General features: G+C 74.4%; 50 protein-coding genes (2 of these 50 cut by a window edge). 20 read left to right on the top strand and 30 right to left on the bottom strand.

Going from position 1 to position 57,123, the window contains the following annotated elements:
• The 9 genes from F593_RS23710 to F593_RS0108865 all read right to left on the bottom strand — a co-directional run.
• A protein-coding gene (locus F593_RS23710; protein WP_022928409.1) for a DAK2 domain-containing protein crosses the window boundary here: on the bottom strand, positions 1–1,311 show its 5' portion. It extends 366 nt beyond the left edge of the window; 1,311 of the gene's 1,677 nt are visible here — the first part of the coding sequence; its start codon is at positions 1,309–1,311; the stop codon falls past the left edge of the window.
• 73 nt (positions 1,312–1,384) lie between these two features.
• Entirely contained in the window at positions 1,385–1,576 is a 192-nt protein-coding gene (gene rpmB / locus F593_RS0108900) for a 50S ribosomal protein L28 (protein ID WP_022928408.1), read from the bottom strand.
• 306 nt (positions 1,577–1,882) lie between these two features.
• A complete protein-coding gene (locus F593_RS0108895) occupies positions 1,883–2,203 on the bottom strand; it encodes a hypothetical protein (RefSeq protein WP_022928407.1) in 321 nt (106 codons plus the stop codon).
• A gap of 79 nt (positions 2,204–2,282) precedes the next feature.
• Positions 2,283–2,735 carry a 6,7-dimethyl-8-ribityllumazine synthase gene (gene ribH / locus F593_RS0108890; protein WP_022928406.1) on the bottom strand — a complete coding sequence of 151 codons (453 nt, stop codon included), beginning with the start codon at positions 2,733–2,735 and terminating at the stop codon, positions 2,283–2,285.
• Entirely contained in the window at positions 2,732–4,084 is a 1,353-nt protein-coding gene (locus F593_RS23705; protein ID WP_022928405.1) for a bifunctional 3,4-dihydroxy-2-butanone-4-phosphate synthase/GTP cyclohydrolase II, read from the bottom strand. The genes ribH and F593_RS23705 overlap by 4 nt, the downstream gene beginning before the upstream one ends.
• Entirely contained in the window at positions 4,081–4,725 is a 645-nt protein-coding gene (locus tag F593_RS0108880; protein ID WP_022928404.1) for a riboflavin synthase, read from the bottom strand. The genes F593_RS23705 and F593_RS0108880 overlap by 4 nt, the downstream gene beginning before the upstream one ends.
• A gap of 4 nt (positions 4,726–4,729) precedes the next feature.
• Positions 4,730–5,848: a bifunctional diaminohydroxyphosphoribosylaminopyrimidine deaminase/5-amino-6-(5-phosphoribosylamino)uracil reductase RibD gene (ribD, locus tag F593_RS0108875; protein ID WP_033206733.1), complete on the bottom strand. Its 1,119-nt coding sequence runs from the start codon at positions 5,846–5,848 to the stop codon at positions 4,730–4,732.
• A 142-nt stretch (positions 5,849–5,990) separates the two neighbouring features.
• Positions 5,991–7,706 (bottom strand): ArnT family glycosyltransferase, encoded by a 1,716-nt coding sequence (locus tag F593_RS0108870; RefSeq protein WP_022928402.1) that lies wholly within the window; start codon positions 7,704–7,706, stop codon positions 5,991–5,993.
• A gap of 10 nt (positions 7,707–7,716) precedes the next feature.
• The gene (locus F593_RS0108865; protein ID WP_022928401.1) at positions 7,717–9,303 is read right to left on the bottom strand and encodes a glycosyltransferase family protein; all 1,587 of its coding nucleotides are present in this window, start codon (positions 9,301–9,303) and stop codon (positions 7,717–7,719) included.
• 315 nt (positions 9,304–9,618) lie between these two features.
• Between F593_RS0108865 and F593_RS0108855 the strand changes: the two genes are divergently transcribed.
• From F593_RS0108855 to F593_RS0108845, 3 genes are read left to right on the top strand one after another with little or no spacing between them, the layout of a single operon-like run.
• Positions 9,619–10,674: a glycosyltransferase family 2 protein gene (locus tag F593_RS0108855; protein WP_022928400.1), complete on the top strand. Its 1,056-nt coding sequence runs from the start codon at positions 9,619–9,621 to the stop codon at positions 10,672–10,674.
• Positions 10,671–11,357 (top strand): class I SAM-dependent methyltransferase, encoded by a 687-nt coding sequence (locus F593_RS0108850; RefSeq protein ID WP_022928399.1) that lies wholly within the window; start codon positions 10,671–10,673, stop codon positions 11,355–11,357. Before F593_RS0108855 ends, F593_RS0108850 begins: the two co-directional genes overlap by 4 nt.
• 5 nt (positions 11,358–11,362) lie before the next feature.
• Entirely contained in the window at positions 11,363–12,784 is a 1,422-nt protein-coding gene (locus F593_RS0108845; RefSeq protein ID WP_022928398.1) for a polysaccharide biosynthesis protein, read from the top strand.
• A 157-nt stretch (positions 12,785–12,941) separates the two neighbouring features.
• On the opposite strand, the gene F593_RS0108840 is transcribed toward F593_RS0108845, so the two are convergent.
• The 7 genes from F593_RS0108840 to def all read right to left on the bottom strand — a co-directional run bounded on the left by F593_RS0108840 (position 12,942) and on the right by def (position 20,574).
• Positions 12,942–15,488 carry an ABC transporter permease gene (locus F593_RS0108840; RefSeq protein WP_022928397.1) on the bottom strand — a complete coding sequence of 849 codons (2,547 nt, stop codon included), beginning with the start codon at positions 15,486–15,488 and terminating at the stop codon, positions 12,942–12,944.
• The gene (locus F593_RS0108835; RefSeq protein ID WP_028721547.1) at positions 15,488–16,234 is read right to left on the bottom strand and encodes an ABC transporter ATP-binding protein; all 747 of its coding nucleotides are present in this window, start codon (positions 16,232–16,234) and stop codon (positions 15,488–15,490) included. The genes F593_RS0108840 and F593_RS0108835 overlap by 1 nt, the downstream gene beginning before the upstream one ends.
• Before the next feature lie 176 nt (positions 16,235–16,410).
• Positions 16,411–17,106, bottom strand: coding sequence for a ribulose-phosphate 3-epimerase (rpe, locus tag F593_RS0108830; protein ID WP_022928395.1), 696 nt, complete (start codon positions 17,104–17,106; stop codon positions 16,411–16,413).
• Between the two features lie 119 nt (positions 17,107–17,225).
• Positions 17,226–17,444, bottom strand: a complete 219-nt coding sequence (locus F593_RS29240; protein WP_084629766.1) for a YfgJ family double zinc ribbon protein — start codon at positions 17,442–17,444, stop codon at positions 17,226–17,228.
• A gap of 258 nt (positions 17,445–17,702) precedes the next feature.
• Positions 17,703–19,145, bottom strand: coding sequence for a transcription antitermination factor NusB (locus F593_RS0108820; protein ID WP_022928393.1), 1,443 nt, complete (start codon positions 19,143–19,145; stop codon positions 17,703–17,705).
• Positions 19,142–20,005 (bottom strand): methionyl-tRNA formyltransferase, encoded by an 864-nt coding sequence (gene fmt, locus F593_RS0108815; protein WP_022928392.1) that lies wholly within the window; start codon positions 20,003–20,005, stop codon positions 19,142–19,144. Before fmt ends, F593_RS0108820 begins: the two co-directional genes overlap by 4 nt.
• Complete coding sequence (def, locus tag F593_RS0108810; RefSeq protein ID WP_022928391.1) at positions 20,002–20,574, bottom strand: peptide deformylase; 573 nt, start codon at positions 20,572–20,574, stop codon at positions 20,002–20,004. Before def ends, fmt begins: the two co-directional genes overlap by 4 nt.
• A gap of 160 nt (positions 20,575–20,734) precedes the next feature.
• Between def and F593_RS0108805 the strand changes: the two genes are divergently transcribed.
• Both F593_RS0108805 and F593_RS0108800 read left to right on the top strand, forming a co-directional pair.
• Entirely contained in the window at positions 20,735–21,709 is a 975-nt protein-coding gene (locus F593_RS0108805) for a daunorubicin resistance protein DrrA family ABC transporter ATP-binding protein (RefSeq protein ID WP_022928390.1), read from the top strand.
• The gene (locus F593_RS0108800; protein WP_022928389.1) at positions 21,706–22,551 is read left to right on the top strand and encodes an ABC transporter permease; all 846 of its coding nucleotides are present in this window, start codon (positions 21,706–21,708) and stop codon (positions 22,549–22,551) included. The genes F593_RS0108805 and F593_RS0108800 overlap by 4 nt, the downstream gene beginning before the upstream one ends.
• A 27-nt stretch (positions 22,552–22,578) precedes the next feature.
• On the opposite strand, the gene priA is transcribed toward F593_RS0108800, so the two are convergent.
• On the bottom strand, positions 22,579–24,735 hold the full coding sequence (priA, locus tag F593_RS23700) for a replication restart helicase PriA (RefSeq protein ID WP_022928388.1): 2,157 nt from the start codon (positions 24,733–24,735) through the stop codon (positions 22,579–22,581).
• Between the two features lie 181 nt (positions 24,736–24,916).
• On the opposite strand from priA, the gene F593_RS0108785 reads away from it, so the two are divergent.
• Positions 24,917–25,789: an NAD(P)-dependent oxidoreductase gene (locus F593_RS0108785; RefSeq protein ID WP_022928387.1), complete on the top strand. Its 873-nt coding sequence runs from the start codon at positions 24,917–24,919 to the stop codon at positions 25,787–25,789.
• Positions 25,790–25,807: 18 nt separating this feature from the next.
• Here F593_RS0108785 and F593_RS0108780 read toward each other — a convergent pair whose 3' ends face one another.
• Positions 25,808–26,374 (bottom strand): TetR/AcrR family transcriptional regulator, encoded by a 567-nt coding sequence (locus tag F593_RS0108780; RefSeq protein ID WP_022928386.1) that lies wholly within the window; start codon positions 26,372–26,374, stop codon positions 25,808–25,810.
• A 48-nt stretch (positions 26,375–26,422) separates the two neighbouring features.
• Between F593_RS0108780 and F593_RS23695 the strand changes: the two genes are divergently transcribed.
• On the top strand, positions 26,423–27,409 hold the full coding sequence (locus F593_RS23695) for a DMT family transporter (RefSeq protein ID WP_022928385.1): 987 nt from the start codon (positions 26,423–26,425) through the stop codon (positions 27,407–27,409).
• On the opposite strand, the gene F593_RS28030 is transcribed toward F593_RS23695, so the two are convergent.
• The 4 genes from F593_RS28030 to cmk all read right to left on the bottom strand — a co-directional run bounded on the left by F593_RS28030 (position 27,336) and on the right by cmk (position 33,035).
• Positions 27,336–29,174 (bottom strand): purple acid phosphatase family protein, encoded by a 1,839-nt coding sequence (locus F593_RS28030; RefSeq protein ID WP_022928384.1) that lies wholly within the window; start codon positions 29,172–29,174, stop codon positions 27,336–27,338. The genes F593_RS23695 and F593_RS28030 overlap by 74 nt on opposite strands.
• Positions 29,175–29,378: 204 nt before the next feature.
• A complete protein-coding gene (gene metK / locus F593_RS0108765; protein ID WP_022928383.1) occupies positions 29,379–30,599 on the bottom strand; it encodes a methionine adenosyltransferase in 1,221 nt (406 codons plus the stop codon).
• A 271-nt stretch (positions 30,600–30,870) separates the two neighbouring features.
• Positions 30,871–32,361: a ribosome biogenesis GTPase Der gene (gene der / locus F593_RS23685; RefSeq protein WP_022928382.1), complete on the bottom strand. Its 1,491-nt coding sequence runs from the start codon at positions 32,359–32,361 to the stop codon at positions 30,871–30,873.
• Entirely contained in the window at positions 32,358–33,035 is a 678-nt protein-coding gene (cmk, locus tag F593_RS23680) for a (d)CMP kinase (protein WP_342672893.1), read from the bottom strand. Before cmk ends, der begins: the two co-directional genes overlap by 4 nt.
• A gap of 85 nt (positions 33,036–33,120) precedes the next feature.
• On the opposite strand from cmk, the gene F593_RS0108750 reads away from it, so the two are divergent.
• The 4 genes from F593_RS0108750 to F593_RS0108735 all read left to right on the top strand — a co-directional run bounded on the left by F593_RS0108750 (position 33,121) and on the right by F593_RS0108735 (position 37,475).
• Positions 33,121–34,389, top strand: coding sequence for an MFS transporter (locus tag F593_RS0108750; RefSeq protein WP_022928380.1), 1,269 nt, complete (start codon positions 33,121–33,123; stop codon positions 34,387–34,389).
• 147 nt (positions 34,390–34,536) lie between these two features.
• A complete protein-coding gene (locus F593_RS0108745; RefSeq protein WP_157251682.1) occupies positions 34,537–35,562 on the top strand; it encodes a hypothetical protein in 1,026 nt (341 codons plus the stop codon).
• A 67-nt stretch (positions 35,563–35,629) separates the two neighbouring features.
• Positions 35,630–36,034, top strand: a complete 405-nt coding sequence (locus tag F593_RS0108740; RefSeq protein ID WP_022928378.1) for a hypothetical protein — start codon at positions 35,630–35,632, stop codon at positions 36,032–36,034.
• 10 nt (positions 36,035–36,044) lie between these two features.
• On the top strand, positions 36,045–37,475 hold the full coding sequence (locus tag F593_RS0108735) for a sigma-70 family RNA polymerase sigma factor (protein WP_169449177.1): 1,431 nt from the start codon (positions 36,045–36,047) through the stop codon (positions 37,473–37,475).
• 48 nt (positions 37,476–37,523) lie between these two features.
• Here F593_RS0108735 and aroA read toward each other — a convergent pair whose 3' ends face one another.
• Together aroA and aroF are read right to left on the bottom strand one after the other, a co-directional pair.
• A complete protein-coding gene (aroA, locus tag F593_RS0108730) occupies positions 37,524–38,825 on the bottom strand; it encodes a 3-phosphoshikimate 1-carboxyvinyltransferase (RefSeq protein ID WP_022928376.1) in 1,302 nt (433 codons plus the stop codon).
• Positions 38,826–38,838: 13 nt separating this feature from the next.
• Entirely contained in the window at positions 38,839–39,882 is a 1,044-nt protein-coding gene (aroF, locus tag F593_RS0108725; protein ID WP_022928375.1) for a 3-deoxy-7-phosphoheptulonate synthase, read from the bottom strand.
• A gap of 378 nt (positions 39,883–40,260) precedes the next feature.
• Here aroF and F593_RS0108720 point away from each other — a divergent pair, with 378 nt between their 5' ends.
• The 3 genes from F593_RS0108720 to F593_RS0108710 are packed head-to-tail and all read left to right on the top strand — an operon-like array spanning position 40,261 to position 43,027.
• Positions 40,261–40,941: a response regulator transcription factor gene (locus F593_RS0108720; RefSeq protein WP_022928374.1), complete on the top strand. Its 681-nt coding sequence runs from the start codon at positions 40,261–40,263 to the stop codon at positions 40,939–40,941.
• Complete coding sequence (locus tag F593_RS0108715) at positions 40,938–42,434, top strand: sensor histidine kinase (protein WP_022928373.1); 1,497 nt, start codon at positions 40,938–40,940, stop codon at positions 42,432–42,434. Before F593_RS0108720 ends, F593_RS0108715 begins: the two co-directional genes overlap by 4 nt.
• On the top strand, positions 42,431–43,027 hold the full coding sequence (locus F593_RS0108710; RefSeq protein WP_022928372.1) for a PepSY domain-containing protein: 597 nt from the start codon (positions 42,431–42,433) through the stop codon (positions 43,025–43,027). Before F593_RS0108715 ends, F593_RS0108710 begins: the two co-directional genes overlap by 4 nt.
• A gap of 90 nt (positions 43,028–43,117) precedes the next feature.
• Here the strand turns inward: F593_RS0108710 and F593_RS0108705 are convergent, their stop codons facing one another.
• From F593_RS0108705 to aroH, 3 genes are all read right to left on the bottom strand, one after another.
• A complete protein-coding gene (locus tag F593_RS0108705; RefSeq protein ID WP_022928371.1) occupies positions 43,118–43,525 on the bottom strand; it encodes a hypothetical protein in 408 nt (135 codons plus the stop codon).
• 137 nt (positions 43,526–43,662) lie between these two features.
• The gene (hisC, locus tag F593_RS0108700; RefSeq protein ID WP_022928370.1) at positions 43,663–44,760 is read right to left on the bottom strand and encodes a histidinol-phosphate transaminase; all 1,098 of its coding nucleotides are present in this window, start codon (positions 44,758–44,760) and stop codon (positions 43,663–43,665) included.
• A gap of 53 nt (positions 44,761–44,813) precedes the next feature.
• Complete coding sequence (gene aroH / locus F593_RS0108695; protein WP_022928369.1) at positions 44,814–45,182, bottom strand: chorismate mutase; 369 nt, start codon at positions 45,180–45,182, stop codon at positions 44,814–44,816.
• 137 nt (positions 45,183–45,319) lie between these two features.
• Between aroH and F593_RS23675 the strand changes: the two genes are divergently transcribed.
• A complete protein-coding gene (locus F593_RS23675) occupies positions 45,320–45,733 on the top strand; it encodes a response regulator (protein ID WP_051160475.1) in 414 nt (137 codons plus the stop codon).
• A gap of 19 nt (positions 45,734–45,752) precedes the next feature.
• On the opposite strand, the gene F593_RS29235 is transcribed toward F593_RS23675, so the two are convergent.
• Positions 45,753–46,958 carry a hybrid sensor histidine kinase/response regulator gene (locus F593_RS29235; protein ID WP_084629757.1) on the bottom strand — a complete coding sequence of 402 codons (1,206 nt, stop codon included), beginning with the start codon at positions 46,956–46,958 and terminating at the stop codon, positions 45,753–45,755.
• Positions 46,959–46,970: 12 nt separating this feature from the next.
• On the opposite strand from F593_RS29235, the gene F593_RS28025 reads away from it, so the two are divergent.
• Entirely contained in the window at positions 46,971–48,371 is a 1,401-nt protein-coding gene (locus F593_RS28025; protein WP_022928367.1) for an ATP-binding protein, read from the top strand.
• A 48-nt stretch (positions 48,372–48,419) separates the two neighbouring features.
• Here F593_RS28025 and F593_RS0108675 read toward each other — a convergent pair whose 3' ends face one another.
• Both F593_RS0108675 and F593_RS23660 read right to left on the bottom strand, forming a co-directional pair.
• Entirely contained in the window at positions 48,420–49,142 is a 723-nt protein-coding gene (locus F593_RS0108675; RefSeq protein ID WP_022928366.1) for a pseudouridine synthase, read from the bottom strand.
• A 3-nt stretch (positions 49,143–49,145) separates the two neighbouring features.
• Positions 49,146–49,934, bottom strand: coding sequence for a class I SAM-dependent methyltransferase (locus F593_RS23660; protein ID WP_022928365.1), 789 nt, complete (start codon positions 49,932–49,934; stop codon positions 49,146–49,148).
• 290 nt (positions 49,935–50,224) lie between these two features.
• Between F593_RS23660 and F593_RS23655 the strand changes: the two genes are divergently transcribed.
• The 4 genes from F593_RS23655 to F593_RS0108650 all read left to right on the top strand — a co-directional run.
• A complete protein-coding gene (locus F593_RS23655) occupies positions 50,225–52,954 on the top strand; it encodes a LamG-like jellyroll fold domain-containing protein (RefSeq protein ID WP_022928364.1) in 2,730 nt (909 codons plus the stop codon).
• Between the two features lie 238 nt (positions 52,955–53,192).
• A complete protein-coding gene (locus F593_RS23650; protein ID WP_022928363.1) occupies positions 53,193–55,922 on the top strand; it encodes a LamG-like jellyroll fold domain-containing protein in 2,730 nt (909 codons plus the stop codon).
• Between the two features lie 123 nt (positions 55,923–56,045).
• Positions 56,046–57,032, top strand: a complete 987-nt coding sequence (rlmN, locus tag F593_RS0108655; RefSeq protein ID WP_022928362.1) for a dual-specificity RNA methyltransferase RlmN — start codon at positions 56,046–56,048, stop codon at positions 57,030–57,032.
• Positions 57,033–57,103: 71 nt separating this feature from the next.
• Positions 57,104–57,123: the beginning of an SDR family NAD(P)-dependent oxidoreductase gene (locus tag F593_RS0108650; protein WP_022928361.1), read on the top strand. The gene runs 745 nt beyond the window's last position; the window shows 20 of its 765 coding nt (coding positions 1–20); it begins with the start codon at positions 57,104–57,106; the stop codon falls past the right edge of the window.

Here is a 57,123-nt window from a genome sequence, read left to right as displayed (position 1 = left end):
CGCCAGGCCGGCCTGCTGCGAGCGGGTCGGCACGACGACGACCGGCTTCGCGGCCAGCTCGGCGGCGCGCTCGGCGGCCATGCGCACGTTCGGGTTGTTCGGCAGGAGCACGACCTCGTCGGCCGGCGCGGCCTCGATCGCGCCGAGCAGGTCGGCCGTCGACGGGTTCATCGTCGGGCCGCCGTCGAGGATCCGCGCGCCCTCGTCGACGAACGCCCGCGCCAGCCCGGCGCCGGAGACCACGGCGAGCAGGGCGGTGCGGGTGCGCGGAGCATCGGGGTCGGCCGCCGAGGACGCGGCGGCGATGCGCTCGGTGCGGGCGGCGACCTGGGCGTCCATGTCGGCGACGTCGACGCGCGAGATATCGCCCGTGCCCTCGAAGAGCCCCATGGCCTCGTCCGGGGTGTCCGTGTGGACGTGGATCTTGAGCGTCTCCTCGTCGCCGACGACGACGATGATGGAGTCGCCGAGCTCCGCGAGCTCGCGGCGGACGCGGGCGGCGTCGAGGTCGCTGCCCGTGACCGCGAAGTTCGTGCAGTAGCGGAACGTCTCGGACGCGTGGGTGATGCCCTCGAGCCGCGCGGCCGCGTAGTGGCGGATGTCGAAGTCCTCGCCGGGCTGGCCCGCGCGGAGGAACCGGATGACGCCCGCGAACATCACGAGCAGCCCGAAGCCGCCGGCGTCGACGACCCCGGCCTCCTTCAGCGCCGGCAGCAGCTCGGGGCCCTCGTCGAGCGCCCGCTGGCCGGCCATGATCGACTCGCCGATGACGACGGCGAGGGCGGCGGACTGCTCCTCCTCGCCCAGCGGTGCGCCGAGCTGCTTCGGCTCGAGCTGCGCGACGGCGTGCGCGGCGGCACCGGCCATCTCGCGGGCGACCGTGAGGATCGTGCCCTCGACGGGTTGGCGGACGGAGTCGTAGCCGCGGTGGGCGGCGCCGGCGAGCGCAGCGGCCACGAGCGGCGGACGGATGAGCTCGCCCGGTCGGGCGACGAGCTCCTCGGCGGCGCCGCGGATGAGCTGCGAGAGGATGACGCCGCTGTTGCCGCGGGCCCCCAGGAGGGCGGCACGCGCCAGCCGACGGACGAGCTCCTCGCGGCCGAGGACGTCGAGCGTCTGGCCCTCGGTGAGGACGGCGTCGAGCTCGCCCACGACGGAGCGCAGGGTCAACGCCATGTTGTCACCCGTGTCGCCGTCGGCGACCGGGAAGACGTTGAGATCGTTGATCTCCTGCCGACGCGACTCGAGGTGCGCCAAGCCGGCCGCGACGAGGTCGCGGAACCGGACGATGCTGGGGTCGACCGAGGTCAACGGGCTGAACGGGGGCCGCGGGGCGCGGCCCCGGCCGGTCGGGACGGACGGGTCTGTCGGGACCCCATCCCCCCTAGACGGCCTTCTGGACCTTGCCGGCCTTCAGGCACCGGGTGCAGACGTACGCGCGCTGGGGCGAACCCTTGAGCATGATGCGGATCTTCTGCAGGTTCGGATCGAACCGACGCTTCGTCGCGCGCATCGAGTGGCTCCGGCTCTGCCCGAACGCGGGACCCTTGTCGCAGGAAATGCAAACCTTCGCCATAAGACGAGAAAGGGTATCGCGCCGACCCCCTCCCCCGTCGGCCGCCTCCCATGCCCGGGAGGGCTGGGCCGCAAACGGCCTCAGGCGGGTGCCCCGAGCCTCGCCGACGTCCGACGCGGTCCGGCCCGAGACGCTCGGGGCGGGGCCCGCACCCCCTGCGGGTGCCCCGAGCCTCGCCGCAGTCCTGCACGGACCGCCCCGAGACGCTCGGGGCGGGGCCCGCACTCCCTGCGGGTGCCCCGAGCCTCGGCGCAGTCCTGCACGGACCGCCCCGAGACGCTCGGGGCGGGGCCCGCACCCCATCCCCTACCGCGGTTCGCGGACGCGCTCCGGCGGGGTCGCCGGGTGGGCCGGGCGGCGCGGCGGGGCGGGCACGCGGTCGGCGAGGCGCCCGGGCTCGCGCAGGCGCACGGCCGACGGGGCCGCACCGGGCAGCGGGGGGACGCCGTCGCCGCCGCCGGAGCGCGGGCGGTCCGGGACGGGGCGGGGCGTGCCGCCGTCGTCCTCGCGGAACCAGCCGCGTAGCTCCTCGCGCGCCGAGCGGGGCATGAGGCGCCACGCCAGGAACGCGCCGCAGAGCGCATGGGGGACGAAGATCGCCAGCAGCGAGACGGACTCGGTGTCCATCGATCCAGGGTAGCGCTCCGCGGCGCCGGGGTCGACGGGTCGGTCACCCACACCGGGGCGACCGACCCGTCGGGGCGGCTCAGGCCCCGGCGAGGCCGCGGCGGATCGCCGCGAGCTGCAGCACGGCGTCGGCGGCGTGCCGGCCCGAGTCGCGCTTGTCGCCGCCGGAGCGGGCGAGCGCCTGCTCCATGTTGTCGACCGTCAGCACCCCGAACGCGGCGGGCACGCCCGTCGTCAGCCCGACCTCCTGGAGGCCGCGGGCCGCCTCGGCGCAGACGAAGTCGTAGTGGTCCGTCTCGCCGCGGATCACAGCGCCGACGCAGGCGATCCCGGCGTAGCGGCCCGTCTGCGCGAGGTACTTCGCGGCGAGGGGCAGCTCGAAGGCACCCGGGACCTCGAAGACCTCGACGGGCTGGGCGCCCGCGCCCGCGGCCTCGGCGAAGGCGGCCTGCGCTCCGGCGATCAGCCGGTCGGCGAGGTCGCGGTAGAAGGTGGCCGCGACGATCGCGTAGGCCTGGCCGTCCGTGCTCATGCCACGTCCTCGCCGACGACGGCGCCGTCGGGCCGGTGGGCCGCGGCGTCCTCCGGGTGGTCGCGCGCGTGCTCCTGCACCAGCATCTCCTCGTCGAGCGGGAGGCCCTGGTGGTGGACGGCGGGCGCGAGCGTGTGTCCCATGCGGTCGCGCTTCGTGCGCATGTAACCCTCGTTGTGCTCGTTGGCGGGGTGCTCGATCGGCACCTGCTGGGTCACGGACAGCCCGTAGCCCTCGAGGCCCCGGATCTTCTTCGGGTTGTTCGTCAGGATGCGGATGGAGGTCAGCCCCAGGTCGACCAGGATCTGGGCGCCGATGCCGTAGTCGCGCAGGTCGGCCGGGAGGCCGAGCTTGAGGTTGGCGTCGACGGTGTCGTAGCCCTCCTCCTGCAGCTTGTAGGCGCGCAGCTTGTTCAGGAGGCCGATGCCGCGGCCCTCCTGGGCGAGGTACAGCAGCACCCCCTCGCCGTGCTCCTCGATCATCATCAGCGCCGACTCGAGCTGCTCGCCGCAGTCGCAGCGCAGGGAGTGGAAGACGTCCCCGGTGAGGCACTCGGAGTGCACGCGGACGAGCACGTCCTCCTTGCCGGCGACGTCGCCCTTCACGAGCGCGACGTGGTGCTTCTCGTCGACGAGCGAGCGGTAGCCGACGGCCGTGAACGTGCCGAAGGCGGTCGGCAGGTTGATGTCGACGACCCGCTCGATCAGCCGGTCGTGCTTGCGGCGGTAGGCGATCAGGTCGGCGACCGTGATCATCTTGAGGTCGTGCTTCTCGGCGTACGGGACGAGGTCCGGCACGCGGGCCATCGACCCGTCCTCGTTCATGACCTCGCAGATCACGCCGGACGGGTGGAGCCCGGCGAGCCGCGCGAGGTCGACGGCGGCCTCGGTGTGGCCCGTGCGCTCGAGGACGCCGCCCTTCTTCGCCTTCAGCGGAAAGACGTGCCCCGGGACCACGACGTCGCGGGGGCCCGAGCGCGGGTCGATGGCGACCTTGACCGTCTGGGCGCGGTCCGCGGCGGAGATGCCGGTCGTCACGCCCTCGCGGGCCTCGATGGAGACGGTGAACGCGGTCTCGAACTGGGCCTCGTTCTTCGCGGCCATGAGGTCGAGTCCGAGCTCGTCGCACCGCTCGGGCGTGAGCGTCAGGCAGATCAGGCCGCGCGCGTGCGTGGCCATGAAGTTGATGGCCTGCGCGTCGGCGAACTGCGCGGCGACGACGAGGTCGCCCTCGCTCTCGCGGTCCTCGTCGTCGCAGACGATGACCATCTTCCCCTGGCGGATGTCCTCGATCGCGTCCTCGACCCGATCGAACGGGTGGGTCGCAGAACGGGTGGGGGTGGTGCTCACGAGGGGTCCTTTGCGGAGAGCAGCTTCTCGACGTGCTTCGCGAGCACGTCGACTTCGAGGTTGACGGGGTCGCCCGCGCCGAGGCGGCCGAGGGTGGTGCGCTCGAGCGTCTCCGGGATCAGGGAGACCTCGAGGGCGGCGTCGTCGATCGCCGAGACGGTGAGGGAGACGCCGTCGATGGTGATGGAGCCCTTCTCGACGACGTAGCGCAGCAGCGACGGGTCCTCCGGCGCGATCCGCACGATGCGCGCGAAGCCGTCCGGGCGGGTCTCCTGGACGACGCCCGTGGCGTCGACGTGGCCCTGCACGATGTGGCCGCCGAAGCGGTCGCCGGCGGCCATCGCCAGCTCCAGGTTGACGCGGGCGCCGACGGCCGCGGCGGCGCCGAGGCTCGTGCGGCGCAGCGACTCGTTCATGACGTCCGCGTCGAACGCGAGCTCCGTCGTGCCGGGCGCGGCGCCCTCGGGCTCCCCCACCGCCTGCGGCTCGCCGACGGCGGTCAGGCAGCAGCCGTTGACGGCGATGGAGTCGCCCGGGTGCAGCTCGCCGGCCAGCGCCGTCCGCACCCGCAGCCGCACGCCACCCTCCTGCTCGTCGACGGCCACGACCGTCCCGAGGTCCTGCACGATGCCCGTGAACACGGTGTCACCACTCCTTGAGGCGCGCGATGGTCAGAAGGTCGTCTCCGACGGCCTCCCGGGTCAGCTCGACGGGGCGGGCGGCGTCCGCTATCCGCTCGACGCCCTCCCCCCCGATCAGGCCCGGCGCCTGGCGGCCGCCGAGCAGCAGCGGGGCGACGAAGAGCCGCAGCTCGTCGATCTCGCCCGCGTCGAAGAACGCGCCCGCCAGGTGCGATCCGCCCTCGAGCATGAGGGAGGTGACGTCGCGCTGGCCGAGCTCGGCCAGCGCGGAGCGCACCCGCGAGTGCTCGTTCTGGCCCGTGACGACGATGACCTCGACGCCCGAGGCGCGCAGGGCGTCCGTGGCGGAGCGGGTGGCCGCGCGGCTCGCGATCACCGTCACCGGCGCCTCGTCGACGGAGGCGACGAGCCGGCCGTCGAGCGGCAGGCGGGCCTCGGAGTCGAAGACCACCCGACGCGGCTGGCGCGGCACGTCGGGGACGCGGGCAGTCAGCTGCGGGTCGTCGGCCAGCGCGGTGCCGATCCCGACGACGACCGCGTCGACCTCGGCGCGCCACTGGTGGGCGAGATCCCGGGACGGACCCGAGGAGATCCAGCGGGAGTCGCCGGCGTGGGTGGCCAGGCGGCCGTCCAGGCTCGTGGCCGTCTTCATCATCACCCACGGCAGCCCGGTGCGGGCGTGCTTGCGGAAGGGCTGGTTCTGCAGGCGGGCGCGGCGCCCGACGGCGGAGTCCGCGGCGGCCTGGGCGACGTCGACGCCCTCGTCGCGCAGGATCCCGAGGCCGCGGCCCGAGGCCTTCGACGACGGGTCCTCCGCCGCGACGACGACGCGGCCCAGGCCGGCGGCGAGGATCGCCTCCGTGCACGGCGGGGTGCGGCCCTGATGGCAGCACGGCTCGAGGGACACGTAGATCGTGGCGCCCGTCAGGTCCTGGTCGCCGCAGGCGGCGATCGCCGCCACCTCGGCGTGCGGCCCGCCGACCTGGGCGTGCCACCCCTCGCCGAGCGTGCGGCCGTCCCGCGTGATGACCGCACCGACGACGGGATTCGGGCTGACGCGCCGCCTCCCCCGCTCGGCGAGCTCCACGGCACGCCCCAGCAGGGCTTCGTCTCGCGCATCCATCGTCACTCATCCGGAGGATAGAGCGGAAGGGGTCCGGTCCCCGCCCCGCCGGGGTTTGCGGCGGCCGGAGCGGGCGCCGGGGACCCCGACCCCCACGGACGGGTGGACGCCGGAGCACCGCGGAGGCCGGGACGCGGAGCCCTCAGGTGCCGGCGCAGCGCCCGCCGCGCAGGCGGTACACGCGCATCTCGGCGCCCGGTCGCTCGTACGACCGCGGGTAGTAGTCGAAGGACCAGTCGAAGTCGAACGGCACGGGGTCGGCGCCCGCCTTCCACGGGCGGGAGACGTGCACGAGGTCCGCGCGGCGCTCCAGCGCGCGGTAGTAGGCGATCGCCCGCGGGACCTCGTCGGGCTCGGCCTCGGCCCGCCCGCGCTGCGTCGAGCCGGTGACCACCCAGCACCAGCGACCCTGCTCGTAGAGGTCGAGCAGGCGCGGGTCGAGGGAGCGCACGTAGTTCTCGAGGTACACGGGCACCCCGCCGCGCACGCGGGCCCCGGTGCGCAGGTCCCACCGTGAGCGGCTCGTCGGGTACCGCTCCCACCGCGCGCCGTCGTCGAGCAGCCCGGGGCGGCCGGGGTCAGAGAGCCAGTTGTTGGGCACCACGGGCTCCGACACGATCCGCGAGCCCTCGGGGACGTGGGCCACCATCCAGGCGCGCGTCGTGTTGCGCGTGTCCTCGCGGGCCAGGACCCGGCCGACGTGCACGCTGGCCGCCAGCCCCTGCGCGCAGAGGACGACTCCGACCACCACGAGCGCCGGGCCGGCGCGGCGGGGCCAGCGGACGCGCACGAGCTCGACCACGCGCATCGCCGCGTACCCCGCCAGCAGCGCCAGCACGGGGTAGACGGGCAGCAGCCAGCGGGCGAAGAAGCGGCCCTGCAGGCTCATGAAGACGAGGAAGAGGACGACGGTCGGGACGAGCAGGAGCCACACCCGGCGCTCATCGCGCCAGAGGGTGACGAGCGCCCCGACGGCGGCGACGGAGGGGATCACGCCGAGCCCCCAGCCCAGCGTCCACGCGTAGAACCCCACGCCGCCCCCGTGGGTCGCCCCGAGCTTGGACGTCGTCTCGCCGCCGGCCGCCGTGGACTGGTGCGCGATGCCGAACCAGAAGTCGTCGAACGCGAGCAGGGCGTAGGGGTTCAGGGCGACGAAGCCCGCGGCGAACGCGACGAAGGCGAGCATCGCCCCGCGGGTCGCGACGATGCGGCCCCCCGGTTGCGCCGCCTGCACGGCGGCGGCGACCAGCACGGGCAGCAGCACGATCCCGCCCGTGTACTTCATGGCCGCGGCCACCCCGACCGCGACGCCGGCGAGCAGGTAGTCACGGTCGCGTCCCTGGCGCAACACCCCGGCCGCCGCCCACAGGCCCAGGGCGACGGGTGCGACCGTCGGGGCGTCGTTCAGCGCGAGGTGCCCGTAGAAGACGGGGAGGAACGCGACGGAGAGCAGCGCGGCCGCGAGGAACCCCGTGTGGCGGTCCAGCAGCCGCACCCCCGCGAGGTAGACGAACAAGACGGCGCCCACGCCGAGCAGCGCCGAGACGACACGCCCGACGATCAGGACGCTGCCCGGGTCCGCCGCGTAGGCGCTCCACACGCCGTCGGCGCTCCCGAACCGCAGCCAGAGCGCGGCGTGCGTCAGATACGTGAACCCCGGCGGATTGATGAAGTAGTGCGGGTTCAGGTCGCCGCGGAACATGCCGACGGCCTGCGGCAGGAAGTGCTGGTTCTCGTCCGCGTTGTACGCCCACGGCAGCCCGTGGCGGATGCCCCACAGCCGCAGCAAGAGCCCGCCCAGCACGAGCAGCCCGACGGCGACGCCCCATCGCGTCCGTGCCGTCAGCCCGAGGCTCATGCCGTGGCGGTCAGCACGACGCGTACACCGCGTAGTGGGTGCTCGTGGCGATCCGCCGGAACCCGACGGGCGGGACGACGTCGAAGGCACGGTCGTCGCCCACGAACACGTAGCCCTGGCGGACCAGTGCGATGCGCGAGGTCGGCACGAGCATCACGCCGCGGCGCACGACGGGCGTCGGATCGGGCACCACCACGGCCTTGCGCTTCCCCGTCTCCGGGTCCGTCTCCATCGTGTACTCGAGCTTGCCGTCCGGGCCGCGCAGGCCCTCGGCCGCCGGGACCTCGCGGCGGGCGACCCTGCGGTCCGGGCTGTCGAAGCCCGTCAGCTCGTCGTCGAACAGCGGCGGCTTGAGCATGGAACGCGGCAGGACGTCGGGCACACCGGCGTCGAGGATCCAGCGGGTGTCCGGGACGAGCTTGTGGTTCGGCGTCCACAGGGGCCCGCAGCGCAGGGCGCGGCGGGTCTGCGGCGCGTTCAGCACGGAGACCAGGTCGTCGTGGGCCTCGCCGCGGAACGTGAGGTCGTTCGCGATGGAGTTCGGGTTGAAGTTCAGCGCGCCGGCGACCGCGACGCCGACCGCGCCGACGATCGCCAGGCGCGACCACCAGCGGCGCAGACGGCCGTCGGGAAGCATCGTCCAGCCCGCCACCAGCACGGCGGCGAAGATCATGAGCAGCGCCGCCGGGACGAGCAGGTAGCGGTCGATGACGGAGAACCCGCCGAGGCCGAGCAGGAAGAACGTGCCGATCCCGGCGACGAACAGCACGAGGGGCGCGACCGAGCGGCGCGGGACGAGCCAGAGCGTCACGAGCAGACCGGCGACCCCGGCGAAGAACAGGGGCGCGCCGTCGATGCCCTTCAGGAAGGCGATCGTGACGAACGGGATCTCGAGCGGGCCGCGGGTGCGCCCGAGCTCCTCGGCCAGCCCCGACGTGTAGGTCTGGGAGAAGAGCGGGTTGCCCGTGACCGCGAAGTCGGTGGCCAGCCAGATCGCCGTGGCGACGCAGCCGGCGGCCAGCCAGGCGATCCCGCGCACGGTGAGGACACGGCGCAGCCCGTCGCGCAGCGTCCGCCCGCCGTCCCACGCCATCCACAGGCCGTAGAGCCCGCAGAGCACCCAGGCCTCGGGGCGCAGCGTGCCCGCGAACGTGAGCAGCAGCAGCACGGGCCAGCCGCGGCGCCGGTGGCGCGTCTCGAGCACCGCGGCCCAGATCACGAGCGCCATGTACGTGACGTCGAGGTAGCCGCGCACCGCGAGGTAGATCAGCGACCAGTTCGCGACCACCAGCACCCCCGCGGTCAGCCCGACCCAGCGGTTGAAGACGTGCTTGGCCAGCGCGTACACACCGGCCGTGAGCGCCGCGACGGACGCCATCGAGCACAGGACGACGAACCGGTCGACCCCGCCGCCGAAGGGCGTCAGGACCAGCGAGAAGAGGATGGCGAGCGGGTGCTCCGTCGGCGCGCGGAAGGCGTCGAAGATCGGCTTCTGTCCGTCCCAGATCTCCCGGGCCCACAACAGCGCGTAGTAGCTGTCGTAGTTCGGGTAGGTCGGGAACGCCAGATAGAGCGCCAGGAGGCCGACGCACAGCACCGCGAAAGCGACGGTGGGCAGTCGAGAGCCCCGGTCGCGGGCGTGCGTGTCTTCCGGTCCGTCCAAGATGCGCGGGCGAGTCTAGAGGACCCTGACCGACACGCTCCCCGACCCCCGCAGGCCGGGCCCTCCGCCTGCTCTGGAATACTGCTGCGGTTCCACGGCATCGACCGATGCGCGTGTCCACGCCCGCGTCGTTCCCCGCAACGCCGTCCCGCGAGGGACGGACCGCGGAGTCAGGACGGGCGAGAGAGCGGCCCGCCCGCCTCGATCCCGACCACCCGCACGTATCGCCCCACCCGCGCGAAGCCCTTCATGAAGCTGATCATCCAGATCCCCTGTTTCAACGAGGAGCAGACGCTCCCGACCACCCTCGCCGACCTCCCGCGCGTCGTGCCCGGGTTCGACGAGGTGGAGTGGCTGGTGATCGACGACGGATCGGTCGATCGCACGCTCGAGGTCGCGCGCCAGAACGGTGTCGACCACATCGTCAAGCTGACGAACAACAAGGGGCTGGCGGCCGGCTTCCAGGCGGGCCTCGACGCGTGCCTGAAGCTCGGCGCCGACGTCATCGTCAACACCGACGCCGACAACCAGTACGACGCCTCGTACATCCCGGCCCTCACGGCGCCGGTGCTGGCGGGCGAGGCCGACATGGTCGTCGGCGACCGGCAGGTCGAGAAGATCGAGCACTTCTCCCCGCTGAAGGTGCGCCTGCAGAAGCTCGGCTCCGCCGTGGTGCGGCGTGCGTCCGAGACCGACATCGCCGACGCGACGTCCGGCTTCCGCGCATACAACCGCGAGGCCGCGATCCAGCTCGCCGTCGTCTCGCGCTTCACCTACACGCTCGAGTCGCTGATCCAGGCGGGCAAGCTGCTCGTCGCGACGAAGCACGTGCCCGTCTCCACGAACGAGAAGCTGCGCGAGTCGCGCCTCTTCCCGTCCATGTGGGCGTACGTGCGGCGCAACACCGTCTCGATCTTCCGCATCTACGCGCAGTACGAGCCGATGCGCGTGTTCATGAGCATGGCGTTCGTGCTCTTCCTGCTGGCGTGCATCCCGTGGGCCCGGTTCTTCGTCTCCTGGGTCCAGGGCGAGGGCGCCGGCCACGTGCAGTCCCTGATCTTCGGCGGCGTGCTGTTCACCGCCGCGGTGATGGTCGCCGCCCTGGCCGTGATGGGCGACCTGCTCCACGGCCAGCGGATCCTCACCCAGCGCGTCTTCGAGCGGGTGCGCCGGATCGAGCTGCAGCTCGGCGTGCCGCCGAGCCACTACGAGCCCGGGGCGCGACCCACCGGGCAGGACCCGACGACCGGGGCGAACGCCGCCCCGGCCGTGACCGACGAACACGACGCCGCGAGGCCCCGATGAGCACCCCGAACCAGCAGACCGGTCCCGTGAAGCCCTCCGGCTCGGGCGGCAACCCCGTCGTCGTCACCACGAGCGACGACGGCATCATCACCGGCAACACGTACGACAAGTACAACACGACCAACCCGGTCGCCAAGCGTCTGCAGGCCGGCTTCGAGCGCCAGCTCGACGAGCTCTTCGTCCGCGCCGACGCGCAGTCGCTGCTCGACGTGGGCTGCGGCGAGGGCGTGCTCGTCCACCAGTGGGCGCAGCGCCTGGCCGACAAGCGCGTCGTCGGCATCGACCTCGAGGAGCCGTCCATCCAGGCCGGCTGGGCGCAGCGTCAGGCCCCGAACCTCGAGTACAAGATCATGCGCGCGGAGAACCTCCCGTTCGCCGCGGACGAGTTCGACGTCGCCTCGGCGATCGAGGTCCTCGAGCACGTGCCGGACCCGGAGCACACCGTCGCCGAGATGGCCCGCGTCGCGAAGCGCTGGCTGCTCGTGTCCGTCCCCCGCGAGCCGATCTGGCGCGCGGTGAACATGGCCCGTGGCGCCTACATCAAGGACCTGGGCAACACGCCGGGCCACCTGAACCACTGGTCCACCCGCTCGTTCAAGAAGATGCTCGCCCAGCACGGCGACGTCGTCGAGACGCGCCAGCCGTTCCCCTGGACGCAGCTGCTCGTCCGCGTCGGCGACTGACGCCGATGGCGGGTGGCGACGGCGTGGAGACCCCGGCCCCCAAGGTCGGAGGCCCCGAACCCGTCGCCGCCCCCGCCCCGCCCCGCAAGGGCCGCGGGGCGGCCCTGCTCTCCGTCGGCATCGCGTCGACGGGGCTCCTCACCTTCCTCTTCTTCTCCGTCGCGTCCCACGCGTTGGGCTCGGACGAGGAAGGGCTCACGCAGTACGGGCAGATCTCCACGATGTGGGCGATCCTGTTCACCGCGATGTCGGTCTTCTACCGGCCCGTGGAGCAGCTGCTCTCGCGCACGATCGCCACGGCCCGCGCGCGCGGCGAGGCACACCCGCCGCTGCGCGAGCCGCTCCTGATCCAGGCCGGATTCGCCGCGGTGCTCGTGCTCGCGGCGCTCCTGGCCCGCGGCACGCTGGAGGACAGCATCGGCTCGTCCTCCATGTTCTGGCTGCTCGTGGGCGCCGGCGTGGCGTACGCGGCGAGCTACTTCGCCCGCGGGTTCGTGGCCGGCCACGGGTGGTTCGCGCTCTACGGCGCACTCGTGCTCTTCGAGTCCGTCGCCCGCATCCTCTTCCCGATCGCGGCGCTCGTCGGCATCACGTCGGGTCAGATCGCGGTGGCGGCGGGCATCCTCGCCGCGCCGCTGGCCTCGCTGCTCGTCGTGCCGTGGGCGATCCGCTCGGCCACCCGGCGAATGGGTGCCGAGGTCGCGGAGGCGGCCGCGGCCGGGGCGGACGGCGCGACCTCCGCCGCCGGTGGCGCACCCGTGGCGGGCGGTTCGAGCACGCCGGCCGGTGGGGCGGCCGGCCTGCGGGCGGGTGGGTCGTTCGCCGTCGCGGTGGCACTGATCCAGCTCGGCGAGCAGACGCTCGTCAACGCCGGCACGCTGCTCACCACGGACAAGGCCGCGGCCGGCCTGATCTTCAGCGCCCTACTCGTCACCCGGGCGCCGCTGCAGCTGTTCCAGGCCGTGCAGACGACGCTCCTCCCCCACTTCGCCGCCCTCGTCGCCACGGGCGCCCCGGACGAGATCGCCGCGGCGATCCGCAAGGCCATCGGCTACATCGCGGCCTTCGCGGCGCTCGTCGTCGTCGGCCTGCTCGTGCTCGGCGGCTGGGTCATGCCGCTGCTGTTCGACGGCCAGGAGCCGCCCGTGCTCGGCCTGGCCGTCGTCGCGGTCGGCATGGGCGCCCACCTGACGGCCGGCACCCTGAACCAGGCGGCACTGGCCCGCGGGCACGCGTGGCTGGCCGCCGCCTCGTGGGTGACCGCCGGCGCCCTCTTCGTCGCCTGGATGCTCGCCGCGCCGATCGACGACTCCCTGCTGCGGGCCGAGGTCGGCTACACGGCCGGGGCCTTCGTCCTCTGCCTGCTGCTCTCGCGCGTGTACCGCCGCCCGGCGACCGCGGCGGCGCAGGGCACGCCGGCGATCTAGGGGTCCCGGGTCCCGGGGGGCCACGGTCCCGGGAGAGCGGGCGCGGGAGAGCGGGCGCGGGAGAGCGGGCGCGGGAGAGCGGGCGCGCCGCTGGGTCTGTGTTGTGGTTTGCCACCTCTGAGGTGGCAAACCACAACACAGACGCTCGCCCGTGGGCCTACTCGTCCGCGATCGCCTCGAGGACGGCGACCTTCGCCGCCCGTCCTGCCGGACGGATCGCCGCGACGACGCCCAGGATCCCGGTCAACAGCACCAGGCCCACGATCTGGCCCACCGGGATCGAGAGCGCGAAGCCGTCGAGGGTGACGCCAACCGCCGCGGCGAGCACGAATCCGAGCGCGGCGCCCAGGAGCGCGCCGAGCAGCGCCGTGATCGCGGCCTCGAGCAGGATCATCCGCCGTACCTGGCCCCGCGTGGCGCCGACCGCGCGCAGGAGGCCGAGCTCGCGCACCCGCTCCTGGATCGACAGCGTGAGCGTGTTGACGATGCCGAAGAGCGCCACGAGCACGGACAGACCGAGCAGCGCGTAGACGAGCCCGAGCAGCTGGTTGACCTGGCCCGTCTGGTCCGTGACCCAGGCGTCGCGGGTGAGCACCTCCGTGGCGGGATAGTCCCGCCCGAGCGCGCGACCGACCGCGGCGCGGTCGCCGCGCACGAGGACGAAGAAGGGCGAGACCCGCCCGAGCTCCCGCGCGGTCGGGGTGGTCATCACCACGCCCGAGACCGCGGAGGCGCTGCCCTCGACGATCGCGACGACCCGCAGGCGGCGGACGTCCCCGCCCGTGCCGCGCGCCGTGATCGACGTGCCGGCGCGGATCCCGAGGTCCTTCGCGGTGTCCTCCGTGACGTAGACCCGGTCGCGGCCGGGGTCGCCGACCCGGCGCCCGTCGTCCGCGCGCTGGATCCGGGCCAGCCCCCCGCTCAGCGCCTCGGCGTCGAAGATCGTGGCGCTCGCGTTCCGGCCGTCGACGGCCACCCGGCCGAAGGAGACCCCGGCGACGGCCTCGACGCCCGGGGCCGAGCGCACCGCGGGCACGAGCGACGACGGGAGATCGACGAACGCGCCGTCCGAGGGCTGGACGACCAGGGGCGCCGCGACCACCCGCTCGATGTCGCCGCGCAGCGTCGCCCGCAGCCCGGCGGCGAAGACCGTGGCGAAGACGACGAGGGCCAGGCCGATCATGAGCGCGCCGGACGTCACCGCCGTGCGTCCGGGCTGCCGCGCCGCGTTGTCCTGCGCGAGCCGGCCCGGGAGCCCGAAGATGCGCTGCAGCGGCCGGCCGAGCAGGCGCGCCAGCGGGCCGACGAGCAGCGGCGAGATCAGGGCCGCGGCGAGGAACAGCAGTCCGGCGCCCCCGCCCGCGGCGGCGGTGGCGGTGTCGCCCTCGATCGCGCCGACGAGCGCGAGCGTCAGGAGTCCGATCCCGAGCACGCCGATCGCCGCGCCCGCCACCACGGGACCGCGGCGGACCGCGCCCCGGCCGGGCGGGGCGGCGGCCTCGCGCAGCGCCTCGACCGGGGCGACGCGGGTCGCGCGGCGGGCGGGCAGCAGGCTGGCGGCCGCCGTCACGGCGATGCCGACGACGAGGCCGACGAGCACCGTGCGGGGCGCGAACACCGTCGCGGTCGACGGCAGGTCGGCCCCGAACGCCGCGATCAGCTCGCGGAGCGCCGGCGCCACGACGAAGCCCGCCGCCAGGCCGAGGACCGCGCCGACGATCCCGACCGACAGGGCCTCCCCCGCCACGAGCGCCCGGACCTGCTGTCGCCCGGCGCCCAGGGCCCGCAGGAGCGCGAACTCGCGCTGGCGCTGGGCCATCGTGATGGAGAACGTGTTGAAGATGAGGAACGCGCCGACGAACGTCGCGATGCCGGCGAACACGAGCAGGATCGTGGGCAGGAACGAGATCTGCTCCTTGATGTCCTCCGCCTGCTGGGCCCCCTGGTCCTCGCCGGAGCGCACGATCGCCCCGCCGCCGACGGCCCCGCGCACGGCCGCGACGACCTCTTCGTCGCGCGTGCCCGGGGCGCTCAGGGCGAGCACCTGGTCGTAGTAGGCCTCGGGCGTGCGGCCGGTGAGCGCCGCGGCCGTGGCCTCGGGGACGATCGCGATCGTGGTGCCGCCGAAGGAGACGCCCTCGTCGCCGAGCTGCGCCAGGCCGACGAGCCGCAGGCGCCGGCGGGGGCCGTCGCCCTGGACGAAGAAGGCGTCGCCGACCCGCACGTCCGCGCGCTCCGCCGTCGCCGGGTCGACCGCCACCTCGTCCGGGGCCGACGGCGCGCGGCCCGTCGTGTAGCGCGTGGCGCCGTAGCCGGGAGGCAGCGCGGAGAAGAGCAGGCTGGGCGGGCCCTGGCCGCCCAGGCGCGTGCGGCCGTCCTTCTCGAAGAGCGTGACCGCGCCCTGGATGCGGCCCTGGGCCTGTCGCACCCCGTCGGCGCCGCGCACGCGGGCCAGGGCGGTGCGCGGGAGCCGCGGGCCCTCGTCGTCGTCCTCCGTGCTCGGGGTCCCGATCGGCACCGCGGGCGTGACCGCGACGGCGACGCCGCGGTAGCTCACCCGGCCGATCTCGTCGAAGGAGCGGTTGATCGTGTCCGTGAAGATCAGCGTGCCCGAGATCAGCGCCACGCCGATGACCACGGCGAGCGAGGTCAGGAGCGTGCGCCGCAGCTGGGCACGGATCGACCGCAGGAGCAGGACGCGCATCAGGCGGCCGGGTCGGTGAGCAGGCGCAGGCGGGCGTGGACGTCGTCCGAGCCGCCCGCGGGGCCGTCGTGGACGATGCGGCCGTCCTGGAGCAGCAGCAGCCGGTCCGCGTAGGAGGCGGAGCGGGCGTCGTGGGTGACCATCACGACGGTCTGGCCGAAGTCGTCGACGGCGCGACGCAGCAGGCCCAGGACCTCCTCGGAGGAGCGCGAGTCGAGGTTGCCCGTCGGCTCGTCCGCGAAGATCACCGCGGGCCGGCTGACGAGCGCGCGCGCCACCGCGACGCGCTGCTGCTGGCCGCCGGAGAGCTCGCTCGGGCGGTGGTGGCGACGGTCGCCGAGGCCGACGGTGCCGATGAGGCTCTCGAGCCACTCCGGGTCGGCGGTCCGTCCCGCGATCGTGAGCGGCAGGAGGATGTTCTCCTCCGCCGTCAGCACGGGGAGCAGGTTGAAGGCCTGGAAGACGAAGCCGATGCGGTCGCGGCGCAGCTCCGTGAGTCGACGGTCGTCGAGGCCGCCCGTCTGCACCCCGTCGATGGTGACCGTGCCACCGTCGGGGCGGTCGAGCCCCGCGACGCAGTGCATCAGCGTCGACTTGCCCGAGCCCGACGGCCCCATGATCGCCGCGAGCTCGCCCGCGGCGAAGCCGACGCTCACCCCGTCGAGCGCGACGACGCGCGTCTCGCCGCTGCCGTAGGTCTTCCCCAGGTCGTCCGCCTGCACGATCGGAGTGCTCACGGAAGCCATCGAAGCAGAGCCGCGGGCGTACGTCGCGCGATACGGGGGTCATCCCCCAGGCCTTCGGGAGATCCCCGGGTCGGCGGGACGGCCGCGGGCCGGCAGCAAGGTGGCCGGTCGACGGTCGCGCGACGGCGGCCGGATGGCCGCGGGACGGCCCCGCGACGCCGCGCGACCGGCCGGGGTCAGCCGCCGACGGCGCCGACGCCGGCGTCCGCGGCCGCCTGGAGCGCCCGGACGGCCTCGCCCGGGTCGGCCTGCCCGAAGACGGCGGACCCGGCGACGAAGCTCGTGGCGCCCGCGGCGGCGCAGCGGCCGATCGTGGCGAGGTCGACGCCGCCGTCGACCTGGAGGACGGCGCCCGGGGTGAGCCGCTCGGCGATCCGGCCGATCTTGTCGAACGAGCTGGGGATGAACTTCTGGCCGCCCCAGCCCGGGTTGACCGTCATGCAGAGCGCGAGGTCGACGAGCTCCGTCGTCTCCTCGAGCGCGTCGAGGCCGGTGCCGGGGCAGACCGCCAGGCCGGCCAGGGTCCCGAGCTCGCGGGCCTGGCCCAGGGCGTAGTGCAGCTGCGGCGTGGCCTCGGCGTGGACCGTGAGGCAGTCGGCGCCGGCCTTCGCGAAGTCGGCGAGCTGCCGCTCGGGCCGCTCGATCATGAGGTGCACGTCGAGGACGGCGTCGACGCCCTTCAGCGCGTCGACGACGAGCGGGCCCATGGTGATCGGCGGGACGAAGTGCCCGTCCATCACGTCGATGTGGATCGTCGTCGCGCCGGCGGCCACGACCTCCTCGACCTGGCTGCGCAGCCGACCGAAGTCGCTGGCGAGGATGGAGGGGGCGACGCCCGTGAGGCGCGCGAGGCGGGGATCCGGATCGGTCACGCGGGCCACCTTACCGCCGGGGCTGGGCGCCCGACCTGTCACCGCTCTGCGGGTGCGCCGAGCCGCGCCGACGTCCTGCGCGGTCCCGGCCCGAGACGCTCGGGGCGGGGCCCGCTCGTTTACACCTGGACCAGCATGGAGCTGCCGCAGTGGTTGCAGGCGAGCGTCGCCGTCTTCGACATGCGGACGATGGTGGAGTGCTCGCCGCAGTTCGGGCAGACGGAACGCAGCTCGTACCGGGAGAGGCAGTTCACGCACCGGTAGCGCCCGGGGAGGTTCGTGGGCCGGAGCCACGGCTCGTGGCACCCGGGGCAGCTCAGGCCGAGATCAACCTCCATGCGGCCATCATGGCAAGTCGCCTTCGCCCACCCCTGCGACCCCTGGGTATACCCGCCGGGTGCAGCAGGAACACGCTCGGCGACGCGACGGCGATGGACGTCTCGGCGCACCCCGGTACGACGAGACGTTCATCGACCGCGTAGGGCGCGGACGATCCACGTCTCGTTCGACGGCCGCGGCGAGACGTACATCGTCGGCCCCGGGCACGCCCCGGCACTGGCCGGCCGTCCGCCCTGCCGCCGAGCGTCCGCGGTCCCTCAGGCGTCGACGGCGGAGACGTAGAACCCGTCGGTGTGGTCCCGGTGCGGGTAGAGGCGGCGGATCTCGCCCTCCGGGAGTCGCTCCTCGCCCGGGTTGAGCGTGCAGATGGAGTAGACGACGCGGCCGCCGGGGCGGACGGCCTTCTGGGCGACGTCGAGCAGGTCGCCCTGGAGCGTCTCCAGCTCGCGCAGGTCGCGTTCCGTGATGCGCCAGCGCAGGTCGGGGTGCGAGGCCAGCGTGCCAAGGCCGCTGCACGGGGCGTCGAGCAGCACGCGGTCGAACGAGCCGGCCTCGATCGGGTGGTCCAGGGCGTCGGCGTGGATCACCTCGACGTTGTCCGCCCCGACGCGCTCGCAGGTGCGGCGCAGGGCGCGAGCGCGTCCCCCGTGCTTCTCGAGCGCGACGATGGTGCCCTCGCCGCCCATGAGGTCGGCCATGTGGGTCGTCTTTCCGCCCGGCGCCGCGCACATGTCGAGCACGCGCTCGCCCGGCTGGGGTGCGACGGCGCGCGCGACGACCATGGAGCCGTAGGACATCGCGACGTACACGCCGGCATGCCAGCCGGGGTCGCCGAGGACGTCGAGGGCGCCCTCGACCTTGCGGGCCTCGGGGATCGCCTCGTCGAACGGCGTACCGGGCACGACGAGGCCCTCCTCCTCGGCGACCGCGGCCTTCAGGCCGTTCGCGCGCAGGACGAGCTCGGACGGCCGGTTGCCCGCGGCGAGCAGCGCGCGGGTGGCGTTCGGCCCGAGCCACGCCCACCAGCGCTGCACGATCCACAGCGGGTGGCTGTGGCGGATCGCGGCGCCCTCGGGCGTGTCGTCCTTCGGGATCTTCGTGGCGGCGTCGCCGTCCTCCGACACTCGGCGCAGCACGGCGTTGACGAGCTTGAACCCGATGTTCGGCTTCGCGAGCTCGACGGCCGAGGCGACCGCCGCGCGCGCCGGCACGCCGTCGCTGAAGAGCAACTCGTAGAGCCCGATGTGCAGCGCGGCACGGACCTCGACGTCGAGGGTGCGGTCGACGTGCTGGGCGATGACGTGGTCGAGCGTGAGCCGGCGCTGGATCGCGCCGAACGCGAGCCGCTTGGCCTGGCCGCGCTCGCGCGGCTCGAGCTCAGAGGCCACGCCGTGGAGCGCGCGGTCGGCGAACGCGCCGTCGCGCAGCGAGCGGACGACGACCTCGTACGCGGCCCGGCGGGCCGGGCCCGCCTTGTCGGGGCCGCGCGGGGCCCCCTTGGGGCGTCCGGCCGCCCGGGGGCCGCGCTGCGCGCCGTCGCCACCCGCCGGGCGGGGCCCGCCGCTCTTCGGCCCGCCGGCGGGGGCGCCCGGTCCCTGCGGGGTGCCGGCACGGCCGGTGCGCTCGGGGCCGCGCTTCGGGCGGCGCTCCCAGCGGTCGGGGCGGCCGGAGCCGCGCTTGGGGAGCTCGGAGTCGCTCATCGGCTGTTCCGTCCGCGCAGGTACGCGTCGTAGGGCATGGGCTTGCCGCCGGGGGGCTGGACCTCGAGCAGCTCGAGGCCGCCGTCCTCGGCGATGCGGGTGCGGCGCACGCCGAGCACGGTGCCGTCGTCGAGCCGCAGGCGCGCCCCGATGTGCGGCGCCAGGGCGCGGACGTGGTCGTGCTGGACCTGCGCGGGTGCGGCCGGGTCGAGGTCGCGGTCGGCGGCGGCGATCTTCTCCGCGTACGTCACGCCCTCCTCGGGCTGCGGCGTGGCCTGCAGCGTGCCGTCGGCGACGGCGTCGAGCGCCCGCAGCAGCATCTGCGACCCCAGCTCGACGAGCCGCGGGGCGACGTCGCCGTAGGTGTCGTCGGGGCCGATCGGCAACGTCTCCTGCAGCTGGACCGGTCCCGCGTCGAGCTCCTCGACGAGCTCCATGATCGACACGCCCGTCTCGGCGTCGCCGGCCATGATCGCGCGCTCGATCGGCGCGGCGCCGCGCCAGCGCGGCAGCAGCGACGGGTGGACGTTCAGGATCGGGTAGGCCGAGAGCAGCGGCTCGCGGACGATCGCCCCGTACGCGCAGACGATCAGGGCGTCCGGCTCGGCGGCGGCCACGCGGGCGACCGCGGCGTCGTCGAGCGCGTCGGGCTGCAGCAGCGGCAGGCCGAGCTCGCCCGCAGCCTCGGCCACCGGCGGCGGCGTGAGGCGGCGCCCGCGGCCGGCGGGGCGGTCTGGGCGCGTGAGGACGAGCGCGGGCGCACGGTCGGCGGCGACGAGCCGGCGCAGCACGTCGGCGGCGAACCAGCTCGTCCCGAGGTAGACCGTGCGGACGGGACGGACGGTGGGCTCGGCGCTCATGCGTCGCCCGCGGCCGCCGCGCGCAGCTCGCGGATCGCCCGCTTGCGCTGGTCGCGCGAGGTGCGGTCGAGGATGAGGATGCCGTCGAGGTGATCCATCTCGTGCTGGATGATCCGGGCCTCGAAGCCGGAGGCCTCGATCGCGATCGGCGCTCCGTCGTCGTCCTGGGCGCGCAGCCGCAGGTGCACGGCACGCTCCACGTCGACCTGGACCCCGGGGAGCGACAGGCAGCCCTCCGTCGCGACCTCGCTCTCCGCCCCGCGCCACTCGATGACGGGGTTGACGAGCTTGCGGACCGGACCCTCGCCGCCGTCCACGGCGTAGACGAGCACCCGGTGCAGCGTGCCGACCTGGTTGGCGGCGAGGCCGACGCCGTGGGCGGCGTTCATGAGCTGGCCCATGACGTCGAGCTCCTTGCGCAGCGGCTCGTCGAACGTGTCGACGTCGCGGGCGCGGGCCTTCAGCACGGGGTCGCCCCACTGCCGGATGGCCTGCATCGCCGCACGCCGCCGGGCCGCGGCCTCGGCCTCCTGACGGGTGGTCTCCTCGGGGGTCCTGACGTCCGCCATGAACCACCGAGGGTAGCGCCGCCCGGACCTCGCCCGCCCCCCGGCGGGCCGCGGGGCCTTGACCTCGACCACCCTTCAACCCCCAGGATCGGCGCAGCACCGATGAGTCCCGCCGCGCCCGGCGGTCCTCACCCCGACACCCCGACCTCCGGAGACGCCCATGTCATCCCGCTCACCCCTCGCCATCGAGGCCGAGGGGCTCGTCAAGACCTTCGGCGACACCCGCGCCGTCGACGGCGCGGACCTCGCCGTCCCCGCCGGCACGGTCTACGGCGTGCTCGGCCCGAACGGCGCCGGCAAGTCCACCACGATCCGCATGCTGGCCACGCTGCTGCGGCCGGACGGCGGGCGGGCGCGCGTGCTCGGCCACGACGTCGTGACGGAGGCCGCCGCCGTCCGCGACCGCATCAGCCTGACGGGCCAGCTCGCGTCCGTCGACGAGGAGCTGACGGGGCGCGAGAACCTGCTGCTGCTCGGCCGGCTGCTCGGGTACTCCCGCCGCGGGGCCGCCGAGCGCGCCGAGCAGCTGCTGCTGGCGTTCGGCCTGACGGACGCCGCGGGCCGCCTGGCGAAGCACTACTCCGGCGGCATGCGGCGTCGGCTCGACATCGCCGCCAGCCTCGTCGTGACCCCCGACCTGCTGTTCCTCGACGAGCCGACGACGGGCCTGGACCCGCGCTCCCGCAACGAGGTCTGGGAGATCGTCCGCGCACTCGTGACCCGGGGCACGACGGTGCTGCTCTGCACCCAGTACCTCGACGAGGCCGACCAGCTCGCGTCGCGCATCGCGGTCATCGACCGCGGCAGCGTGATCGCGGAGGGCACGCCCTCGCAGCTCAAGGCGTCCGTGGGCCGCAGTGCGCTGCACCTGCGCGTGGAGGATCCGGCGCAGCGGGCCGAGGCCGAGGCACTGCTGACGCGCGGCCTGGACGCCGAGGTCACGCTCGAGCCGGATCCGACGGCGCTCTCCGTGCCCGTGGGCGACGCGGGGCAGGCGGCCGAGGCCGTCACCGCGCTCGTCGACGCCGGCGTGCCCGTAGCCGGGTTCGGGGTCGGGCAGCCCAGCCTGGACGAGGTGTTCCTCGCGCTGACGGGCCGACCCGCGGGCACCGAGGCGGAGGAGGTGGCGGCATGAGCACCACGACCCCCGTCGCCCCCACCCAGGTCGAACGCGAGCGCGCGCTCGACGCCGCCCTCAGCCGCAGCGAGCGCCCGCAGCGCGCCAGCGCCGCCACCGCGTGCCTCGCGTTCGCGTGGCGCGCCATGCGGAAGATCCGCCACGTGCCGGAGCAGCTCATCGACGTGACGATCACGCCGGTGCTGTTCCTCGTGATGTTCGTCTACCTCTTCGGCGGCGCCGTGGCGGGCTCGACGGACGAGTACCTGCAGTTCGTCCTGCCCGGCGTGCTCGTGCAGGCCGTGCTGTTCACCACGGTCTACTCCGGGGTGACCCTGAACACCGACATGACCAAGGGCGTCGTCGACCGCTTCCGCTCGCTCCCCATGTGGTCGCCCGCGCCGCTGCTGGGCGCCGCGGTCGGCGACCTCGTCCGCTACGTCGTCGCCGCGACAGTGACGATCGTGCTGGGCCTGATCCTGGGCTTCGAGGCCGGTGGCGGGGTCCTCGGGATCCTCGCGGGGATGGCGCTGCTCGCCCTCTTCGCGTTCGGGCTGGCCTGGGTGTTCACCACGGTGGGGCTGCTCATGCGCTCCCCGAGCGCGGTGATGAACACGGGCTTCATGGCGCTGTTCCCGCTCGTGTTCCTGTCGAACATCTTCGTCGCCCCGGAGACGCTGCCGCAGGTGCTCGAGTGGTTCGTGGGCGTCAACCCGGTCTCGCACGTCGTGACCGCGGTTCGCGGGCTGATCGACGGGAGCGCGTCGGCGGGCGACATCCTGCTCGTGCTCGGCGAGGCCGCGGCGCTGACCGCGATCTTCGTGCCGCTCACGACGCGGCTGTACCGGACGCGGGGCTGAGGGGCGCGGTCCGCCCGGTCGGCCCGCTCAGCGGGGATCGACCTCGACGGCCAGCATCACGCCGCGGTGGGCGGCCTCGCCGATGACGGCGCTCACGGCCCACCGGACGGCGTGGACCGTCGCCGCCCGCTGCGGCGCCTTCACGAGCAGCTGGCGCCGGAACCGGCCCTGGCGGCGGAAGAGCGGGACGGGGCCCATCGTGTCCTCCGGCATCCGCACGGCGACCGCGTCGGCGGCGGCCTGCACGCGGGCCTCGTCCGGGTGCTCGCAGACCACGCGCACGATCGTGGAGAACGGCGGGTAGCCCAGCGCGCGGCGCCGCTCGATCTCCTCCACGAGGAATCCGTGGGCGTCGTGCCGGGCGGCGAAGCGCAGGGACGCGTCGTCGGGCGCGCGCGTCTGGACGAGCACCCGTGCCGGCGCCGCGTCCGGTCCTCCCCCGCGCCCCGCGCGGCCGGCGAGCTGGGCGACGAGCTGGAAGGTGCGCTCCTGGGCCCGGAAGTCGGGGAACCGCAGCGTCGCGTCGGCGTCGACGACCACGCCGAGCTCGACGTCGGGGAAGTCGTGACCCTTCGCGATCATCTGGGTGCCGACGAGGATCCCGTGGTCCGCCGCGCCGAACGCCTCGAGGACGCTCGCGCGGTCCCGGACGTCGGCGTCGAGCCGGTAGACGTGCCCGGGCAGGTCGTCCGCGAGCTGCTCCGTGCCCAGGCCGTGCTGGCCGACGGAGACGGACTGGCACGCCACGCAGCGCGTCGGCGGGCGCTCCTGGTGGCCGCAGTGGTGGCAGCGCAGCGAGCCCCCCGGGCCGCTGCCGTCCGTGCCCGGCCTCGCGCCGTGCAGCACGAGGGAGACGTCGCAGTTCGGGCACTCCCACGTGTGGCCGCAGTCGGCGCACTCCATCCACGTCGCCCAGCCGCGGCGGTTGAGCAGCACGATCGCCTTGCGGGCGTCGGCGATCGCGCGGTGGACGTCGGGGTGCAGCGTGCCGCGGGTGCCGCGCACGTCGACGAGCCGCACCAGCGGCATGTCGCGGCCGTCCGCGCGGCGGGGCAGGCCGATGCGGCGCAGCGACGCCCACGACTCGGGTCGCGGGGTCGCCGAGCCGACGAGCAGCACGGCGTCGTGCTGCTGCGCGCGCCACGCGGCGACGCGGCGGGCGTCGTAACGGGGGTCCCCGTCGTGCTTGTAGGCCGGGTCGTGCTCCTCGTCGACGATCACGAGGCCCAGGTCGGAGACGGGCGCGAAGACCGTCGACATCGGGCCGACGCAGATCCGCGCCTCGCCCGAGCGCAGCCGCCACCACTCGTCGCGGCGCTCGCCCTTCGAGAGCCCGGAGTGCAGCACCGCCACCGTCTCGCCCAGCCGGCGGCGGAAGCGCGCGACGGTCTGGGGCGTCAGCGCGATCTCCGGGACGAGGACGAGCACGGTGCGGCCGGCCTCGATGACGCGCTGGGCGGCCTGGAGGTAGACCTCGGTCTTGCCCGAGCCCGTCACGCCGTGCAGCAGCAGGCGACGCTCGTGGGGGTCGGTGCCCGGGTCGTCGAGCACCGCGGCGATCCGCTCGACCGCGAGGGCCTGGTCCGGGTTGAGGACGGGGGCGCTGCGGCCGTCGCCGTGGTGGGCGCCGACGTCGAGGTGCTCCGGCCGCCGCGGGCGGGCGCGCGCGCTGATCTCGACCAGGCCGCGCGACTCGAGCCGGCGCAGGGTCGGCAGGTCGTCCCCCGCCCAGTCCGGCAGGCGGTCGAGCACCGCGCGCTGGTTGGCGTTCAGGCGGATCCCGGTGTAGCGGTCGTCGCCCTCGGCCGGCGCGGGGGGACCATCGGGCCGCGGCGGCGGGAGCACCGGGTCGGCCCAGAACCGCGTGCGCTCCGCCACGCCCTCCGGGGGCAGGAGCAGCTCGAGGCAGCGTGCGGGGGTCGAGACGACGTCGTCGGCCATCCACAGCGCCAGCCGCACGAGCTCGGGCGGGAGCGAGACGTCGAGGACCGCCGTCGGCGCCTTGAGCTTGTGCTCCGACTCCTCGGCCAGCGCCGTGACGACGCCGCGCAGGCGCTGGCGGCCGAAGGGCACGTCGACGACGCTGCCCACATCGCAGCCGTCGGGGCGCGCGTAGTCGAAGGGGCCGCGCACGCCGCGGGCCGTGACGAGCGGCTCGACCTGGATGACGCGGGGTCCGAACACCGCAGGGCATGGTCGCACGGCCCGATCCCGGACCCGTACGCGCCGGGCCGCCCGCCCGGGTGCCCGGCGACGCCGCCGGTCGACCGCCCCCGGCGCGATGATGCCCATGCTCGAACGGGCACAGGCCCCCGAGACCCCACAGACCCGGCGGGACACCGCCGCCGGAGACCGGAGCACCTGCATGAGCACCGAGACCCGCCCCACCGTCGCCCTCCTGGGCACGGGCACCATGGGCTTGCCGATGGCCCGCAACCTGCTGCGCGCCGGGCTGCCGCTGCGCGTGTGGAACCGCACGCTCGACAAGGCCCGTCCGCTCGCCGACGACGGCGCCACGGTCGCCGAGACCCCGGCCGCGGCGGTCGACGGGGCCGATGTCGTCGTGACGATGCTCGACGCGATCGACGCCGTGCGCGAGACGATCGCCGCCGCCGCGCCCGGCCTCGACCGCGGGCAGGTCTGGGTGCAGACCAGCACCGTGGGCGTCGAGGGCACCCACGGCCTCGCCGAGCTGGCCGAGGAGTTCGGCCTGCGCTTCGTCGACGCCCCGGTCCTCGGCACGCTGAAGCCCGCGCAGGACGGCACGCTCGTGGTCCTCGCGAGCGGCACCGACGACGCGCTCGACGTCGCCACGCCGGTCTTCGACGCCATCGGCTCGCGCACCATGCGCGTCGGCCGGGCCGGCGCCGGGACGCGCGTGAAGCTCGTGGCGAACTCGTGGGTGCTCGCGGTGACCGCCGCCACCGCCGAGGCGTTCGCGTTGGCCGAGGGCCTCGACGTGGACCCGCGCACGTTCCTCGAGTCCGTCTCGGGGGGCCCGCTCGACCTGCCCTACCTGCAGGTCAAGGGCCAGGCGATGCTCGACGGCGCCTACGCCCCGAGCTTCTCCGTCAGGAACGCGCTGAAGGACGCCCGCCTCGTGGGCGCTGCGGCCGACGGCGCCGGCGTGCGCAACGGCATCGCGGCCGTCGCCGCCGAGCACCTCGACCGCGCCGACCAGGCCGGGCACGGCGACGACGACATGGCCGCGCTCTACAAGGGCGTCAAGCAGGACTGAGGTCCCGCCCGGTCGCGGTCACCCCACGAGGGCCGCGGCCGCCGCGCGCGCGGCGCCGAAGGGGTCCTCGACGGCCCCCATCCCGGCGGTCACGACGGCGCCCTCGTGCAGCAGCATGAGCTGGGCGCCGAGGCGGCCGGGGTCCGCGGCCCCCGCCGCCGCGGCCAGGTCGACGAACAGCGCGAGCGTCCAGCGCTTCTCCTCCACCATCACCGCGTGGGCGGGGTGGGACGGGTCCGAGATCTCGGCGTGCGCGTTGACCATCGCGCAGCCGTTGGTCCCCCGCGCTCGCGCCCAGTCGGCCGCGGCCGCGAAGACCTCGGCCAGCCGCGCGCGCGGATCCGGGCCCGCGGCCTCCATCCGCTCCGTCAGCAGCACGCGCCACTCCCGGTCCCGCGCCCCCAGGTACTCCGCCACGAGGCGCTCCTTCGAGCCGAAGCGGTCGTAGAGCGTCTTCTTCGTGACGCCCGCGCGCTCCGCGATGGCGTCGACCCCCACGGCATGGATGCCGCGGGCGTAGAAGAGCTCGGACGCGGCCTGCAGGACCGCCTGCGCCTTCGGGGTCCAGGCGATGGCCTCGGTCATGGACGAAGCATAGCGACTCGGGTATACCGATCTGTATAGTCGCCCCGCATGGGTACACCGATCGGTATACCGCGGCGCCGCGCCGCGCCGCGGCTCACGCGCCGCGCCTGGATCACGACCGGTCTGGCCGTGGTGTTCGTGCTCTGCTGGTCCTCCGGGTTCATCGGGGCGAAGCTCGGCTCCGCGGAGGCCCCCGTGGCCACCACCCTGATGTGGCGGTTCGTCCCGCTCGCCCTCGTCCTCGTGCCGCTGGCGCTCGCGCGGGCGGGGCACGGCCTTCGGGGGCGGACCCGGGGCGACGTCGGGACCCACGTGGTGGTCGGCCTGCTCTCGCAGTCGGGCTACCTGCTGACGGTCTACGGCGCGATCGGGCTCGGCGTGAGCACGGGCACCACCGCGCTCATCGACGGGCTGCAGCCGCTCGTGGCCGCCGCGCTCGTCGGCCCCCTGCTGGGTGTCGCCGTGAGCGCGCGCCAGCGGGCGGGGCTGGCGCTCGGGCTCGCGGGCGTCGTCCTCGTGACCTGGTCCGACGCGACCGCGCCGACGAGCACGGCGCCGTGGTGGGCGTACCTCGTGCCGTTCGCCGGGATGCTGAGCCTGCTGGCCTCGACGTTCGTCGAGCGCCGGACCGCGGTCAGGACTCCCCCGCTCGCGGCGCTGGCGGTCCACTGCACGACCTCGGCGGTCGTCTTCACCGTCCTGGCGCTCGTCACGTCCGACGCGGTCCCGCCCGCCACGAGCGGGTTCTGGCTCGCGACGGCGTGGCTCGTCGTCCTGCCGACGTTCGGCGGCTACGGCCTCTACTGGCTGCTCGTCGAGCGCATCGGGGTGACGCCCGTCAACGGCCTGCTGTTCCTCATCGCCCCCGTCACGTCGGTGTGGGGCGCGGCGATGTTCGGCGAGCCGCTCACGCTCCTGACCGTCTCGGGCCTGGCCCTGGCGCTCGTCGCCGCGCTGGCGGTCAGCGGAGCCGCAGCCGCACGGTCCGGCGGACGGTCCGGGCGGGACCGTTCTCCGGCCGGAACGACACCGTGACGCGTGCGGGCAGGCGGCCGGTGCGCCGGAGCGTCGCGCGGGCCGCGGCCGTCGGGCGCAGGACGACCGTGCGGGCACCGGCGCGCGTCACCGTCCGCCGGACCGTCGCCGTGACGCGGCGCCCCGGGCGGCGGCGGTCGGCGGCCGTGACCGTCAGCCGACCCGGGGCCCCGAACGTCAGCCGCAGGCGCAGCGCACCGCTGCGCGGGACGGCGGTCGTCCCCCGCCAACGGAGTGCCGGTCCGCGGAGCCGGGACGGCATCGCACCGGACGCGCCGGGGCCCGACGGCGGCCCGACGGGCCCGCCGAGCGGCGTCGACGGGGCCGGGTCCCCGACGGGCGCGTCGCCCGGGGCGGGACCAGGCTCGGCCGGCCGCGGGTCGCCGGTGGCGCAGCGGCCGCCCTCGAGCACCTGCTTGCGGCCGCCGCGCTTGTCGATCGTGAACGCGTCGAGCGGCTCGCCGACCTCCCGCACGGTCGTCGACGCCTCGCCCTTCGCGGCGATCACGGACTCGAAGACCAGCCGGTCGCCCAGCATGCAGATCGCCCCGAACGTCGACGTCTCCGCCGCCGCGACCACGCGCGTCGCACCGTTGGCGGTCCACGTGTTCCGCCCGTCGGGCTGCTGGTCGTAGTACTTCGGCCCGAGGACGCTGACGACGTAGGTCGGCCCGTTGCGGGTCTTGAAGCCGCGGGCGTACGTGTGGTCGTGGCCGTTGAGCACGAGGTCGACGTCGTGCCGCTCCAGGAGGTCCCCGAACGCGCCGCGGACGGCCGGGTTGTCGCTCGGGAACCGGTCGGCCGCCGTGTAGACGGGGAAGTGGAAGGTGACGACCGTGAAGCGCTGGCGGTGGTCCTCGAGCTGCCGGGCGAGCCACGCGCGCTGGTTGGCGAGCGCGATGGCGTCGATCCCGGCCAGGCCGGTGTCGAGCGTGATGAAGCGGACGCCCCGGTGGTCCACGACGGTGGTGTTCCGACCGAGCGTCGCGCCGTTGGGCTCCACCGGGAAGTGCGCCAGGTAGTTGCTGCCCAGCAGGTCGATGCTGTCGGCGTCGTAGGAGTACTCGTGGTTGCCGGGGACGGTGAGGTGGTTCTTGGTGGCCGCCGCCTCCCCCAGGCCCGCGAACCAGTCGCCCCAGTCCTTGTCGAACGTGGGCCGGTTGATCTGGTCACCAGCGTGCACGACGAGCGCCGCGTCCGGTACGGCGGCGAGGGCGCGACCCATGTTGACCGGCCACCGGTCGTCGAGCCCGTTCTGGGCGTCGCCGACGGCGAGCCAGCGCCACGGCTTCTCCGGGTCGGGGTCGGCCGTGGTGAACGTGCGCCACGGGCTCCAGCCGGCGTCGGAGCCGACGCGGTAGCGGTAGGTGACGCCCGGGTCGAGGCCCGCCACCTTCGCGCGGTGGTGGCGGACGGCGTAGTCCCGACCCCCCTCGTGCCCGACCGTCCGCCGGTCGGCGGTCGTCGCGTCGGCCGCGATCACGGGGCCGACGGCCGCACCACCCTCCATCCGCTGGGCCTCGGCGCGGCCCGTGGCGGTCTCGCCGTCCGTCCGCCAGCCGAACGTCTGTGAGCGCTCCGGCGTCGTGGTCGGCGACATCACCACGCGGTCGGGCACGGGGGTGGCGCGGTAGGGCAGCTCGGGCTCCGCCGCCCCCGCGACCCCGGGCAGGACGCCGACGGAGACCACGGCGAGCGCGACCAAGCGCCCCGAGCGGGGGCGCGGACGGCCGGGGGTGGGCAGGACCGGGCGGAGCGTCGACACGTCGACACCGCAAGCTACGCACGGGTAGGGCGCGAATCGTGACGATCCGGTTAGCGCCTACGAGACAGCGCGAACGACGCGGACCGCCGCCACCCAGAACGACGTCGGGCCCGCCCCCCTGCGGAGAACGGACCCGATCCCGCGCCGCCGGGAAGAACCCGTTCGGCGGCGCGTATGCGTCTGAGGCGGGCCTCAGACCATGCGCTACAGGCCGGCGGCGGCCTTCAGCTCGTCGACCTTGTCCAGCTTCTCCCAGGTGAACTCCTCGAGCTCGCGACCGAAGTGGCCGTAGGCGGCCGTCTTCTGGAATATCGGGCGGAAGAGGTTCAGGTGGCGGCGGTACGCCAGCGGGCGGAGGTCGAAGACCGAACGGACGGCCTTCTCGATCGTGGCGTGCGGAACCTTCTCGGTGCCGAACGTCTCGACGAGGATCGAGATGGGCTGCGCGACGCCGATGGCGTAGGAGACCTGGATCTCGGCGCGGTCGGCGAGGCCGGCGGCGACGACGTTCTTGGCGACCCAGCGCGTCGCGTACGCGGCGGAGCGGTCGACCTTCGAGGAGTCCTTGCCGGAGAACGCGCCGCCACCGTGGCGGGCGGAGCCGCCGTAGGTGTCGACGATGATCTTGCGGCCGGTCAGGCCGGTGTCGCCGACGGGACCGCCGATGACGAAGCGGCCCGTCGGGTTCACCAGGAACTCGTCCAGCAGCGTGTTCTCGTCGTACATGTCGCCCGGGAGGACGTGCTTGACGACGTGCTCCCAGAGGTCGGACTTGATCTGCTTCTGATCGAGCACGTCCTCGGAGTGCTGCGTGGAGATCAGGAGCTTGTCGATCGAGACGGGCTTGCCGTCGCGGTAGCGGACGGAGACCTGGGTCTTCGCGTCCGGGCGCAGGTAGTCGAGCTCGCCCGACTTGCGGACCTTGGCGAGGCGCTCGGCGAGACGGTGCGCGTTCTGGATCGCGACCGGCATGAACTCCGGCGTCTCGTTCGTCGCGTAGCCGAAGATGATGCCCTGGTCGCCGGCACCCTCGAGGTCGAACTCGTCGGCCGAGCCGCCCTTGTGCTCCGTCGCGTCGTCGACGCCCTGGGCGATGTCCGCGGACTGCGGGTCGATCGCGTTGAGGACGGCGCAGGAGTCGAACGAGAAGCCGAGGTCGCCGTGCGTGTAGCCGATCTCCTTGATCGTGTCGCGCGCGATCTGCTGGATGTCGATGTACGCGTCCGTGCGGATCTCGCCGGAGACGACGACGAGGCCGGTGTTGACGAGCACCTCGCAGGCCACGCGGGCCTTCTCGACGTTGGAGTCGGCCGCGAGCACCGCGTCCAGCACACCGTCAGAGATCTGATCGGCGACCTTGTCGGGGTGACCCTCGGAGACGGACTCCGAGGTGAACAGGTACTCGTTGTCTGCGTACTGGCTCATGGGATCCTGGGATCGACGTCAGCGGGTGAATGTCCCGGGCTGGGCACGGTCGTCCGACTCTCGCGCGGGGCCCGGGCCAGGACGGCACCCGGGGGCGCGCGTCGTGCCGGACGCGCGGGCGCCGGGGACGACGGCACGCAGCAACTCCGAGAAGCCGGGAAAGCCTATCGACATGACGCGCTTTGGCGCTGTCGGGTGCCGGGCCCCCGCCCGCGCCCTGCCGCGCGAGCAGCGGCGGCGGGCGACGCCGGGGCGGCCCCGGCGTCGGCGCTCAGTCGTCGAGGTCGTCGTCGGACCCGGCGTCGACCCACGGAAGGTCGTCGATCTCGGGCCCGATCTCGTACTCGGGGACCTCGGGCAGGTCGGCCTCGTCGACGGGGAACTCGTCCTCGTCCGGCGCCATCTCCGCCTCGATCTTGCGGCGCTGGCGCGCGGGGCTCATGGAAACCTCGCTGCGGCGGCTCTTGCGCTCGTTGAAGTCGATGACGATCGGCACGCCGTCGAAGCCGAAGCGCGCACGCAGCCGGTTCTCCACGAAGTACGCGTAGGAGCGCACGACGCGGGCCCGGTCGTTGACGGAGATCGAGAAGCGGGGCGGCTCCTCGCCCACCTGCGTCATGTACAGCATCTTCAGCCGGGCGCCGCGGACGGCCGGCGGCTGCTTGGCCTCGACGACCTCGCCGAGGAAGCGGTTGAGCTGCGAGGTCGGGATGCGGCCCTTGCGCTTGTCGCCCAGGGTGATCGCCTCGGCGATCACGCGCTGGACGTTGCGGCCCGTCATGGCGGAGGCCGTGAGGACGCGCGGGCGCAGGCGGAGCTTCTGCTGGACGCGCGCCCGCTCGTGGGCGAGGTCGTCGTCGCTCATGTTGTGCTCGTCCCACTTGTTGAGCACGAGCAGCGTGGAGCAGTTGGCCCGCATCGCGAGCTCGGCGACGCGGAAGTCCTGGCTCGTCACCCCGTCGGCGGCGTCGCAGACGACGATCGCGACGTCGGCCCGGTCGACCGCCCGCTGGGAGCGCAGCGTCGTGTAGTACTCGACGGACTCCGAGACCTTCGACTGCCGCCGCATGCCGGCGGTGTCGACGATCACGATCGGGCGCCCGTCGATCTCCATCGGCAGGTCGATCGCGTCGCGGGTCGTGCCCGCGACGTTCGAGACGATCGTGCGCTCGTCGCCCACGAGCTTGTTGAACATCGTGGACTTGCCGACGTTCGGCCGGCCGATGATGGCCAGGCGCAGCGCGCCGTCGTCGCCGGCGCCGTCGTCGCCCTCCGGGAGCAGCTCCACGATCTTGTCGAGGAGGTCGCCCGTGCCGAGGCCCTGGGCGGCGGACACCGGCATCGGCTCGCCGAGCCCGAGGCCGTAGAACTCGGAGGCCGTCGGGATGTCCTTGCCGACGTCGATCTTGTTCGCGGCGACGAGCTTGGGCCCGTGCCAGCGGCGCAGGATGTCGGCGAGCTCGGCGTCGCCCGGGCGCAGCCCGAACTTCGCGTCGACGACCATCACCGCGACGTCGGCCGTGGCCAGCGCGGAGCGGACCTGGTCCAGGATCGCGGCGGCCATGGGGTCGGGGTCCAGCGCGTCCACGCCGCCCGTGTCGACGAGCTCGAACTTGCGCCCGTTCCACTCCGCCTCGAGGTGCTTGCGGTCGCGCGTGATGCCGGCCCGCTCGTGGACCACGGCCTCGCGCCGGCCCGTGAGCCGGTTGACCAGGGACGACTTCCCGACGTTCGGGAACCCGACGATCGCGACCTGCCTCATGTGTTCTCCGCCTGCTGTGGTGCTGCTTCCGCCGCGGGGGTGCCCGCGCGGACGTCCTCGGCCATGCGCGCGATCCGCTCGACGACCTCGTCGAAGGGCAGACCGGTGGTGTCGAGCTCGACGGCGTCGTCGGCCCGCACCAGCGGGGATGCCTCACGGGTGCGGTCTCGCTCGTCGCGCTCGCGGAGGTCGGCCAGCTCCTCCGCGATGCTGCGGCCCGTCTGGGCGGCGCGCCGGCCGGCACGCTCCTCGTCGCTCGCGGTCAGGAAGACCTTGAGCTCGGCGTCGGGGCGCACGACGGTGCCGATGTCCCGGCCCTCCGCGACCCAGTCGCCGCGCTGGGTGAGCCCGCGCTGGCGGTCCACGAGCTGCTCGCGCACCTCGGGGTCCGTCGCCACCACGGACGCCCGCTGCGAGACCTCCGGCGTGCGGATGGCCTCCGTGGCATCGGCCGAGCCGAGCAGCACGCGGTCGCCCTCGAAGTCGATCCGCAGGTCCTCCGTGGTGCGCTTGAGGTCCGACGCCTCGTCCTGGATCTGCGCCAGGGCGACGCAGCGGTACATGGCACCGGTGTCGAGGTAGGTGAACCCCAGGCGGGCGGCGACGGCACGCGCCACGGTGGACTTGCCGGCCCCTACAGGACCGTCGATCGCGACGAGCATCCCACCCAGGATAGACGGCGACCCTGCTCCGAGCGGGGCGGGGGCCGGGCGGGGAGGCGGCGACGGACGGGCGGCGACCGCTACAAGTACGGACGCCGTGCGCGCCCTCCGTCCCCTCCGCCACCGGGAGTTCCGCCTCCTCTGGGCCGGCCTCAGCGTGTCCCTGGTCGGTGACGGCCTGTGGCTCGTGGCGCTGGCCTGGCAGGTCATCGAGCTCGGCGGCGGGCCCGTCCAGCTCTCCCTCGTCACCACCGCGTTCGCGGTCGGACTCGTCGGCTGCATCCTGCTCGCCGGCGTCGTCGCGGATCGCTTCTCCCGGCGGCGGATCATGCTCGCCACCGACGTGGCCCGGGCGGCGGCGACCGTCACGCTGGGCGTCCTCTCCGTCACGGGCGGGCTGGAGCTCTGGCACCTCGTGGTCGGCGCCCTGGTGATCGGCTCGGCCGAGGCGTTCTTCGTCCCCGCGTTCACGGCGCTCGTCCCACAGCTCGTGCCCGAGGACGAGCTCCTGGCGGCCAACGGGCTGGAGGGGGTGATCCGGCCCCTCGCGCTGTACGCGAGCGGCCCCGCCCTCGGCGGGCTGCTCGTCGCCGCCACCGGTCCCGGCGTCGCGATGCTCACCAACGGTGCGACGTACGTGGTGTCCGTCGTCTGCCTGGCGGCCATGCGCCACGTGCCCTCCCCCCGCGCGAGCGAGGCCGCGCCGGCGACCTCCCCCCTGACGGAGCTCGTCGAGGGGTGGCGCTACGTGCGCGGCGAGCGGTGGCTGTGGAGCACCCTCCTCTTCGCGATGGTCGCGGTGCTGTTCATCATCGGCCCGATCGAGGTGCTCCTGCCGTTCGCGGTCAAGGAGCAGGTCGGCGGCGGCTCCTCGGAGTACGGCCTGCTCCTCGCCGCCTACGGGGTCGGCTCCGGGATCGGCGCCCTGATCGTCTCCTCGCGACCCCTCCCCCGGCGCTACCTCACGGCGATGCTGTTCATGTGGGGCGTGGGCACGCTGCCGATGGCCGCGATCGGGCTGCTCCAGGTGTTCTGGATCATGCTCGCGCTGCTCTTCCTCGTCGGGCTCGTCGACTCGGGCGGCCAGGTCATCTGGGGCACCCTGCTGCAGCGCCGGGTGCCGGGCCGTCTGCAGGGCCGCGTCTCCAGCCTCGACTGGTTCGTCTCGCTCGGGCTCATGCCGGTGTCGATGGCGCTCGCGGGGCCCGCGGGCGAGCTGTTCGGGATCGGCGCCGTCTTCGTGGCCGTGGGTGTGGTGCCGGCGGTGGCGGGCGTGGCCGTGCTCTGGGGGCTGGGCCTGCGCCGGGACGAGCTCGAGCACCCCCTCGACGTCGGGGCGCCGGCGCCGTCGTCGGCCCCGACCTGAGGCCGGCCGGGCACGTCCGCACGGGCCCTCGCGGCGTCCCGCCCGCGGCGGTCCCGTAGAACGTCCGCGGAAGGTCCGTGAATCCCGCGACCGTTCGCCGTCTCCTCCTCTGCAACACCGTCCCCCTCCGTCCCCCAGGAGTCATCCGTGCCCGTGTTCCCGTCCCTGCCGTCCGTCCCCCGCGGCGTCCGTCGCGTCGCCCTCGGCGCCCTCGTCGTGGTCCCCGCGCTGGGCGTCTCCGCCGCGCACGCCGCGCCGACCCCGAGCCCTGCGCCGCCCGCCGACGCGGTCGTCCTCGAGCAGCGGCCGATCGCCGTCTCCGCCTCCGGCGCCACCGTCGCGTGGCTGCGCCGGACCGACGCCACCGGCAAGCGCGCCGTGCTCGTCGTCCGCGACGGCCCCGGGGCCGCCCCGCGCGTCATCGACCGGGCGCTCCCGACGGCACCGGTGGACGTCGCCGTCGGCACCGACCGGGCCGGGAAGGCCGTCGCCGTCGTCGCGACCGCCAACACCACCACGTTCCGCACGCGGCCGTCGAGCCAGCCCGTCCAGCGCGGGGCCCTGTACGTGCTGCCGCTCGACGGCAGCGCCGCCCCGAAGCGCCTGCCGGTGTCCGCCCCGGGCACCGACCTCTCCGCCCCCGGACTCCTCGCCGGTCGGGTCTCCTTCGCGCGGCTGCAGCGCACGGGGGGCAAGCAGGGGTGGACGCTGCACAGCGGCACGCTCACCGGCCGCCGTTCCACGGTGGAGGCCCGGCAGGCGGCGGCGACCTCGCTCAGCGCCACCACCTCCATCCGCGCCACGACGCCGATCCGCGGCGGGGGCCTCGCGTACACGACCGCCACGCCCCGCGAGCGCGGCGGCGCCGGGTTCACCTTCGCGCTCCGCGTCGTCCGGGCGAACGGGCGCACGTCCGTCGTCTCCCGGACGTCCTTCGGCGGCTCGGCGTACAACGAGACGGGCTTCGGACCGCTGACCGTCTCCCCGAACGGGGCGCGGGTCAGCGCCGTCCGGGGCACCACGGGCCTGCACACGTGGAGCGTGCCCAGCGGCCGCAGCGTGTCGACCGTCCCCACCGGGTCGGACAACGGGAAGAGCGTTCCCGCCGGCCCCGAGGGCCTCGCCGTCGTCGGCAGCGACGGCGTCCTGCGCCTGATCCCGCACCAGGGCTAGGCCCGTCCCCGTCCGCGCGGCCGGCGTGCCGCGCGGACACCCCCCACCGTCCCGGCAAGCTGTCCCCATGTCCCGTCCCCGCCGCACCGTCCTGTTCGTCCTCGTCCCCCTCCTCGCGCTCGGGTCGGCCGCCGACGCGTCGACGCCCTCGGTCGGCCCCCAGAAGCTGTTCACCGGGCGCACGTCGCCGGTCTCCGTCCCGGGCACCGACGCGGACCGCGGGCGCCCGCTGCGCCGCGGCGACCGCCTCGTCTACCGCGAGATCGTCATGCGCCGGGGCTCGAAGCCGCGCACGACGACGCTGACCGTGCCGACGGGCACCAAGCTCGTCGGCCTGGCGGTCAGCGGAGGCCAGAACCTGCAGCTTGCCCCGGGCAGCGAGCGCTACATCGGGCGCCGCAGCGTGCGCCTCGTGGTCCGCTACGACCGGACGACCCGGAACGGGCGGATCTACGCCCTGGGCCGCCGGTGAGGGACGCCCCGTGAGCGGCCCTCGGGTGTCCCGCGACACCGCCCTGCTCCACCGCGTCGCCGACGGTGACGAGCACGCCTGGGAGACCCTGGACGCCCGGTACCGCCGGCGCCTGCGCCGCTACGCCGCGTCGCTCAGCCGCCCGGGCGCGGTCGACCCGGACGACGTCGTCCAGGACGTGCTCGTCCGGGCCCACGCCGTGCTGCGCGAGGGGTTCGCCCCCGACCGCCTCGGGCCCTGGCTCTACCGTCTGGCGCGCAACGCGACGATCGACGAGCTGCGCCGCCGCACGCGTCGGCCGGAGGTGCCCATCGACGACCACGCCGGGCTGCACGACCGAGAGGGGACGCCCGAGATGCTGGTGCTTCGCCGCGAGCGGCTCCGCCGCCTGACCGAGGACATCGCGGAGCTGCCGGACGCCCAGCGTCACGCGCTGCTCGCCCACGCCGTCGACGGGCGACCCGTCGCCGAGATCGCCGACGAGCTCGGGGTCAGCGCGCCGTCCGTGCACATGTCGATCCAGCGCGCCCGCACGCGGCTCGTCCGCGCCGAGGACGCGCGGGACGCCGAGTGCCTGAGCGTCCGGCCGCTGCTGCACACCGCCCACGAGCGGGGCGCCCGGCCGCCCGAGAACGCCCGGCTGCATCTGCAGACCTGCTCGGCGTGCCGCGGCTACCGGCGGGATCTGCGCCGGGTCGACCGCCGCCTCCAGGCGCTCGCGCCCCCGGTGCTGCCGCTGCTGGGCCTGGCCGGCGGCGCGTCGCAGCTCGGGGTCGGCACGAAGACCGCGGCGCTCGCCGGCGTGGTCGCGGTCTCCGCCACGGGCGGGCTGATCGTCCAGCACCGCACGCTCGGCGCGGGGCAGCCGGCGCCGGCGACCCTCGTCGGGCGGGACCTCCTCGGGGGGACGGTCCGCCGCGGGCAGCCGCTGCCGACCGGCATGGCGGTGATCCGCACCACCGTCCGGATCGAGGCGGGCCGTCCGCCGGACGACACCCCGCGGACGGTCACCGTGACCTGCCCCGCCGGCAGCGCGTTCTCCGGCTTCGTGCCCGGTCGCGGTCGCCCGCCGCTGCGCTACGGCCTGGGCCACGACGAGCGCGCCACCCTGCGCTCCCACCGGATCTTCTTCGCCGCCACCCCGCTCCCGCGGCCCGCGATCGTGCGGCTCGACGTCATCTGCCGGCCGGCGGACCGCACCGGCTCGCAGCAGCGCCGCCCGCGACGGGCCCGCCCGGGCGAGGTGGCCGCCCGCGCCTGCCGCGGCGACCACTACCTCGTGGACGCCCCGAGCGCCCGCGGCGTGTTCCGCGGGACGCTGGGCGCGCAGCAGCCCGTATCGATCCAGCGCCTCGACCCCTCAGGGGACTGGGCGCGCGTGGTCTCCGACGCCTACCGCGTCCGGGGCTGGATCCGCCGCGCGGAGCTTTGCGGGCCGTGACCGCGCCGGGCGCGCGTCGGTCGGCGGGCCCGACGCGCGTCCCGCCGCTCAGGCGCGCTGCAGCCGCGCCACGTGCTCGCCGAAGCCCGGGTAGGAGACCTCGGCGGCCTCCATGCCGACGACGGTGACGCCCTCGCGGGACGCCAGGCCGGCGACGGCGCCGAGCATCGCCAGGCGGTGATCTCCGTGGGCGTGGATCGTGCCGCCACGGATGCCGGTGCCGCCCTGGACGACGAAGCCGTCGTCCGTGGCCTCGATGTGGGCGCCCAGACCCCGCAGGCCGTCCACGACGGTCGCGATCCGGTCGGACTCCTTGTGCTTGAGCTCCTCCGCGCCGCGGACGACCGTCTCGCCCTCGGCGAAGCAGCCCAGGAGCGCGACGAGGGGCAGCTCGTCGATGACGAGGGGGACCTCGGCGGCCTCGACGGTCGTGCCACGCAGCGGGCCGTGGGCGACGTCGAGGTCGGCGATCGGCTCCTCGCCGGGGACCGCGCCGTCGACCCGCTCCTCGCGCTCGCCGATCACGACGGCGCCCATCCGCTCGAGCACGTTCAGGATGCCCGCGCGGGTCCAGTTGACGTTCACGCCCTCGATCAGCAGGCGCGAGCCCTTCACGAGCACGCCCGCGACGATCGGGAACGCCGCGGAGGAGAGGTCGCCGGGCACCCGGATGTCCTCCACGGTCAGCTCGTCGACGTGCCCGACGGTGATCGCGTCGCCCGTCCGCCACAGCGGCACGCCGAGGCGCGAGAGCAGGCGCTCCGTGTGGTCACGGCTGGGCACCGGCTCGATCACGGTCGTGTCGCCGTGGGCCATCATGCCCGCCAGCAGCACGCAGCTCTTCACCTGCGCCGACGCCACGGGCAGCTCGTAGGTGATGCCCTGCAGCTGCGTGCCGTGGACCGTGAACGGCGGCAGCCGGTCGTCCGTGGCTTCGATGTTCGCACCCATCAGCCGGAGCGGCACGGCGATGCGGTCGACGGGCCGGCGGCGGATGGAGGCGTCGCCGTCGAAGCGGAACGAGCGCCCCTCCTGCCCGGCGAGCCAGCCGGGCAGCAGGCGCATGAGCGTGCCGGCGTTGCCGACGTCGATCGTCTCGCCGTGCGCATCGGGCGCCCGCAGGCCCACCCCGCGGATCACGACGGTCGACCCCTCGCGGCTCGGCAGGGCGCCGATGGTGCCCATCGCCCGCAGCGTCGAGAGCGTGTCCTCGGCCGCGAGGTAGTTCGTGACCGTGACGGGCTCCGTGGCCATCGCGCCGACCATGGCGGCGCGATGGCTGATGGACTTGTCGGCGGGCGGGGTGAGCCGCCCCTTCAGGGGGCCGGAGGGGGCGAACGTCGCGTCCATGTCGGAGGGCAGGCTACGCGGGGACCGAGACGGGCGCGGGCACGCGGCCGACCAGGGCCGCCGCGGCCTCGACCTGGCGGAGGTACGCGCCGAACTCGCTCGCGCGGATCTGCTGCGGTCCGTCGCACACCGCCTTCTCGGGCTCGGGGTGCGTCTCGACGATGATCCCGTCCGCGCCCGCGGCAGCCGCGGCCATGGACAGGGGCAGCACGAGGTCGCGCCGGCCGGCCGCGTGCGAGGGGTCGACGACGATCGGCAGGTGCGTGAGCTCCTTCAGCACCGGCACGGCGGCGATGTCCAGCGTGAAGCGGGTCGTCGTCTCGTAGGTGCGGATGCCGCGCTCGCAGAGGATGACGTTCGGGTTGCCCTCCTTCAGGACGTACTCCGCGGCCATCAGGAGCTCCTCGAGCGTGGCGGAGAGCCCGCGCTTGATCAACGCCGGCACCCCGCTCTTGCCGATCTCCGTCAGCAGGGGGTAGTTCTGCATGTTCCGGGCGCCGACCTGGATGACGTCGGCGACCTCGCAGACCGCCTCGACGTCGCGGACGTCCATGAGCTCGGTGACGATCGGCAGGCCCGTCTCCTCCTTGGCCTGGCGGAGGATCTCGAGACCCTCGTGGCCGAGGCCCTGGAAGCTGTACGGGGACGAGCGCGGCTTGTACGCGCCGCCGCGGAAGAACTGGACGTCGACGTCCCGCATGATCCGCGCGGTCGACATCGTCTGGTCGTAGCTCTCGACGGTGCAGGGGCCGGCGATCGTGGCGAACGCGCCGCCACCGATCTTGCGCCCGGCGATCTCGAGGGTGGACTCGCGGCCGCCCGTCATCTGCAGCGAGGCGAGCTTGTAGGGCTTCGAGATCGGCACCACCTGGTCGACCCCGGGCTCGGCGGCGAGCTCGCCGACCGCCTCGCGGCCCGCGGGATCGACGCCGATCGCGCCGACCAGCGTCACCTCGTCCCCGGCGCTCACGTGCGCCCGGCCCCCCGCCTGCTGCACCCGTGAGACGACCGCCTGGATCTGCTCCTCGGTGGCGTCGGACTTCATCACGATCATCATCTGCTGGCTCCTCACGGACGCCCGTTCAGCGTCTGCTCACGGTACGTCCGACATCGTCGATTGGGTTTCGCGGATTCGCCGTCCCGAACGGCGAGGGAGGTCTCCGGCACCCGATCGCACGACTCCCCGGGAGGGAGCGCTGTCGCTCCCCCTCCTCAGAGATCAGGGCGCGACGACCGGATGCCTAGCGAAATCGCCAGGTGCGCCACGCGAAGACGTCCACGTAGGACGCATCGGGGCGCGGAGCGACGACCGGGGAATACTCGGCTGCGAAAGGCAGGGCTCGAGGGGCGGTCGTCGACATCGACGCGGCCAGCGTAGCGCACCGGCCCGGCGGCGTCGGGCGGAGCGCCGGCGGCGGAACGGTACGGTCGTCGCGTGCGGCTGCTGATCGTCGAGGACGAGGCCAAGCTCGCGGCCCTGCTGCTGCGCGGCCTGCGCGAGGCCGGGCACGCCGTCGACCTGGCGGGCACCGGCGAGGAGGCGCTCTGGCGCGCCGGCGCGACGGCCTACGACGTGGTCGTGCTCGACGTCGGCCTGCCCGGCATCGACGGCTTCGAGACCTGCCGGCGGCTGCGAGCCGACGGGGTGCAGGCCGCGATCCTCATGCTCACCGCCCGCGACGGCGTCGACGACCGGATCGCGGGGCTCGACGGCGGGGCTGACGACTACCTCGTCAAGCCGTTCGACTTCGGCGAGCTCGAGGCGCGACTGCGGGCGCTGGTCCGCCGGGGCACTGCGGGCAGGCCCGTCGTTCTCGAGGCCGGCCCGCTCCGCCTGGACCCCGCGGCCCGTTGCTCCTGGCACGGCGGGACGGAGCTCGAGCTCTCGCCGAAGGAGTTCGCGCCGCTCGAGCTGCTGCTGCGCCACCCGGGCGAGGCGCTGGACCGCCGCGCGCTGCTCGAGGCCGCATGGGACGACGCCTACGACGCCCGCTCGAACGTCGTCGACGTCTACGTGGGGTACCTGCGGCAGAAGGTCGACCGCCCCTTCGGCACCGCGCTGCTGCAGACCGTGCGCGGCGTCGGCTACCGCCTGGACGCCGAGGCGGCCGGGTGAGCCGCCTCTCCGTCCGCCTGCGGGTCGTCCTCGCCTCGACCCTGGCGATGACGCTCGTGCTGCTCGCGCTCGCCGGGTTCGTGCGGGTGCAGGTGGCCGGCGGCCTCGATGCCTCGCTGGACCGCACGCTCGACGCCCGTCTCTCCGACGTCGCCACCGCCCTGGCGGCCGAGCGCCCCGCCGCTGACGCAGTGCCCGCCGGGACGGCCGACGAGGACGCCGGCGCCGTCCAGATCCTCGACCGCTCGGGGGCCGTGCTCGCCGCGAGCCCGGGCCTCGGCACCGCCGCGCTGCTCTCCCGCGGCGAGATCGGTCGCGCCGTCGACGACGACCTGACCGTGGCCCGCCGTACCGTCGCGCTGCGCGACGAGGACGGGGACGTGGACGACTTCCCGGCCCGCCTGCGAGCGCTTCCCGCCGACGAGGACCGCGAGGACCTGCCCGTCGTCGTGGCCGCGGTCTCGCTGTCGGACCGCGACGACGCGCTCGGCGCCCTCGACACCGCGCTCCTGATCGGCGTGCCCGTCGCGATCCTGCTCTCCGCCGGACTGGGCCGGGGGCTGGCCGCCGGGGCGCTGCGGCCCGTGGAGGCGATGCGCCGCCGCGCCGCCGCGATCGACGCGCCGTCGGACGACCGCCTGCCCGTGCCGCCGACCCGCGACGAGATCGCCCGACTCGGGCACACGCTGAACGCCATGCTCGACCGCCAGGCCGAGGGCTTCCGCCGCGAGCGCGCCTTCGCGGCCGACGCGAGCCACGAGCTGCGCACGCCGCTGGCGATCCTGCGCACCGAGCTCGACCTCGCGGCCCGGGGCGAGCGCGACGCGGACGAGCTGCGCGCGGCGCTCGGCTCGGCGTCGGAGGAGACGCGTCGCCTGGAGGAGCTCGCCCAGCGGCTGCTCGCCCTCGCCCGCGCCGACCGACCCGACCCGGGGCCGCCGAAGCCCGTGGCACTGTCCCCGCTGCTGGAGGAGGTGCGCGACCGCTACGCCGGCGCCCTGGCCGCCGAGGGCCGGGGCCTCGAGGTCGCGGTCGCCGCGGGCGCTCCGGCCGTCGTCGCCGCGCGCCGGGAGGACCTCTCGCGGGCCCTCGACGCGCTGATCGAGAACGCCATGCACCACGGGGCCGGCGACGTCGAGGTCTCAGCGGAGCCCGCGGATGCGGGTGACGCGGCCGGCGGGAGCCCGGCGGCCGGCGCGCGTGGGGCGGGAGCTGCGAGGGGCGCGGACGACGCGGTGGTCCTGCACGTGCGCGACCGAGGCCCCGGCGTACCCGCCGCGCTGCGCGACCGCGTCTTCGACCGCTTCGTCACCGGGGCGGGCGACGACCGCGCGCGCCGCGGCACGGGCCTCGGCCTCGCGATCGTCGCCGCAGTCGCCGCCGCGCACGGCGGCCGGGCCGGGATCGACGATCGCCCCGACGGCGGGACGGACGCGTGGCTGGCCCTCTCATCGATCTCTCATCCGGCGCTCCCTAGCGTGGCTCCTCGATGACCCCCACGAAGGAGCGCACGATGAACCGCACCCGCACCGCCCTGACCGCCACCGTCCTGGCCGCCGCGACGGCCGCCGGTGGCGTCGCCGTCGCCGCCGGACCCGCGAGCGCCGGCTCCGAGACCGCGGCCTCCCGCGCCGCCACCCCCACGGTCGCCGGCGACGGCGGCCTGACGCACGCCGCCGCCACGAAGGCCCGCGCCGCGGCCACGAAGAAGGTGGCCGGCCGCGCGACGTCCATCGACCGCGACACGGACGACGGCCGCACGACCTACGACGTGACGGTGCTCCCCCGCACCGGTCCCGCCCGCCAGGTCGAGCTCGACGCCCGCTTCCGCGTGACGCGCACGGAGCGCGACGACGCCGACGGCCTGACCTACGCCGCCGCCGGCCGCGCCGAGGCCGCCGCCACGAAGCGCGTGAAGGGCCTCGTCACGGGGATCGACCTCGAGGACGAGGGCCGCGCGCGCTTCGAGGTCGAGGTGCTGCCGAGCCGCGGCGCCGAGCGCACCGTCCGGCTCGCGGCCGACATGCGCGTGGTCGAGGTCGTCACGGACGACGACGGCGACGCGGATGACCGCGACGACGACTGAGCGGCCGGCGCGGCCCTCGGGTCGCGCCGCGCCGCGGCGACGGCGCGGGATCCGAGGCCCGGCCCGCCGGAAGGCCTCCGCCTCCGTGCCCTAGGCGGCGTCGGCGACCGGCGCCGCCTGCAGCAGACGCGCCCGCAGCGCCGCCGTGGCGTGACGGCGCTCCGCGATCTCGTCCGGCGCGTCGTCGACGCCCTCCAGCGCGAGGTCGTCGAACGGGTCGCCCATCCACCGCTCGAGGTCGTCGCCGCGCGAGATCGCACGGATTGCCCGGTCGCGGACGTCCGCGTCGAGGGCCTGGGCCTGCAGCTGCAGGGCGGCGAGGGCGATCCAGAAGGAGGCGGTCAGGGGTCGCGAGCCTGCGACCTCGTCCGTCCAGTCCTCGACGAGGCGGCGGGTGGCGGTCGCCGGGGACGAGCCCGTGGCGAGCTCCGCCTCCCAGTCGGCCCGCATGTCCGCGGCCAGGTCGTCGTCGAAGATGCCGGCTTGCCAGGCGTCCATGGTGGGACCGACGGTACGGCCGGCACCGCGCCGCGATGCGAACGTCCTGTGACTTCGGCCGTCGGGCCGCGCCGGCCCGGAACGACCGGCGCCACCGCCGGGCCGCTCCGGTGGCGGGCCGGGCCCCGGCCCGCGCCCTACGCCAGCGCGGTGCGGAGCGCGGCGAGGAAGCGCTCGTTGTCGCCCCGGGTGCCGTAGGTGACGCGCAGGGCGCCGGGGCGGCCGAGGGCGCCGCCGGAGCGGACGAGGATCCCGCCGTCGCGCAGGGAGGCGATCACGCGCTGCTCGACCTCGCCCGGATCCTGGCCGTCGGCGGGCAGGTCGAACCAGCAGAAGTTCGCCTCGGACCGCGCGGCCCGGATGCCGAGCGCGGACAGCCCCGCCTCAAGCACGCCGCGGGACTCGCGGGCCTGCGCGATGCGGGCCCCCGTCTCGCCCGGGTGACGCAGCGCCTCGGTGGCCGCGGCGGCCGCGGCGACGTTGACGACGAACGGCTGGCGGACCCGCTCGACGGCGCCGACGAGGTCGGTCGACGAGCAGAGGCCGTAGCCGACGCGCAACCCGGCCAGGCCGTAGAGCTTGGAGAACGTGCGCAGCAGCACCACGTGCGGGTGCTCCTGGAGCAGTGAGATCGAGTCCTCCGGCCGGTACTGCTCCGCGAACTCGATGTACGCCTCGTCGATCAGCACGACGACGTGCTCGGGCACCCGGCGCACGAACGCGCGGAGCGGCTCGAGGCCGACGGCGGTCGAGGTCGGGTTGTTCGGGTTGCAGACGATGACCAGGCGCGTGTCGTCCGTGATGGCGTCGGCGATCGCGTCGAGGTCATGACGGTGGTCGTCGTCGAGGGGCACGCGGACGGCCGTCGCGCCGGACGCCGCCTCGAGGTGCGGGTAGACCGAGAACGACGGCCACGCGTAGACGAGCTCCGTGCCCGGCTCGAGCAGCGCCTCGCCCAGGGCCAGCAGGACCTCGCAGGAGCCGTTGCCGACCGCGATCAGGGACGGGTCGACGCCCGTGTGGTCGCTCAGCGCCTGGCGCAGCGGCGCGTAGGACGGGTCGGGGTAGCGGTTCGTCGCGGCGAGCGCGGCCGACGCGGCGGCGACGACCTCTGGCAGCGGCGGGTCCGGGCACTCGTTCGACGCGAGCAGCGCCACGCCGTCGGGCAGGCTGTAGCCGCCGGCCGTCGGGTAGTACGGGATCTTCGACGCGGTGGCGGACAGCTTCAGCGGCACGAACCAATCGTCCCAAATCGCGCCCGCCGGCCGCCTTCCGCGGCCCTCCGGGTCTATTGCGCGCTCTCGAGGTCCTTGCGCAGCGCCTTGGCCCGCCCGAGGTACACGTGCTGGGCCCGGTGGTCCTCGCCGGCGTAGTAGTAGTGCGCCATCACGCGGATGATCTGCGGCAGGGCGCCGGGGACGTCGATCTCAACGGCGCACATCAGGGGGACCTGGTCGAAGCCCATGTCCCGCGCGGCCGCGGCCGGGAAGGCGGCCTTCAGGTCCGGGGTCATCGTGAAGATGCAGGAGACGATGTCCTCCGGCCGCAGGGCATTGCGGTCGAGGAGCTCGTGCATGAGCTCCGTGGTGCGGGAGAGGATCTCCCCCGCCTCGTCGTGCTCGACGGAGATCGCTCCCCGGAGGGCGTGCAGCCGCATGCGCCGCATGATCGCAGGGGCCCGTCCGGGCGGACGGCCGACCGTGGACGGCGTAGGCGGACGAAGGTTCGACGATTCCCCCGCGCCGGACGTCCAGGGGGGATGCTGCGGCTCCGAGTCGAACGATCCCCCCACACATGGCTGCCGACCCCACGCCCCCCACGTCGGTCCGCGTCCTCATCGCCGACGACAGCGACATCTACCGTTCCGGGCTCGCCCGGGCAATACAGGCCTCCCCCGACCTCGAGCTCGTCGCCGCGGTCGGTGGCGGACTCGACGCCGTCTCCGCCTCGGCGGAGCTGGCCCCCCGGGTCGTCGTCCTGGACTACCGGATGCCCGACCTCGACGGCCTCGCCGCCGCCGTGCTCATCCAGCGCGCCGACCCCGATTGCCGCGTGCTCCTGCTCTCCGCCTTCGCGGAGGAGCTGACGGACCGCATGGCGGCCGACGGCGACGACGGGCCGCAGGCATACGACGCCGTCCTGGGCAAGGACACGTCGCGGCGGGCGATCCTCGACCGCGTGCGGGCGCTGGCGAAGCCGGCGGCCTGAGGGCGTCCGGGCGCGCCGCTCAGACGGTGCCGCCGGCCGGCGGCACCTCGAGGTGCGTCGCCACGGTGGCCGTCAGGCAGGAGTCGCCGTCGCCGGCGTCGGTCACGGTGACCTCGCCGCCGAGCAGGCGCGCGAGGCGGCGGGCGATCGGGAGGCCCATGCCGTGATCCTCTGCCGCCCCGGCCGACCCCGTCACGGAGGCCGGCGCCGCGTCGGGCCGGCGCACGTGGAACGCCATCCGCGCCCCGTCGTCGACGAGCTCGGCCGACACCCGGACCTGGCCCTCGCCCGCGGCGCCGAGGGCGTCGGCCACCAGGTTGCGCAGCACCTGACCCAGCCGCGGGGCGTCGGTGACGATGGGCGGCAGCCCGGCGCCGTCGGCGACGTGCAGCCGTCCGTCCGCCGCCCCCGCCGTCCGTCCCATCACGTCGCGCAGGCCGGCGAGCACGTCGGTGACCTCGACCGCCGCCGGGGCGGGCAGGACGCTGCCGGCGACCGCGCGGGCCGAGGCGATCCCGCGGTCGACGAGCTCGAGGGCCAGGCGGGCGAACGCGTCGACCTGGGCGATGTCGCCGCGCAACGCGGCGGGCAGGCCGTCCTCGAAGTCCAGGAGCACCTCGGCCACGCCGCGGATCGCGTATAGCGGCGTGCGGACCTCGTGGGCGAGCTCGGCGGACAGCCGCACGAGCTCGTCGGTGCGCGCGCCGACCGCGGACTCCAGGCGGTCGTTCTGCTCGCGCAGCCGGCGGTGCAGGTCGGCCGTCTCGAGCAGGTTGCCGACGCGCAGCGCGAGCTCGACGAGGTCGAACGGCTTCGTCACGAAGTCGCGGGCGCCGGCCGCGAGGGCCCGGTGCCGCGTCTCCGTCGTCAGGTCGGCGGTCAGGACGAGGACCGCCAGCTCGTGCGGTGCCGCCAGCAGCGGCGCGAGGCGCTCGAGCACCCCGTAGCCGTCGAGCTCCGGCATGCGCAGGTCGAGCAGCAGCAGGTCCGGTGGGTCCTCCAGGATGGCCGCGGTCGTCGCGACGGGGTCCGTCGAGGTGACGACGTCCTCGTAGCCGGCCCGGGTGAGCAGGCGCGAGAGCAGGAGGACGTTCGTGTCGTCGTCGTCGAGGACGACGATCCGCGGCTCCCGGGCACCCACCCGGATCCGTCGCAGCGGCACGCCGCCGTTCGCTCGCACGACCGGCGTCGTCGCCTCCCCCACCCCTGGTCCGCCGTCGGTCATAGTCCCCGCAGTATGCGGCGTGGCGACAGCGGGCAGGCCCCCGACCGGATCGAGGTCCACAGCTCGCTGTACCGCGCGCTGCTGGAGCACGCTCCCGGGCTGCGGCCCACGGCGGTATCGAAGGGCGCCCTCGTCGCGGCCAGCCACCTCATCGAGGGCCTCGTGGCCGAGGCGGACGCCCCGACCGTCCTCCTCTCCGGGTTCCAGCACCTCGGGCACTGGGCGGCGGAGCGCGACCGCTACCTGCGCCTGTCGGAGGACTCCGACGTCATCGCGGTCTTCGCGGGCGAGGAGCCGCCGCCCGAGTGGCAGACGGACCACGTCGGCGTGCGCCTGGCCGTCGGCAACCCGCTCGAGCAGGAGTGGTTCGTGCTCGCGATGGGGCCCTCCCTGGCGATCACGCTCTGCGGGCTCGACGGCGCGGCGCACCGCCGGACCCCCGAGGGCGGGGAGCCGCTGCCGGAGGCCGAGGCCGACCGGGTCTTCGACGTCGTCTGGAGCTTCGACCCGGACGTGGCGCAGGCGGCGGCCGACGTGGTCGTCGCCGCGATCCAGCGCGACGCCCCCGAGCGCGCCGACGACGTGCGTGCCCGGGTGGACCGCGCCCGGCCCACGCCGACGGTCACCGAGGTCGCGGCGTTCGCCGACCAGGCCACCGCCGGCCTGCTGGAGCGGCTGGAGCACCTGCACCGCCGGGAGCGGGCCGCGGACCGGCGGGCGAGCGGCGCGAAGACGGAGTTCCTCTCGCGCATGAGCCACGAGCTGCGCACGCCGCTGAACGCGATCCTGGGGTTCGCGCAGCTGCTCGAGGGCTCGGAGCTACCGCCGGAGGACGCCGACGGCGTCGCGCAGATCAGTCGCGCCGGGCGGCACCTCCTGACGCTCGTCGACGAGCTGCTCGACATCTCGCGCATCGAGTCGGGAGCCCTGCCCGTCGACCCGACGCCGGTCCCCGTCGAGGTCCTCGCCGCGGACGCCGTCGCGCTGGCCGCCCCCGGCGCGCGCGACCGCGGCATCGCGATCGACGTCGACATCCCCGACGGCCTGACCGTGCGGACGGACCGTCGCCACGCCGTCCAGGTGCTGCTGAACCTGCTGGCCAACGCGGTCAAGTACGACCGACCGGACGGCACCGTCACCCTCACGGCGCGCCGCGACGGCGGCTACGTGCGGATCGACGTGCGAGACACGGGCCCCGGCATCGCGGCCTCCGACCTGACGGAGATCTTCGCCCCGTTCACGCGACTGCGGTCCGCGCCGGCGGGCACGGAGGGCACGGGCCTCGGCCTGACGGTCTCGCGCACGCTGGCCGAGGCGCTCGGCGGCCGGCTCGACGTCGCCAGCACCCTTGGCGCAGGCAGCACCTTCACGCTCGTGCTGCCCGCCGCCGACCGCGGCGACGTGGCGGGCTGAGTCGCTCGCCCCGGGCCCACCGCGCCCGGCGAGGCGTGGGTCGCCCGGTCAGTCGCGGTCGGCGCCCGTGCGCACCGGCGCGGCGCGCAGCGCCTCGATCTCGCTGGCCTCGAGCAGCCGCCACTGCCCGGGACGCAGGCTGCCGACGTCGAGCGGGCCCAGCTTCACGCGCCGCAGCGAGACGACGGGGTGTCCCACGGCCTCGCACATGCGGCGAACCTGGCGCTTGCGACCTTCGCGGAGCGTGATCCGCAGCATGCGCTCGTTCATGCGCTCGACGCCGGCCGGCAGCGTCGGGCCATCGTCGAGCTGGACGCCGGAGCGCAGCGCGTCGACCGTGTCGTGGCCGACGGGGCCGCCGGCGACCTCGGCGATGTAGACCTTCTGGACCTCGTAGCGCGGATGGGTGAGCAGGTCGGCCAGCTCGCCGTCGTCCGTGAGCAGGATCAGCCCGGTCGTCTCCGCGTCGAGGCGGCCGACGGGGTAGAGCCGGCGGCCGTCGGCGGGGACGAGCTCGACGACGGTCTCGCGGCGGTGCGTGTCCTTCGCGGTGGAGACGACGCCCGCGGGCTTGTTCAGCGCGTAGACGACGGTGTCGGACACGGGCGTCACGCTGCGCCCGTCGACCCGGACGTCGTCGCCGGGCCCGACGTCGGTCGCGGGGTCGTGCACGACCTCGCCGTCGACGGTCACCCGCCCGTCGGCGACGATCTGCTCCGACGCGCGCCGCGACGCGACGCCGGCGTGGGCGAGGTACTTCTGCAGGCGCATGGCTCAGGCCTCGGGACGATCGGCGGCCCACACGACGGCGGCGGGCATGCCCTGGAGCATGGGGTCCTCGCCGTCGTGGGGCGGTTCCTGGAGGACCGTCGGCACCAGGCCGGCGGCGACGAAGCGCGCGACGTACTCGCCGAGCCCGTGGGCCCATTCGGGCACCTGCACCCGGATGCCGTCCGCGGTGGTCGTCCACGCGCGGGCGTGGAGGACGTCGGTGGCCAGCGGGTGCGGGTTCGAGACGACGAGCCGACCGCCGGGACGCAGCAGCCGCGCGAGCTCGGCGATCCCGACCAGCGTCGGCAGGTGGGAGAGCGTCAGACCGCAGACGACGATGTCGGCGCACGCGTCGGGGAGCGGCAGCGCACGCAGGTCGGCCTCGATCCACTCGAGCTCCGGGGCGCGCGAGCGGGCGACCTCGAGCATCGCGCGGGACGTGTCGATGCCGGTGACGCGGTGCCCCTGGGCGGCGAGCCACGTCGCGTGGCGCCCCGTCCCCGTGCCGACGTCGACCGCGACGCCGGGCGTGCGTCCCTGGAGCAGCTCGCGGACGACCGGCTCCTCGGCGCGGATCGACGCGTTGCGGCGCTCGTCGTAGGACGTCGCCCACGCCGCGTAGCCCTCCTGGACGGAGACCTCGGGCAGCACCCGGCTCGTCGCGTCGGACGGGTCGTTCAGCAGGTCGGTGATCGCGGAGCGGTGGCGGTGCACGCCGAGCGCGTCGCCCTTCACGCCCGCCCGCAGCAGCGCGAGGCCGTGCAGGCCGATCTGGTGGTCGTGCTCGTTCATGCCGCACGCAGGATGGCAGGCGGCCCCGTCCGTGCGGCCACGGCGGCCGTTCCGGGGCCGTCGGCGGGCGCCGTACGCCGCGACGACGGCGTGCGTCGATAGCCCGCGGACCCCTCCGCCCGGGGGGCTTTGCGTCCACGGGATCCCCGTAGAAAGCGGGCGTTCTCCGGTTCTTCACCCTTCAGAAACACCCGGGCGACAAGGGGCCGCCGTACACGCTGCGACGGTGCATCGCCGCGCGTCGGGCGACCGTCCGGCCGTGACGTATCCCCTCTGAAGAAGGACCCTCCGTGCCCCATCCGCACGCCTCGACCTCCGGGTCACCGCGGCGCCCCTCCGCGCGCCTGCGCCGCCTCGCTGCCGCCGTCGCGGCCACCGGCGGCCTGCTCGCCGCGGGCCCGCTGGCCGGCACCGCCTCGGCCGTTCCCGCCACCGGCGACGCGAAGCAGGTCTCGAGCTTCACGCTGGCCGTCCTGCCCGACACGCAGTTCTACTCCCGCTACGCGGCGCCGGGCGAGGGCAACCAGTTCGCGAAGTTCGGCACCAACCCGTTCGAGTCGCAGACCTCCTGGCTGACGAAGAACGCCAAGGAGCTCGACATCCCGTTCGTCGCGCACCTCGGCGACGTCGTCGACCGCGTGAACAAGCCCGAGGAGTGGACCGTCGCGGACAACGCGATGAAGACCCTGGAGTCCGCGGGCCTGCCCTACTCCGTCCTCGCCGGCAACCACGACGTGCGCAACACGTCGCTCAACGACGACCAGTACGACCTGCCCAACGAGCCGTACCGCAAGACGTTCACCGAGGTGCGTGCGAAGACCAACGCGACGTTCGGCGGGATGGACCCGACGGGCTTCAACACCTGGCACAAGTTCACCGCCGAGGGCCGCCAGTTCCTCGTCCTCGCGCTCTCCTGGAAGGCGTCCGACGCGACGCTGGCGTGGGCGAACAAGGTCATCGCCGACAACCCGACGATGCCGGTGATCCTGACCACCCACCAGCTCATCGACATCCAGAGCGACGGCGAGACGGCGAAGGAGACCGACTACGGCCTGCGCCTGTGGGACAAGCTGATCAAGAAGAACGACCAGATCTTCCTGACGTTCAACGGCCATTACCACGGCGCGTCGCGGCTGACGAAGAAGAACGACTTCGGCCACGACGTCCACGAGGTCGTCATCGACTACCAGATGGCCTACCAGGGCGGCAACGGCTACCTGGGCCTCTACGAGTTCGACTTCACGAACAAGCGCATCAACGCCGAGGGGCTCTCCCCGTGGGTGCGGACGAAGCCGACCGAGCTGCTCACGTCGTTCGATCAGGCGGTGCTGAAGGGCAAGCACCAGCAGTACGACATCCCGTTCGACTTCGACGAGCGCTTCAAGGGCTTCAACGCCGACTTCAGCAAGGCCGCGCCGCAGCCGAACGGCACCTCGCGCACGGAGCGCGCGAAGCAGATCGTCCTCGAGGGCTACCAGGAGCCCGAGGCCGGGACGAAGACCCCGCCGCAGACGCCCGAGGACTACCCGAAGGTCGACGGCACCCGCGTGCACTGGCGCGTCGGCGCACCGAGGGACGGCACGGTCGTCGCCCCCGGCGAGGGCATCCGCGACATCAGTGGCCGCGGCAACGACCTGACCCGCGCCGCGCTCAACGTCGACGGCGTGCAGGGCGCCGCGGCCGGCGACGTCGCGCTCACCACCGACCACGCTCCGCAGTCCGCGGACCAGGGCGCGATCTGCTTCAAGAACGCCGACCGGCGCACGAACCGGATGAGCTACCTCCAGACCGCGAAGGAGGCTCCGCTGAACGACGAGACGTTCTCGAACGGCTACACGATCGAGACGTTCATGAAGGTGTCGGCGGACTACACCAACGAGAAGAACCAGTGGATGGGCGCCCTCATCCGCGGCGGCCAGCGCGCCGACGTGCCGGGCGTCCCGACGAACGCCGGCGTCGAGATGGAGGCCGGGCCGTTCGTCATGGCGTTCTCCAACCTGCGCGAGCTGCAGTGGAGCGTCCTCGGCAGCACCCGCGGCGCGGGCGACACGACGAACTGGTCCGGCGAGCTGATGCCGGACAAGTGGATGCACATCGCCGCCGTCAACGACCCGAAGACGAAGACGACGACGCTCTACGTCGACGGCGCGCCCGTGCTGCGCAACGCGATCAACGCCCTCGGCATCGCGGCGATCGAGGACCTGCCGTGGATCATGGGGGCGGCCTCCTGGGAGGGCAAGCCCGCCGACGGCTTCAACGGCTGCCTCGGCGAGACCCGCATGGTCGACCGGCCGCTGCCGTCCTCGGAGTGGCTGACGGCCCGGGTCCTGCCGGTCCCGACGCCCGGCGACGGTGACGAGACGCCCGGCACGCCCGACCCGATCGGCCTGCCCGGCCCGATCGACACGCCCGGCCCGATCGCGGCCCCGAGCACGCCGCCGACCCCCGCCCCCGCTCCGGCCCCGACGAAGCTCGTCTCGATCGACGGCTCCGGTCCGCGCGTGCGCGGCACCGCCCGCGCCGGCCGCACCCTGCGCGCCGAGAACGGCTCCTGGTCCGTGAGCTTCGGCGTGGCGTTCCAGTACCAGTGGCTCCGTGACGGCCAGGCGATCGCGGGCGCCAACGCCGCGACGTACCGCGTGCGGGCGGCCGACGCCGGCCGCCGCATCTCGGTGCGCGTCATCGCCGCGGCCGGCGGCCAGACGGCCAGCGCCGAAGCCGGCGCCGGTGAGCGCGTCGCCCGCCAGCGGCCGACCGTCACGGTGAAGGCCCGCGTCGCGGGCCGTGGCCGGCTGGCCCTCACGTTCCGCGTGAAGGCCGCCGGCATCAGCCGCCCCGACGGTCGCCTGGCGGTCACCGTCGACGGTCGCACCGTGCGTCGCGCGCTGCCCGTGAAGGACGGCGTGGCCCGCCTGACGGTCTCCGGCGTCCGTGCCGGCAAGCACCGCGTCGCCGTCCGCTTCGCGGGCACCGACGCGATCGCCGCCCGCAGCGGCTCCGTCACGCTCCGCGTCCGCTAGGCGACGGGCCGCGGCCTCGGGAGGGCAGCCGCCCCTCGGGGGTCGCGGCCCTCCCGTCCCCCCCGGTCGGGGGAGGCGGATGGAACGCCCCGTGACGACCTGTCACGCGGTTCTCTGGTTATTCACCGGGCGGACACGAGCGGGCGACAAGGAGCCGCCGTACACGCTGCCAGCGTGCGTCGCCGCGCGCCGGACGACCGTCGGGCCGCCACGTTCCCCTCCGAAGAAGGACCTCTCCGTGCCCACACCGCACGCCCCCCTCCCTGGGTCAGACCGCCGCTCGCGCGCGGGTCTCGGCCGCCTCGCGGCCGCCGCCCTCGCGACCGGTGGCCTCCTCGCCGCCGGCCCGCTCGCCGGCACCGCCTCGGCCGTCCCCACGCCCACCGACGTGAAGGAGGTCTCGAGCTTCACGTTCGGCGTCCTGCCCGACACGCAGTTCTACTCGCGCTACGGCATCCCGGGCACCTCGAACCAGTTCGCGAAGTTCGGCTCCAACCCGTTCGAGTCGCAGACGTCCTGGCTGGCGAAGAACGCGCGGGAGCTCGACATCCCGTTCGTCGCCCATCTCGGCGATGTCGTCGACCGCGCCAGCGTGGCCGCGGAGTGGACCGTCGCGGACAGCGCGATGAAGAACCTCGAGAACGGGGCCATCCCGTACTCCGTCCTCCCCGGGAACCACGACCTGCGCAACTCGTCGGCGTACGACACCGACATCACGAAGGAGGCCGACGAGACGGCCGGCGCGGAGGAGCGCTACCGCAAGACGTTCACCCGGGCACGCGCCGCCGCGCAGACGGCCACCTTCAAGGCGATGGACCCCACGGGGTTCAACACCGCGCACACGTTCACCGCCGAGGGCCGCACGTTCCTCGTCCTCGCCCTCTCCTGGCGGTCCTCCGACGCCACGCTCCAGTGGGCGAACGACGTCATCAAGGCCAACCCGACGCTGCCGGTCATCCTCACGACCCACTCGCTCATCGCCGTCGAGGCCGACGCGGAGACCGCGCTCGTGACGGAGTACGGCCAGCGGGTGTGGGACAAGCTGATCAACGAGAACGATCAGATCTTCCTGACCCTGAACGGGCACTCCCACGGCGCCACGCGCCTGACGAAGAAGAACAAGTTCGGACACGACGTGCACCAGGTGCTCGTCGACTACCAGATGGCGTACCAGGGCGGCAACGGCTACCTGGGCCTCTACGAGTTCGACTTCACGAACAAGCGCATCAACGCCGAGGCCATCTCGCCCTGGGTCGTCACGAAGCCCAAGGAGCTCCTGACGCCCTTCGACCAGGCGGTGCTCAAGGGCAAGCACCAGCAGTACGGGATCCCGTTCGACTTCGACGCGCGCTTCAAGAGCTTCAACGCGAACTTCAGCGCAGCCGCCCCGCAGCCCAGCGGCACCTCGCGCACCGAGCGCGCCAAGGAGATCGTGCTGAACGGCTACACCGAGCCGTCGACGACGCCGCCGGCGAAGGCGCAGAACCGCGAGGACTACCCGAAGGTCGACGGCACCGTGGCGCACTGGCGCCCGGGCTCGGCCGAGTCCGCACCGAACGGCGTGCTTCCCGAGGGCGCCGCCATGCCGGACGTCACCGGCAAGAACGACCTGCGCCGGGTGCCGATCGCGACCTCCGGTTCCACCACCGCCGAGATCGGCGACGTGACGATCCAGCGCAACGACCTGCCGGGCTTCTCGTCCGACGACGCCGCGATCTGCTTCAAGAACAGCGACAACACGAAGGGCCGGTTCAGCTACCTCTCGACGGCCGCGAACGCCCCGGCGAACGATGTCGAGCTGGAGGACGGCTACACCATCGAGACGTTCGTCAAGATGGACAAGAGCTGGACCGCCGACGCGAACCAGTGGAGCAAGATCCTGACGCGCTCCGGCAACCGCTCGAAGATCCCGGGCACGCCGAAGAGCGACTGGTCGTACTACGTCTCGCCGGCCGTCCTCGGCATCTCGAACCTGCGCGAGTTCCAGTTCTCCGTCCTGCCCGGCGAGGCGACGAAGGACGACCGGGTCGCGTGGTCCGGCGAGATCATGGTCGACAGCTGGTCGCACGTGGCGATCGTCAACAAGGACGGCGTCATCACGATGTCCGTCGACGGCGCCCCGGTCCTGCGCAACCGGGACGACGCGAAGGGCATGAGCTTCAACAAGGGCATGTCGTGGCTCCTCGGCGCCAACTGGGAGAACGACAAGGCCGGCGCGGGCTGGAACGGCTGCATCGGCGAGACCCGCATCGTCGACCACGCCCTCGAGTCCTCGCAGTGGCTGACCGCCCGCGTCCAGGCCCCGCCGACGCCCGGCACGCCGGAGACCCCCGGCACGCCTGAGACGCCCGGTCCGATCGTGACGCCGCCCGGCACGGGCACGCCCGTCCCGCCCGTCGCGACCCCCGCCCCGACGAAGCTCGTCTCCGTCGACGGCTCCGGCCCGCGCGTGCGTGGCACCGCCCGCGTCGGCCGCACCCTGCGCGCCGAGGCCGGCTCCTGGTCGATCTCCACCGGCGTCGCGTTCCAGTACCAGTGGCTCCGTGACGGTCAGCCCATCGCCGGCGCCACCGGGGCCACGCACCGCCTGGGCTCCGCCGACGCCGGTCGCCGCATCTCGGTGCGCGTGGCCGCCGCCGCGGCCGGCCAGACGGCGACCGCCGCCTCCCGCACCGCCGTGCGCGTCGCGCGTCTGCGCCCGACGGTCTCGGTCAAGGCCCGCGTCGCGGGCCGCGCCCGCCTCGCCCTCACGTTCCGCGTGAAGGCCGCCGGCATCAGCCGCCCCGACGGCAAGATGGCGGTCTCGGTCGACGGCCGCAAGGTCCGTCGCGCGCTGGCCGTGAAGGACGGCGTGGCCCGCTTGACGGTCTCCGGCGTCCGCGCCGGCAAGCACCGCGTCGCCGTCCGCTTCGCGGGCACCGACGCGATCGCCGCTCGCAGCGGCTCCGTCACGCTCCGCGTGCGCTGAGCGCCTGATCCCCCGCCCGTCCCGTGCGCCCCGTGCGCGCGGGACGGGCGGTCGGCCGCTTTCGCGACCTCCCAACCGGAGCAGCCGCACCCAGCCGGTTCCCCGGCCTGCCATCATCGGGGAGTGGATCTGAATCTCCTCCGTAGCACGCTCGAGGAGCTCGGGCAGCCCCGCTTCCGCTTCGACCAGGTCTGGAAGTGGACCGCCGAGGGCGCCCAGGGCTACCACGAGATGTCGAATCTCCCCGCCTCGCTGCGCGCGCAGCTCGAGGAGCGGGTCCCGTTCTCGACGCTCACCGAGGTCACGCGGGCCGAGGCCTCCGACGGCACGGTCAAGCTGCTGTTGAACACGAAGGACGGCCGTCCGATCGAGACCGTCCTCATGCGCTACAAGGACGGCCGGCGCTCCATCTGCGTCTCCTCCCAGTCCGGCTGCCCGCTGACGTGCACGTTCTGCGCGACGGGCGCGATGAAGTTCGGGCGCAACCTCACGGCCTGGGAGATCCTCGACCAGGCGCTCCACCTGCGCCGCATCGACGAGCTCGACCACTGCGTCTTCATGGGCATGGGCGAGCCGATGATGAACCTCGACAACGTGCTCGAGGTCTGCCGCCGCCTGCCCGACGTCGGCATCACGCACCGACGCACCGGCATCTCCACCGTCGGCTGGGTCCCCGGGATCGACAAGCTCACGGAGAGCGACGTCCCCGTCCGCCTCGCCTGGTCGCTGCACTCGGCCGAGGACGCCCTGCGCAGCGACATCATGCCGGTCAACGACCGCTACTCCCTGCAGGACGTGAAGGCCGCCTGCGACCGCTTCTACGAGAAGCGCCGCAAGATGATCTTCGTCGAATACATCATGCTCGGCGGGGTCAACGACTCCGTGGCGCAGGCGAAGCAGCTCGCCGACCTGCTCGAGCCGTGGAAGTACAAGATCAACCTGATCCCGTACAACCCGACCGACTCCGTCTACGACGGCTCGGAGCGCGGCGCGATGGAGGCCTTCCGGCAGACGCTGGAGGACGAGGGCTTCAACGCCACGATCCGCCTGATCCGCGGCCGCGACATCGACGCCGCCTGCGGCCAGCTCGCCGCGAAGGCCGCGGCGTAACGCCGCACGCGTCGCACCGCGGTTCACGCCGTGGCGACCGGCCCCCCGGGCCCACCGGCTAGGGTCGGGTCATGGCACAGCGCTTGACCGG

This window comes from Patulibacter americanus DSM 16676, from assembly GCF_000420025.1.
GTDB lineage: Bacteria > Actinomycetota > Thermoleophilia > Solirubrobacterales > Solirubrobacteraceae > Patulibacter > Patulibacter americanus.
The sequence above is the reverse complement of the archived record's forward strand: the minus strand, read 5'-3'. Positions and strand labels throughout refer to the sequence as shown.

Coding starts and splice junctions, on each gene's coding strand:
- fmt (WP_022928392.1), bottom strand. CDS start 20,005: ATGAGCGCCGAGCCCACCGTCCGTCCCGTCCGCACGGTCTACCTCGGG.
- F593_RS23695 (WP_022928385.1), top strand. CDS start 26,423: ATGGGTACACCGATCGGTATACCGCGGCGCCGCGCCGCGCCGCGGCTC.
- F593_RS0108785 (WP_022928387.1), top strand. CDS start 24,917: ATGAGCACCGAGACCCGCCCCACCGTCGCCCTCCTGGGCACGGGCACC.
- der (WP_022928382.1), bottom strand. CDS start 32,361: ATGAGGCAGGTCGCGATCGTCGGGTTCCCGAACGTCGGGAAGTCGTCC.
- aroH (WP_022928369.1), bottom strand. CDS start 45,182: ATGCGGCTGCACGCCCTCCGGGGAGCGATCTCCGTCGAGCACGACGAG.
- F593_RS0108705 (WP_022928371.1), bottom strand. CDS start 43,525: ATGGACGCCTGGCAAGCCGGCATCTTCGACGACGACCTGGCCGCGGAC.
- F593_RS0108710 (WP_022928372.1), top strand. CDS start 42,431: ATGACCCCCACGAAGGAGCGCACGATGAACCGCACCCGCACCGCCCTG.
- aroA (WP_022928376.1), bottom strand. CDS start 38,825: ATGGACGCGACGTTCGCCCCCTCCGGCCCCCTGAAGGGGCGGCTCACC.
- ribD (WP_033206733.1), bottom strand. CDS start 5,848: ATGGATGCGCGAGACGAAGCCCTGCTGGGGCGTGCCGTGGAGCTCGCC.
- metK (WP_022928383.1), bottom strand. CDS start 30,599: ATGAGCCAGTACGCAGACAACGAGTACCTGTTCACCTCGGAGTCCGTC.
- F593_RS0108740 (WP_022928378.1), top strand. CDS start 35,630: ATGTCCCGTCCCCGCCGCACCGTCCTGTTCGTCCTCGTCCCCCTCCTC.
- ribH (WP_022928406.1), bottom strand. CDS start 2,735: ATGAGCACGGACGGCCAGGCCTACGCGATCGTCGCGGCCACCTTCTAC.
- F593_RS0108820 (WP_022928393.1), bottom strand. CDS start 19,145: ATGAGCGACTCCGAGCTCCCCAAGCGCGGCTCCGGCCGCCCCGACCGC.
- F593_RS0108870 (WP_022928402.1), bottom strand. CDS start 7,706: ATGAGCCTCGGGCTGACGGCACGGACGCGATGGGGCGTCGCCGTCGGG.
- F593_RS0108835 (WP_028721547.1), bottom strand. CDS start 16,234: ATGGCTTCCGTGAGCACTCCGATCGTGCAGGCGGACGACCTGGGGAAG.
- F593_RS0108850 (WP_022928399.1), top strand. CDS start 10,671: ATGAGCACCCCGAACCAGCAGACCGGTCCCGTGAAGCCCTCCGGCTCG.
- F593_RS0108895 (WP_022928407.1), bottom strand. CDS start 2,203: ATGGACACCGAGTCCGTCTCGCTGCTGGCGATCTTCGTCCCCCATGCG.
- aroF (WP_022928375.1), bottom strand. CDS start 39,882: ATGATGATCGTGATGAAGTCCGACGCCACCGAGGAGCAGATCCAGGCG.
- rpmB (WP_022928408.1), bottom strand. CDS start 1,576: ATGGCGAAGGTTTGCATTTCCTGCGACAAGGGTCCCGCGTTCGGGCAG.
- F593_RS23675 (WP_051160475.1), top strand. CDS start 45,320: ATGGCTGCCGACCCCACGCCCCCCACGTCGGTCCGCGTCCTCATCGCC.
- F593_RS23660 (WP_022928365.1), bottom strand. CDS start 49,934: ATGAACGAGCACGACCACCAGATCGGCCTGCACGGCCTCGCGCTGCTG.
- F593_RS0108675 (WP_022928366.1), bottom strand. CDS start 49,142: ATGCGCCTGCAGAAGTACCTCGCCCACGCCGGCGTCGCGTCGCGGCGC.
- def (WP_022928391.1), bottom strand. CDS start 20,574: ATGGCGGACGTCAGGACCCCCGAGGAGACCACCCGTCAGGAGGCCGAG.
- F593_RS29235 (WP_084629757.1), bottom strand. CDS start 46,958: ATGACCGACGGCGGACCAGGGGTGGGGGAGGCGACGACGCCGGTCGTG.
- F593_RS0108845 (WP_022928398.1), top strand. CDS start 11,363: ATGGCGGGTGGCGACGGCGTGGAGACCCCGGCCCCCAAGGTCGGAGGC.
- F593_RS0108855 (WP_022928400.1), top strand. CDS start 9,619: ATGAAGCTGATCATCCAGATCCCCTGTTTCAACGAGGAGCAGACGCTC.
- F593_RS28025 (WP_022928367.1), top strand. CDS start 46,971: ATGCGGCGTGGCGACAGCGGGCAGGCCCCCGACCGGATCGAGGTCCAC.
- F593_RS0108800 (WP_022928389.1), top strand. CDS start 21,706: ATGAGCACCACGACCCCCGTCGCCCCCACCCAGGTCGAACGCGAGCGC.
- F593_RS0108780 (WP_022928386.1), bottom strand. CDS start 26,374: ATGACCGAGGCCATCGCCTGGACCCCGAAGGCGCAGGCGGTCCTGCAG.
- F593_RS29240 (WP_084629766.1), bottom strand. CDS start 17,444: ATGGAGGTTGATCTCGGCCTGAGCTGCCCCGGGTGCCACGAGCCGTGG.
- F593_RS0108840 (WP_022928397.1), bottom strand. CDS start 15,488: ATGCGCGTCCTGCTCCTGCGGTCGATCCGTGCCCAGCTGCGGCGCACG.
- F593_RS0108805 (WP_022928390.1), top strand. CDS start 20,735: ATGTCATCCCGCTCACCCCTCGCCATCGAGGCCGAGGGGCTCGTCAAG.